Consider the following 44,690-nt stretch of genomic DNA (forward strand, 5'->3'; position numbering starts at 1 on the left):
ACCTACACCAACAAACCCCAACCACCCTAAGAACCCCGGGCGATCAGCCCGAAGGCACTTCCCTTGAAGAAGCTTCCCCCAAACGCACTACCCGAGAGTCACACCAATGGATAGGGAAGAAGCACCATGTGTCTCCGGTCCCGATCTTGGCTTGCGAGACTGACTACCCATCGCCGAGGGTGAAGCTGGCGATCCGGGCCCAGGAGCCAGGGGTGGCATCTCCGGAGATCAGGTCGACCTCAGAGACGGTCGTTTCGACGGGGAGCAGTGCCTCGATAGCCGCAGCAGCTTCGACCATCGACGAATAATCCTCGCTGTCGCCGACCGTGAGGTGGGGAGTCGGATTTGGATGCAATCCGCCGTAGGGTGGCCACTCCGGCCATCGCTCCCAGACCATTGCCGTAAGACGCTTGAAGACAGCCTCGGGTTGCGGCACTAAATACACCACTTCGGTGGTGAACCAACCGACCGATGCCAGACTCAACTTGAAGGGTGGAACCGGCGCGAACATGGTCGCCAGATCGCCGAGCACGTCGTCATTCAGCAGGTCTGGCGGCATGAACGGGTAGAGCACGGTGATGTGGGCGGGAACCCCGAGCGGCGCCGAACTAGCCAGGTTGTTTCGTAGGAGTCCGACCACTCTCTCGGCTGCGGGTACCGCAACGATGAGGGCGCTCTCCCGGCCGTCCATGGCTACGTCGCAAAGTTGGGGTAGCCGTGCGGCGTGACGGCCTCTTTGTATGCGCGATCAAACTCAGGGAAGGCGATTCCGTTGAAGTCCACCTCGACAGCCCTGGCGAAATGCAAAAGAATGTACGGGTGCGCTCCCATCTCGTACAAGGTCCCGACATCGAGGCCGACCAGGGCGGCTTGCTCGTCGGTTGACAGGGATCCGCCGTCGGGGACCGGTCGCACAGATTCTTCCGCGGCTCCAACCCACCTGGCCACGAAGCCTTCCCGATCGATGCAGAACTCGTTGAGCGCTTCGGTCGTCCCATCCACAAACATCATGAACTTGTTGATGTCGAACCGGCTCATGGTTGGTCCTTCATGTCCCAGTAGAAAAACGGGCCGGGCGCAAATCGCGAGGCGGTGCCCTCTGCGAAGTCCGGGACTCGATTGGCGGCCGCAAGCCCGACGAGCAAGTTAAGAAACTGCAATGTGACATTGCCTGCCGACGCGAGTCGATCGAACTGACACCCATCGATGGCAACATCGATATCCCCACTCGCCATCCACGCCACCGCATCGGCGTCGAACTCGGGATCCGGTGAATCCCCACCGAGGAACTGGCGGGGTCCGCCAATATCGGTCGCGAGGTGCCCGGTGGCAATGATGGCAACGCGTTTGTCGGCTCCATCGGTGGCAATGGTTTCTCGAAGGTATTGCCCGAGAGCGGCAAACCGCCGCGGCCCGGGCAGCGGTGGCATGTTGGTATTTGTGTGAATCGGAACAATCGGAATGTCGTACTGGGGCCGCAGGAACCACAGCGGGACCGTCCATCCATGGTCGATCAGCCACTCATTCGAAAAGCCGAAGTCGATGGAGTCGCTGTTGAGGTACTTGGTACCCAACAGTGATGTGGCCATCTCGACGTCCCCTGGCACCTCCATCGGATCGAGCCCGAACGTCCTGATCTCGTTGGGGTGGGTTCCTTGAAACCGGGACGCCTTGCCGATCATGAACGCCGGCGAGTTGTCATAGAAGAACTTCCGGAAGTGGTCTGAACCGACCATGATCAGGACGTCAGGCCGGGCGTCCTCAAGGCGGCCGCGGAAATCCTGAAAGTTCTCATGGGTGGCGCGCAAGTCGTCATCTATCCCCGCCTGCATGGCTCGCTTGAGGAGCGGATTGTGAGGAACCCCGAGGATCGCGACCAGCTCAGACATCCATCAGCCTCTGGCCCCAAGTTGCCTGGCCATCCAGTCGGCGGCATCGTGACGGTACAGATACGCCTTGTTCGACGCCACGTGGTTACCCCCCTTGATGATGTTCAGGGTGACCGGACCGGTAATACCCTCTGCCATCTCGCGAGCCGCCGCCGGTGGGACGATCCGGTCCTGATCGCCCCCCATGATGTAGGCCGGGCAGGTGACCTGATGGATGACCTCGGTGAGATCCAACAGTTCGGCCTTCGGATACGCTTCATCAAGGGTTTCGGAATGAGTTCGAACCCGCCACGTCTCCAGCGACATCGGCGGAAGGATGTCCCACGAGTCCACCACCCGGAACGGCCCCGACAGGGAAACCAAAGCCTTGATCCGCTTCTCGAAACAGGCAGCCCGAACCACATAGAAGCCGCCCATGCTGACCCCCCACGCCCCGAGACGGTCGGTATCGAGATCGTCCCTCGCCTCCAGCACATCGATGGCGGCAGCAGCTGCCACCTCGTAGGTCGGGGTGATCGGGTAATCGAACTCCGACTCGCCTTGTCCTGGCCCATCCATCGTGAACGTGGCCATGCCCCGATCGAGATAGAACTGTTCGTTGGTCGAGAGTTCTTCCTTGGCCGAATCCAGACCAGGCATCATGAGCACGATCGGTGGGTTCTCGATACCAATTGGCTTACGAAGGTTGCCGACGAGAGGCGGGCCGTCACCGAACGGAATCTCAAGTCGTTCGACCGGTTCGGCAAAGAGCGGATGTGCTTTGCGATGGGCCCGAATGGCCCCCTGATGGGCGGCCTTCATCTGGACGAGGTCGTGAGTGAACAAGAACTTCCCGAAGTGATAGCAAACCGCCGCGGTGTTGAAATGGACTGCTGCGCTGCGAGTCCGCCCCTGCGACAGCGCCCGGTCTCCTTCGGCCTCGTGAATCGCACCACAAGCCGACCAGGCCGAGCACCACTCGTCCCACGAGTCGATCGAACCGGTCACCTCCAGAAAGTCGCCGACCGGCACACCATTCTCAACGTATCGGGGCGCCCAATGTGAAATTGCTGCTTCAATTCTCGGATCTGCCATGGGTTGCGAGACTACACATGAGTGGGCCTCGCGTGCCGGTATCGGGGCTGGCGTTCATCCAACCGCTAGGGCGGTGACTGAGGTCCACCCAGGACCTCGGGTACCACGTCCTGGACACGGTCAATCCCGCGCAGTGCCGGAAAGAGTCTCCACCAGAGAACGACGATCAGAAGCGTCCCGATCCCGCCGGTAATCACCGCCAGCGAGGCGCCAAGCCACTGCCCGACTAATCCTGACTCGACGGCACCCAGCTCATTGGACCCGCCAATGAAAACGCTCTCAGTGGCTAGGACCCGGCCCCGCATATGCTCAGGCGTAGCGAGCGGAGTCACCGAGGAACGGACCACCACCGAAACAACGTCGGCCGCCCCGAGTACGGCCAGAGCGACCAGGGCGACAACAAAGTTGGTTGTGACACCGAGCACGATCGTGGCAAGTCCAAATATGAAGACAGCAACGAGCATCTTTGGGCCTGCATGTCGTCTCATCGGGCGGACTGCCAGGATGGTGGCCATGCCGAGCGCGCCTATGGCAATCGATGCTCGTAGCCACCCGAACTCGACAACTCCCACTCCGAGGCGTTCGTCGGCGATCGCCGGAAGCAAGGCAACCGCTCCTCCAAGCAGCACCGCGAACAGGTCAAGAGTCATGATCCCGAGCACCGTGGGAGTGCGTCGAATGAACCGCAGTCCTTCAAAGGCGTCCCGGATGGCAGCTCGGGGCGTCGTTGCCTGGCTCATCTTCATCGTTGTCGGCTTCGGCACGAAGAACAGGGCGCCCATGGACGCCACGTAAAAGATGGCCGCCGCGAGGTACGGTAGGGCCGAGTTCCGCTCGTACAGAACCGCGGCGGCCACAGGACCAACAATCGTTGCAACCTGGAACGACCCGGACCGGATGGCGACGACCCTGCTTACAACACTCGGCGGCGATAGGTCAAAGGGCAGCGCCCAACCAGACGGAGCCACCAGCGCCCGACCGGCTCCAAAAAGACCCATGAGAACAAAAGCAGGGGCCACGCTGGTCGGCTCGGACAAGGAGTACCTGACCAGACCGAGCGACACCAGCATCTGCGCAATCAGTCCAAACGCATACACCTTGCGTCGATCAAAACGATCGGACAGGAACCCTGCCGCCGGCGACAAGAAGAAGACCGGAACGAACTGCACCAGACCAAGGAGTCCGAGGTCGAGTTCTCGCCCGGTGATCTGATAGATCTGTAGACCGACGATCGCCACAAGCGCGGCCTGTCCAACTCGTGACAGGAATATGGCACCGATCAGGACCTTTACCCCTTTGGGGACCCGGTCGGTCACTTCATGTATCGATCAAGGTAGGCGATGACCCCGGCCACAGCCTGGCGCTGAACGTCATTGACCTCGTATTCGCCGTCGGCTCCGCGCATCGGGTACACGTAACCGTGCAGGTCATGATCCCACGACACCCATTCACAGTCTTTGCCTGCTTCGGCCAGCATGTCGTAGGTAGTCCTGAATATGCCTTGCAGGTGGTCGGTTTCGCGTCCCATCACGAGGATTGGGGTTTGAATGCCGGACACCCTGGCGCGAGCGATATCCATGTCGATCCGGCCTCGTACCTTCTCGACCTCCGCCATTTGCATGTCTTCGATGTTGCGCATGTGCGTTTCTTCATTCATGGGGGCCGTGTGGTCCGGATTCAGAGCGAGGTATTCATGTGAGGCGGGTTCGCTGGCCACGCCGACGAGCGCCCCGTGATACTCCGAGCAAATCTTCATGACCATCTCACCGCCGTGACTCATGCCAATCAACCCGACGCCGGAAAACCGCGGATCTGCGTTGAAGTACTCGATGATGGCGATCTCGTCCTCATACTCGAGGGGCGACCGGTTGAACATTTCACGACCCTGTCGAGCGTCCCTGACCAACGGGCCACCATTGTGGTACCCGAGTTCGACTTCGGTGCGATAGCGAATCCAGGCACAGGCGTACCCGGCCTCGACGAGACGATCCATGGTCCAACCGCGATTCCGCATCGCATCACGGATCCAGGCCATGCCTTCGCCACCATTCCCAGATGCCAACAGGATGAGAGGAAACGGCCCCGGTCCATCGGGCGTCCGTAATCCAACCGGGGCGTAGAGACCATCCCACGTTTCGACGAACGTCAACTCGACCTCCCCATGGTCGGGAGTCATCTCGGTAATTCGCACCGCTTCAGGGTCGATACCCATTTTCCTGCTCCTTATTCGCTGTCTGCGGCCGCCAAACCTACCTGAGTGTCACCCAACACCTCACGATGTCCAATCCCCAACGTTTTGATCCATCGCTGCTGACCGCTCGTCAAGGCGATGAAGAAGCCCAGCTCGACAAGTTCGGGCTCGGTGAAGTAAGCGTGTAGCTGCGCCCACAGATCGTCATCGGCGATGCTGGAGTCCCAGAGGATGGCGCTCGTGTAGCGGAGGGCCGCCTTCTGGCGATCATCGAATCGATCCGAATCCTCAAACCGAAGCAATTCGTCATAATCGGATTCGGTAAGTCCTTGCCGTCCACCCTGGACGGACCGTTGGACCCCTCAGTAGTCACATTCAATCGATTGCGATACGTACACCCGGCACAGTTCCTTGACCGAATGGTCGAGCACTCCCTCAATGAACGTTTCCCGCCAGGCGTTCGTAAATGTGTGGAGCACCGCCGGAACGTGCGACCGGATCGACTGGCTTTCCGGGCGAGGCGTCCCATTCCATCGGGCATGCTCAAGTAGGTCACGGTCATCCGGGGGCAGCGAATCTGGCGGCGGGTAGCTGATGTTTGGCATGATGGCCTCCTTAGCCATGAGACTAACCAGCCAGATACGCGAAGATCCGCTCGCCGGGCGAACACCGGGGAACCGGGCATTTCGGATCAAGCCAACGTAGGATCGAAACCAACCGAGGAGGGTCGCATCCGGGTCGACAACGCCAAGCTCAGAGAAAACGTAGCGGATACCGCTCGCCTCCTCGAAGACGATCCGAGCGCCGGACACGTGCGGCCATTGGTCAAGACGACGCTCGTCCACAACGTTCACGCACGTTCCGATTTCATCCAATACGACAAAGAGTTCTCCTTCGAATGCGACGAATCCGATGGGCGAGCCGGCACCAGCCGGGCTCCGAGTCCGCTGCGCTACTTCCTCTCCTCGATCGCCTTCTGCCAGCAAGTGTGGTTCGCCAAGGGAGCCGCACTGGCCGATGTGGAGATCGAGGAGCTGGAGATCGACGTCCACACGTACATGGACATGCGCGGGGAGCACAAGGTCGGCGAGGTTCCTCCCAACCCACAGTGGATCATCATCGAAGCCAACGTTACGAGTCCGTCGGCAACGGAGGCGGTGCTGGCTATGGCCGACGAGGCGAATGCCCGTTGCCCGGTCACCAATCTGGTCGCCAAAGCGGTGCCTATCTATGAACAGATCCGTCTCAATGGCGTCGTGATCCGTGACACGGTTCCCACCGGTCTGGAGGAACAACCGTGAACGGCGGTGCGTTGGCCGGCATCCGGGTCCTCGAGCTCTCGCGCTACATCGCAGCCCCTTACGCCGGCAAGGCGCTCGGAGAGATGGGCGCCGACGTGATCAAGGTCGAAGAACCCGATCGAGGCGACCCGATGCGGTATTGGCAAGCCGGTGACCGCTCACACAGCCCGCAGTTCGCCGTCTATAACCGCACCAAGCGGGGCATCACCCTCGACCTCAAACGCCCCGAGGCAACCGAGGTCTTTCTAAAGCTGGCCGATACGGCAGACGTGGTTCTTGAGAACTTCCGCCCGGGGGTCTTGGATCGCCTCGGAATCGGGTGGGACGTTCTGCGGGCCCGCAACCCCCGACTCATCTATTGCTCAATCTCCGGTTTCGGCTCGAAGGGTCCGATGGTCGATCGAGCCGCCTATGACACGGTTATCTCGGCGATGGGGGGACTGTTCAGCCAGATCCTCGACCCCCAACATCCTCAACCGGTCGGGCCGGCCTTCTCCGATCTGCTGGCCGGCACCCATGCCACGCAAGGCATCCTGGCCGCTCTCTTCTCCAGGGAGAGAACCGGTCACGGCCAGTTCATCGACGCCTCCATGCTGCGCTCGACCATCGGCTTCCTCGCCGAGCCAGGTTCAAGCTTTCTCGATCAGGGCGAGATCACGCTCAACAACACCCGGCAGCGCCGGGCCCAAGCGTACGGACTCGTGTCCATGGACGAGCTTTCGTTCGTCATCCACCTATCCGTTCCCAACAAGTTCTGGGTCGCCTTGACCAATGTGATTGGAAAGCCGGACTTGCAGACCGACCCCCGGTTCATGTCTCGCGACGACCGGCACAACAACTATGCCGATCTCGATGCGCTCCTCAAGGATGTGGCGCTTACGAAGACCCGGGCAGAATGGTTTGATCTGCTGGCGGCGGCCGATGTACCGCACGGTCCGATCAATGAAATCGAAACCATGTTCAACGACCCCCAGGTCAGTCAGCTGCGGATGATCCATGAGATCGACATGAAGGATCAACGACCGCTGCGGCAGGTCGGTCCCCCCATCGAGATGGACGGAACCCCTCTCCGGGTAGAACCGCCTGCCCCCGACCATGGTGAGCACACCGACGAACTGCTCTCCGAAATCGGATATGACAGCGCCGCCATCGGGCGACTGCGAGAAGCAGGTGTGATTTGACCGAAACGAATAAACCATGTTGATGAGTGACGTCGTAGCGATCGACGTCCATACCCACCCGCAGACTGAAGAGTTCCTGGCCGCGATGGGCGCCCGCCGTCGGCAGATGGGTGAACACTTCGGCAAGGAACGCCAGCCCGTTTCGTTCGCAGAACAGGCCGACATGTATCGGGACCGCAAGATGATGGCGGTGCTCTGCAACTCTGACGACGAATCGACGTCCGGCGTCAAAGGGGCACCCAACGACCTCATCGGTCAGGCAGTATCGAATCACCCGGACGTCTTCATCCCGTTCGCCGGCATCGACCCGCACCAACCCGCCAAGGCAGTCGCAGAAATTCGCCGCTGCCACTCAGAGTTCGCGATCAAAGGGGTCGGGGAGCTGAACCCGTCGCGCCAGAAGTTCTTCATGAACGATCCAAAGGTGTATCCAATCTGGGAGGTTTGCCAGGAACTCGGACTCGTGGTCATGTTTCATATGGGGTTCGCCGGATCAGGTGCCGGTCGTCCTGGAGGCATGGGGTATCGCCTCGAGAACGTCCGACCGATCCCCTACCTGGATGACATGGCCGCCGACTTCCCGGAGCTCCAGATCATTCATGCCCACCCGGGTTGGCCATATCACCAGGAAACGTTGGCGGTTGCCTGGCACAAGTCGAATGTCTGGATCGACCTGAGTGGCTTCGCCCCGAAGTACTTTCCGGCCGAAGTCGTCCACTACGCCAACTCGTTGCTTCAGGATCAGGTCCTCTTCGGCACCGATTGGCCGGTCGTGGGCATAGACCGGTGGATGCGCGAGTTCGACGAGCTTCCGATAAAGCCGGAAGTCCGCTCCAAGATTCTGCTCGGCAATGCCAGGCGACTGTTCGGGATTTGAAAAACATCCGATTTTCCTCGTGGTGCAGTTGGAAACGTTGTAGGGTGGGCTGCAATCGATTGCGGAAAACCCCCGAATGGCCATAGCGGCAGGAGGATAAGTGGCGTGACAGCGACAGGACAGGCTCGCCGCCCCCTAATCGTGGCCGACTCAATGACTGCCGGCTACGAACTTGAGCGAGAGCGAAAACTGCTCACCGCCCTCGAAGGAGTGTCACTTACCGTTCACGAAGGCGAGTTCCTGGTGCTCGTCGGTCCTTCCGGATGTGGCAAGACCACCTTCGTCAACGTCATAGCCGGGCTGGTAAAGCCGTGGGCAGGGACCGTGACGTTCGACGGCAAACCGATCGATGGACCAGGTGAGGATCGGTCGATGGTATTCCAGGACTATGCGATCATGCCGTGGCGTACCGTCGAGCACAACATTCAGCTTCCCTTCGAGCTTCGACCGCACAACTTCTCCAAGGCCGAGGTAGCCGAGAAGGTGCAGGACATCATCGAAGATGTCGGACTCGTCGGGTTCGAGAAGTCCTTCCCATACGAACTCTCCGGTGGCATGCGCCAACGAGTCGGTTTGGCTCGGGCCATGGTCACGCAACCAAAGGTGCTGCTGGCCGACGAACCGTTCGGGGCGGTCGACGCCATGACGCGCGAGGTCCTTCAGGCTCAGCTGGAGGCGCTTGTCATGAACGCCGGACAAACGGTTGTATTCATCACCCACAGCATCGATGAGGCCATCGCACTCGGTGATCGCATCGCGGTCATCTCGAACCGGCCAGGCAAGGTTCGTGAAATCGTCGAAGTGGACATGGAGCGACCCCGCCTGGCCGAGGGCGAGATCACCAGTCACCCCCGGTACGGCGAACTGAGAGAACATCTGTGGAATTTGGTGAAAGATGAGGCACTCGGTGCCCAGGATGCCCACCACGACGACAGCGAAACAACAGGCGACCCCAGGCTGGATCGCCTGTCAACCAGTCCGGCAACCACCATGGACCCAGGGATCTGATCATGACCCAAAAAGTCGATTCACAAGAACCAGGTAACAAGAAGAGCACGGACGGGGCGGCCCTGACCGCCCAGCCTCGCATCAAAGACGCCGAGTGGACCTGGGCTCGTATCTGGACTCGCTACCGGTTCGCCATCGTGACCGTCATCAATCTGACGATCTTCTTTATCATCTGGCAGCTCCTGGCGCATTTCGAGGTCATCGGCCCACATCTCATCTTCCCGACGTTCACCGACACCCTCAGGGCCCTCAAGATCGGTTGGCTCGGAGGCCAGGCCGACGATGGAACCAGTTTTGAGCTGCTGCGGGACTTCGTTATCGCCAGAAACGCCTGGGAATCGCTGCAACGTTACGCCATCTCGATGGTCATCGCCATCGGAATCGGCATACCCATCGGCCTGGCCATGGGCGGATTCAAGTGGGTAGACGCCATCCTCAGCCCGTACGTGTGGACGCTGTCTTCACTTCCACGACTTGCCATCTATGCACCGCTGGTCATGATCATGGGTATCGGCGAATCCATCAAATACGCCCTGATCATCCTGACTGCCATTTTCCCGGTCATCATCAACACCTGGGCGGGCGTTAAGACCACCGAACAGTCCCTCATCAACGCGGCTCGAGTTTTCGGAGCTGGTCGAGCTCAGATCTATAAAAAGGTCGTCCTTCCGTACACCCTTCCGTTCGTCGTGTCAGGGATCCAGCTCAGCCTGAGCCGCGGACTTATCGGGGTGGTCATCGTTGAGTTCCTGACCGGCGCCAGCACGCTCGGCGGTCTAGGATGGCTCATCTTCAGATCAGCAAGCGCTTTCAACTCTGCATTAACGTATGCGTCGTTGATGAGCTTGGCAGTTTTCGCCCTCATCCTTGTACAAGGAACGAGGTCGATGGAAGCAAAAATCGCACCATGGAGACAGGTTTCCAAGACCTGATGTACTAGGAGGAAATGTGAAAGATAAGAAGGAAACAGCACAACAAAGAATGCTCGGGGAACTATCCCGTCGGAAGTTCCTTAGTTACTCCGGGGTGGCTCTGGGCGGAATAGCGCTCGCGGCTTGCGGAGCAAGTGATTCAACGACAACTACCGCGGCCGCCGCACCAGGCACAACTGCGGCCGGAGCTACGCCAACGACCGCCGCCGGAGCTACGCCAACGACCGCCGCCGGAGCGAGCCCAACGACCACGGCTGGAATGAGCATTCCGACCACCACGATCAGCAAGGTGACCGTCGGGTACAACAACCCGAACCGGGTCTTGCGGGCTCCTCTGTATATCGGCCAGACCAAAGGCTTCTTCGAAGAGGTCGGAATCACCGAGCCGCTCGACATCAACGACGCCGACGACCCGATCGCTCCAACGATTGGTGGCTCGTACCATCTGTCGTTGTTCGACTCGGACGTCTTGTATGACTTCGAAGACAAGGCAACCACCAGCGGCGACCCACAGGGCCTCAAGATGATCAACATCAACCTCGGCGCGCAGCCGTTGGTGCTGATCGCCAATGCCGGCATCACAGCCGACAACCTGGCAGGCAAGAAGGTCGGCGGCGGTCGCGAGGGTCAGGTCAACGAAGCGCTCTGCAAGTACATGCTCGAGCAACTCGGCCTTGACTGGCAGACCGACGTTGAGTTCATCAATACGACCGGTGGATCAAACGACTGGGTCACGTTGATGCTGGCAGGAACGCTCGACGCAACCATCGCCTTCCCACGCCATATCCCGTTGGCCGAGCAAGTCGGCGGAAGTGCCCTCTTCCAGGACTTCTTGAACTCCCCTCAGGGTGGCTTCGGAATGCTCCAGAGCAAGATCGACGAAGATCCGAACTTCCCGGCAGCGTGGGCCCATGCCTATATCAAGGCACAGCAGTTCTGCAAGACGGTGGACAACTTCGAGGAAGTACGCCAGATCTTGAACGACGACTGGGAGATCGACTTCCCCGAGGAGGCCTATTCCGTGTTCGACCTGGACGCGACGATCATGACGCAGGATCTCGGGTTCGATCCGGTTGAAATGGACACCTGGATGGATTTCCTTACGCCGTTCGGCAACGTTCGCGACGGAGTTCCATGGCGGGACTACACGGATGTGTCTGGACTGCATGTTGCGCAAGCGGCCCTCGGGCTCGATGCCAACCCGGCAGCCGACTTCTCGTCCGGCAAAGAGAACGTCGCCAACTACTAAAAGCAATTCCCCAAGCTAGAGAATGGGAGCCCATCGGGCTCCCATTCTCTTGGCCTTAGAGGACTTCCTCGATGGTGGTTCCCAGGTCGTGAAGAATCACCATGGCGGCGTTGCGCCCGGGAGCACCGGTGATCGAACCACCCGGGTGAGTGGTACCGCCGGTCTGATAGAGACCGGCAATCGGCATGCGGTGTTGTGCCCAACCGGGCGCCGGACGCTGGCTACCAGAGAAGATCAAACCACGATCGCCGCCGTGTGGAGTGCCACCAACCATGTGTGGATTCATACGCTCGAAGTCGAGTGGGGACTTCACCAGACGGGCAGTGATGACATCGTCGGTGAACGTCGGCACGAACTTACGGAAATGATCAAGCAACTTGTCCATCTCTGCTTCCTTGATCTCGTCCCAATGCTCGGGACCGCGTCCGTCGGCGTCATAGGTATTGAACGTGACAAGCTTGACGGTGTGGGTGCCTTCCGGAGCCCGACCACGGTCAACCAACGTGGGAGTGGCGGCCAACAGCCACCCGGGATTCTTGACGAACTTGCCGTCGTAGACGTCGCGACCTTGCTGGACAGCGTCTTCGATCCACGGGGCCAGGCCGGCCGAGACCGCCGAGCGCCCACCATCGGGAGTCGGAAACACCGGGGGGGCCGTTGTGGCGAAGTAGCCGGCAAAAAAGGGCGTACCAGGATGGAACGTCTCAACGCCGTAGGTGAAACCCTCCCCCCAGGCTTCGGCGGGGGCCATCTCCAGGAGCTTCTTGACGTGGATCGTTGACACGACCCCCTTGGTGGCCCGGAACTCTTCACCCTCGGTCGTGCGCACCCCAACACATCGGTCGCCTTCCAGGATCAGCTCGGACACCATACGATTGCAGAGAATGGTGGCCCCGGCGTCTTCGAGGTATCCGACCAGCGCATCGATGAGCTTGCCTGACCCCCCAACCGGTAACGACCAACTACGAGCCTGCCGGGCGCTCACAATCGAATACGCCAGGATTCCCGAACCAGGAGCGTCGAGCGGGACGGCGGTCTGCAGCGAAATCCATCCCATGAACGCCCGCATGTGGGGTGACTCGAATTCGCGCAAAATGATGTCACGAGCCGTCAGCATCGACCGACGCTGCCAGACGTCCCCACGCGGATGGGAAGCAAGCAACTCCTCGGCCGATGGGCCAAACCCGACCGGTCGAAACCGGACCTGACCGATGAGGGTTTTGACCTCGTCGTACTCGGCGACCAGGCGCCGGTAGGCCTCGGCATCCTTCTCCGAAAAGCGGGCGATTTCCTCGCAGGTGCGGTCAAGGTCAAGCCACATCGTGAACGGTTCGCCGTCGGGGAATGCCACCTGAGCAACGGGGTCCGGATCGACGTAGCTCAACCCGTATTTGCTCACCAGACCGAGCTCATCGTTGCGGATCAACGGATTCACCTGGATGAGCGTGTGCCCGGTTGAGCATGTGTCGACCCAGTAGCCTGAGCCAAGTATCTCTTCGGTTGATGCCCCTCCGCCGGGAATCTCACGGGCGTCGAGAACCACGCACGAATATCCGGCTTTGGCAAGGTATGCAGCAGTAATGAGACTGTTGTGACCGGCCCCGGCCACCACAAAATCGTAATCGGCCATCGAGCCTCCAGTAGATTGACTGCAATCGATTGTAATTGACCAAGAGGGCGGCGCCGTGCAGAACTACCCACGATTCTCAACCGAAGAGATGCTACGGAGGCGACTCGCCATCGAAAGTCTGATCGACGAATACGAACTGGATGCCATCGTCGTCTACGGGGCCAACCGGGCCGGGTCCGCCATCCAATGGATAAGCGAGTGGCCGGTCACCCGCGAAGCAGCTCTCATCATCCGACCAGGACGAACCGACCACCTTTACATCCAGTTCTACAACCATGTACCTACCGCCCGAATACTTGCCAAGGACGCTGAAGTCCAGTGGGGCGGTCCGTCCACGACTCAAACGGTGAGCGAAGACCTGCACGGAAGCCGCCGGGTCGGACTGATCGGACCGATCGGGTACAAAATGCATGCCGTACTCAAAGCTGCAGTAGGTACGCTCATTGACCTCGATGGCGCGTACACCCGGTTGCGAATGATCAAATCAGCCGAAGAGATCGACTGGCTTCGACTGGGGGCCAGGTTATCCGACCAGGCGATTACCTCGCTGCGCGAAACTGTCCTCCCCGGCATGACCGAACAGGACCTGGGGGCCATCGTCGAAGCCGCCTATTTGGCAGAGGGCGGCACCAACCACATCCACTACTTCGGCGTCACGAGCATGTCGTCGCCAGACCGATGTGTCCCTGCCCAATATCCGACGACCCGTACGATTGCCGCCGGGGACATCCTCACCACCGAAATCAGCGCCTCCTGGTGGGGGTATCCAGGTCAGGTTCTGCGCTCCATGACCATCGGAGCCGAGCCAACCGATCTTTACGTCAAGCTGCACGACGTAGCCGACGCGGCCTTCGACGCCGTGACCGACGTACTTGTCGACGGGGCGACCGCCGCCCAGGTCATCGAGGCTGCCTCCGTGATCGAGGCAGCCGGGTTCACCATCTATGACGACCTTGTGCATGGGTTTGGCGGCGGCTACTTCCAACCCATTGTTGGGTCCGCCAGCCGGATGAACGGTCCCCTCACCGAGGTGGTATTCGAAGCCGGGATGACTGTGGTGGTCCAACCCAACGTCATCACCCCCGACGAGTTAGCCGGAGTGCAGACCGGACAACTGGTCCTCATCACGAAAACCGGCGTCGAGCAACTCCACCAGGTTCCACGTGGTCTCTGGCGGGCGTAACGTGAAAACAACAGGTACCAACCAGGGAGGCGTACGTTCATGATGGACGCACCAGCCATAACAACTCCACATCCCGGACCCCGAACCCGCCAAATCCTCAAGCGCCTCAGCGCCGTCGAGGCGGGGGCCGGACTGACGTACGGCCTTGGCGACGATCCCATCGTCCTGGACCATGCCGAAGGTGCAGTCATTACCGACCCGGATGGCAATCGATTCTTGGATATGGTGGCGGGATTCGGCTCGCTCAATCTCGGGCACTCCCATCCGGCCCTCGTCGAAGCGGTCCGCACCCAGGTCGGGCGCGGGCAGCAGGCCATGTCCATCGGGTCGACTACGCGCACCGATTTGGTGGAGAAGATGGCGGGCCTCGTCGCCGGCGACTATCGAGTCATGCTCGCCGCGTCGGGTTCCGAGGCAGTCGAAGTCGCTTTGAAGATGACTCGTCGCGCCACCGGACGGCAAGGGATCGTGGCGTTTTCCGGGGGGTTTCACGGCCGGACCATGGGAGCGCTCACCCTCATGGGACGTCAGTCGCAACGTGCCGGATTGGGCACCCTCCTGGCCGGGGCAATCCATCTACCGTTTCCGGACCCATATCGATCGCCGTTCGGGACCGACCCGCAACAGATTTCAGATACGACGTTGGCGCTCCTCGATCAGCAGTTGGGTGATCCGGCTTCGGGGTGGATGCCGGTAGGAGCCGTGATCATCGAATCTGTGCAGGGCAACGGTGGCATGATCCCGGTTCCGGCCGGGTTCATGTCGGGGCTGCGAGACATCTGCACGCGTCATGGCATCCTGCTGATCGCTGATGAAGTCATGAGCGGATTTCACAGAACGGGTTCCCTGTTCGCCTACCAACGCGACGACAACGTCGATCCCGATATCATCGTGGTCGGCAAGTCTCTCTCTGCCGGACTCCCGTTGGCGGGATGCCTCGTCAGTGCCTCGATCAGCGAATCGAATCCAGTCGGAACCGAATCGAGCACCTATGCCGGCAACCTTGTGTCCTGCGCCTCAGCACTTGCCGCACTCGAAGTATACGAATCGTTCGATGTTTCAAAACAGGCTCGGGATCTCGGCGACTACTTCCAGGCTCAACTGCGAGCCGTGGTCGGTGATCACCGGAACGTCGGCACCATTCGAGGCCAGGGGCTCATGGTGGCCGCCGAACTCGTGTCCGACCGCAACGACCGGATCCCTCTGCCGGTCGCTCGGGCGGTCAGTCACCTGGCCGTCCAACGGGGGCTACTTCTGTACCCCGGGGGTCATTTCGGAAACGTTCTTGCGTTTCTGCCCCCCCTGATTGTCACGCGTGACCAGATATCGGCGTGCGTATCAGTAGTAGCAGCCCTTCTCAACAGCGCCGCCTACGATGCTTTGGAGACCGCAGCGGACTGAGGCTCAACAACTCGCGGCGAGACTCCGCTACGTGACCGCTGCCAGGGCGACGGCCAGCGGCTCTATGTGCTTCACAGACAAGGGCGCCCGCATACTGAACACAACATGATCGACGCCCGCTTCGGCGCGCACCATGGCCTTGTCCGCTAGCTCATTAGGGTCGGCGTCCGGCGCAAACATCACATGGACCGACGTCTCTATTTCGGACGGGTCCCGACCCACCTCGGCGCAATGGGCATAGAGAATCTCCCGTTTGGCCTTCCAAGCGTCGACTTCGATACCGAGCGCGTCCCACATCGTGGCGTGCCGCGCCACAGTCCGGAGGGTCCGCTTCTCGCCACCACCGCCAATCATGATCGGGACATCGGGTGACTGCGGTCCTTTGGGTTCACAGCGAGCATCTTTCAACTGATAGAACGCGCCATCAAAGGTGGTCGATTCGTTGGCCAGCAGTGACTTGATGACCGCCACCCCTTCGTCGAACCGGTCCATTCGTTCTTTGATCGTGCCCAATTCGAGGCCATAGGCAGCAGACTCGATTTCAAACCACCCGGCTCCCAAGCCAAGATTGAGCCGCCCACCCGAGACGATGTCAAGGGTGGCAGCCATGTTGGCGGTCACTGCCGGGTGGCGGTAGTGCATACCGTGGACCATGCAACCAACTCGCAGCCGCTTCGTCGCCTGGGTCAACGCAATGAGGGTCGTCCACCCCTCAAGGCAGGGTCCATTCGGATCCCCATGTATTGGATAGAAATGATCGAAGTTCCACGCCGAATGAAACACCTCCATCTCATCGGCTGCCTGCCAGATCTCCAACATGTCCGACCAGGTCGTGTGTTGGGGTGGGGTCTTGATGGCGAACTTGACCATGGCTACTCCTCTTCTTCTTGCGGTGTGTCCAACGCAAGTAATTCTCCGTAATCGATGGATGCCCGCTCCAATTGCTCACTGGTCGCTTCAAGAAGCAACGGGGCCGGTGCCCGATTGACCAGAAGACGAAACACATCAGGCCGGTTGTAATGACCGGCCAGGTCGTGGCGGAGTTTCATCGTGATTCCCGCATCCAGGTCCATGTCTGCATAGAGAATCAACTCCTCGTTGCCGATTGCCGGGCCGGCCACCACGGTCGTATTCGGGGCAACAATGCACGAGCCGCCGCCAATGTCGTCTCGCATCAAAAACTCTCGATCCTCATCACGCAAGGGAACCATGTCCCGGATGCGATCATTCACGACGGCCGATGCGCTGATGACCCACGCCTTGGACATCTGGGCGAAAGCCCGCGCCGCGGTTAGGGAAATATCCGGCATGGGCAGCGCCGGCTTGGGGAAATGATTCGGCCAGGCCATCACATGAATACGGGTGGCGTCAGACGTAAGAGCAAAAATAGCCAGCGGGTTGGAGTTCTCACCACACATGAGACCGGAGACCGGACCAAACGGACTATCGAACACCCCGAAGGTCTCGGGGCCACCAGGCGCGTGCACCAAACGCTCTCCGACAGTCGGGACCAGCTTCTGGTGCTTTCCGACATACCCGGTTGTCGGGCTGATGAACACCTGGGTGTTGTACATGGTCCCGAACGTCCCTGGCCGCTTCTCACAAACTCCCATGACAACATACGTACCCGCACGGGCGGCCGCCTCCGCAAGTACCTGGATCTCCGGTCCGGGTACTTCAAGCGAGTTCTTGAACAGTTCCGTTGAGAGTTTGGTAGCGGGCCGGTCGGTGCCCGAGTGAAAATGAAACCAGATCGGATGAGCAGGGATGAACCCCTCCGGGAATCCGACGATCTGAGCGCCGCCGGCCCCGGCCTCTTCGATGAGGGAAACCGCTTTTTCCAGCGTGGCCCGTTTATCCAAAAACACCGGAGCGGCTTGGACCGCCGCCCCCCGCACGATTTGATCAGACACTGGCTCTGGCATCCTGAATTGCCTGCCACACTTTTTGAGGCCGGAGAGGAAGTTGGAGGTCGGTAACCCCCAGCGGGGCGAGTGCGTCGAGCGCCGCGTTGAGGATGGCCGGGGGAAGGCCGATACAGCCTGCCTCCCCGGAGCCCTTCACACCAAGCGGATTCGAGGGGGCGGGGTGTTCCAGGCGATCGGACCGAATGGCAGGCAGCGATGTCGAGTCCGGGATGAGGTAGGCGAGCAACGACGTCGTGAGCGGCTGGCCCTCTTCGTCATACAGCACCTCTTCCCAGAGCGCCTGACCGAGTCCTTGAGCCATCGACCCGTGCAGTTGGCCCTGGACGATCATCGGATTGAGCACCCGTCCACAATCGTCAACGGCGACAATATCGAGCACCCGCACCTCGCCTGTTTCGGGAAGCACTTCAACCACCGCCGCATGTACCCCATACGGGAAGGTCTGGGATCCTGGCTGGAACTTCTCATCGCTTTCCAAAGGCTCATCCCTCGCCAGGTCCCAGAGTGACACCTCACTATCAGGCGAGCCTGCCACCGAGAAGACGCCCTGGTCATATCGCAGATCATGCGGAGAAGCTTCCAGGTGTTTGGCGGCGCGCTCTCTAGCCAGCTCCAACACTTTCAGGGCCATCCGATGTACGCCACTGGCACCGATCTGGGCTGACCGAGACGCAAAGGTTCCCATCCCGGACGGCACCTCGTCGGTGTCACCGGCAATGACCCGGATCTCCTCGATACCGAAGACGTCGCGAGCCACCTGTGACCAGACGGTCTTGTGTCCTTGCCCCCCACCGTCGGTGGAACCGGTTCGAATCACGACCTCTTCGGATATCGGATCAACCTCGACGGCTGCATACTCCCATGATTCAACCGCTCCGCCCGCTCGCTCGACGAAGGCTCCAAAACCCATACCGAGGAGGGCGTCGCCGGTTGCCAGGCGCTGCTGCTGCTGATCGCGTATTGCGTCCATGTCAAACATCGACCTGGCCAATTCGATGGCGGCCACATAGTCGCCCGAGTCGTAGATGGCGCCGGCCGCAGTCGTATACGGAAACTCCCGAACGGCATTCCGGATCCGCACCTCGATCGGATCGAGTCCGGCCGCCTTCGCAAATGCATCGATGCCGCGCTCAATGGTCAGAGCCGCCTCCGGCCTCCCGGCACCCCGGTATGGGGCGGTCGGCGCCATGTTCGTTACAACGGTTCGAGCATGGATCTCAACCCGCGGGATGTCGTACATGCCGGTGGCCACCAGACGCCCGAACGTTGGAACCGCCGAGCCGTCGTGCGGGTATGCTCCGGTCTCAGCCCATAATTCGAACATCGCCCTGGTGAGGCGCCCGTCGGCAGTCCCTTCCAGAGTGACGACATGACGCTGGGCACGGCCGTGGGTGCCACCGGTGAACTGATCCGGTCGCCGCTGAATCCAAGCCACCGGTCGACTCAGGCGCATGGCAGCAGCCACCACCACGAGATACTCGGGGAACATCGAGCCCTTCATGCCAAAGGCACCGCCCACATCGGGCACTGTGACTCGCACCCGCTCGATCCCCATGAACGTGGAGATCTGGCCCTTGAGTTTGTGAGGTGCTTGGTGGCTGCACCACACATGCACGCCCCCGTCTTCCGGAGCCGCCAGGATCGCCTGGGTCTCCATCGATACCGGTGCCAACCGCTGGTGATTCACCTCGACGGTCACCGAAATCTCCGCGGGAGGAGCAGGAAGTCCACCTTCGATGAACACTTCCTCGACGAGGTTGGAATCAGTTCCTTCAAACAGGATCGCCCGGTTCTCGCCTGGCACGAGCTCGACGGGGAGTTCATCGACCTCAACCCAGGCCAGGTCGGCTGCGTCGGCGGCCTGGCGAGCCGACTCGGCAACAACCACCGCCACCGGGTCGCCAACATATCGAACCCTGGTCCTGGCCAATGGTGGGCGCGTCATGGGTTCGGCAGCGGGACCGCGGCCGGTGACTCCGGGAATGTCGTTGAGGTCGAGATCTTCGGCGGTGAACACGGCCACCACCCCGGGCGACGAGCGAACCTCATCGAGGTCGATTTCCTTGATGACCCCATGGGCGCTCGGGCTGCGGACAAACGCGCAGAACAGAGCGTCGGCAGGCACGAGATCGGACACGTACGTTCCGTTCCCGGTGATGAGGCGCTCGTCTTCGATTCTACGTGAACTCACGTAGTGGGCTCCCATGTTCATATGTCATCCGGGACGACCCAGACGGTTTCGACCGGAGCCGGCACCCATAGTTCGTAGAACCCGAACGGTTCGTCTCCGACCGCCTCAAACCAGTGAACCTCACCATCGCCGGCCGTACAAACATCCCCCGTGGCAAGCTCGTGTTGCTCGTCGTCCAAATGGAGAATTCCCCGACCCTCGGCTATGAACCAAACGTGTCGGGCCCCGACGTGATAGTGGGCGGCGGCGGTATCTCCTGGTTGATAGAGGATGTAGTCGGCCCGCAAGTCGGTGAAACCGAACATCTCCTCGGTAACCAGATCGATCCGTTTTCGACCATCTCGAGTGGAATCGTGGGTGGGAAGCGCAGAAGCTTTGATAACTGACGGCATACTCTCGAAGCTACACGGACGAAGATGTTCCTGCAATCGATTGCGGGCGCTTTGTTCGACCGGGTACAGTCGTATCCATGATCATTGACGTACATGCCCATTGCATTCCTTCCGAGTTTCGTTCCTGGCTGGAGACGGCCGACCCGTCAACCGGCATCAAGCTGGTTCAAGCCGAACGTGGCACATCCGTCGAGATGGCGGGGCGAGCGGTCTCCCAGCCACTCCGCCCCGACTTGACCGACCTCGATGCCCGACTGGCCGCCATGGATCGGCAAGGAGTTGACGTACAGGTACTGGCGGGATGGATCGACCTCACCGCCTATGAGCTGCCAACCGACCAGGCGGTCGCCTACTCCCGCATCCACAACGAGGCTCTGGCCGGAGAAGCCGCCAGGGCACCGGAACGGTTCCGGACCATCGGAACGATGCCGCTCCAGAACACCGACGCGTCCGTTGATGCGCTCAACTACGCCATGGATGAGTTGGGCATGGCAGGCGTGGAGCTGGCCACCACCGTGGACGGGGCCTACATAGACCGCTTAGATCTCGACCCGTTCTGGGCCGCGGCCGAGGAAAAGGAAGCTTTCGTTCTGCTGCACCCGATGACTCCGCTCACCGGAGTCGACATGAGCAAATACTTCATGGAGAACATGGTCGCCCGACCTGCCGAGTCCACGATTGCCATGGCCGGCCTCATCTTCTCGGGCGTATTCGAACGATTCCCTGACCTCAAGTTCTGCGTGGTTCATGGCGGCGGGTTCATGCCATACCAGATCGGCCGCCTCGACAAAGGTTATGAGATGAAGCCCGGCCTGACCGCCAAGAACATCTCCAAGCCGCCCCGTGCGTACCTTAAGCAGATGTATCTCGACACCGTTGTCCACGACGCCGGGGCGTTGCGGTACCTGGTCGAGGTCATGGGCGCCGACCACATCCTGCTGGGAACCGATTACCCGTTCGAGATGGGCGACGACGACCCGGTGGCCTTCATCAAATCAGCCGGACTGACTGCCGAGCAGGAAGCGATGATTCTCAGCGGCAACGCCGAGAGGCTCTTCAGCTAGCTCGGCCCACCCTCGCCGATGCAAGGCCAACTCCTAGAGCAGTCCTTGCATCAGGTTGGCGATGTGGTCGCCAATGGCGAGAGAGCTGGTGGCAGCCGGGCTGGGGGCGTTGAGCACATGGATGGCGTTGTCCGTTTTGATCATCGAGAAGTCGTCCTGGAGGCTGCCATCTGGCATGACGATCTGGGCTCGCACGCCGGCGCCTCCGGGTTCGAGATGTTCGCCGCGGATCTCCGGAACGAGTTTCGTAGCCGTTTTTGCATAGGTCGAACTGCGAGCTGAGCGCCACACCTCCATCGCCCCGGTCTTCCAATACTTGGCGGCGAGCTTCATAAATCCGCCATAGGCAAACGTGCGAGCCAACTCACCGAATTCGGGGCGAACTCCCCGGTAGTGCTCACGTCCCATCGCCAGGACGGCGTTGGGACCGACCTCGACCCGACCGTCGACCCGTCGGGTGAAGTGGACCCCCAACCAGGGGAACCGGGGGTCGGGGACCGGATAGATGAGGCCATTGATGAGCGACGAGGCGGCCTCAGTCAATTGGTAATACTCACCGCGGAAGGGCACTACCCGCCCGGGCGTCTCCAGTCCTGACATGGCGGCCACCCGATCGGCGTGCAACCCGGCGCAGGCGATCATCGCCCGTGCCCCGATCGTGCCTCCGGGAGTGTCAATCTCAACCCCGCTCGTACCGGATCGGATCCTCTCGACGGGTTGACCCAGCTTGATGTCCCCCGACAATTTCTCAGCCAGACGAACTGCCACCGCTTGATAATCGGCGACGCCGGACTCGGGTACGTGAAGGGCAGCGACACCACCGCAGTGGGGTTCGTACTCCTTGATCTCGTCGGCATCAATCCGGCGTAGTCCCCGGAGGCCGTTGGCGGTCCCACGAGCCAACAATTCTTCCATGGCCGGGATCTGGCTTGGGTCGGTGGCAACAACCAGCTTGCCAGAGCGCTTGAATGGCAGGCCCTCGGTCTCGCAGAACTCGACCATGGCTCGCTGGCCCCGCACACACAGATCAGCTTTGAGCGATCCTGGCTTGTAGTACAACCCCGAGTGCAAGACCCCGCTGTTGTGACCGGTCTGGTGGAACCCGATGGTCGGTTCCTTGTCAATCACGACAACCGAGGCACCTGGAAAACGTTTGGTGACGGCGCTCGCCGACGCCAGGCCTACTATCCCCGCCCCAATTACCGCTACGTCATACTTCACTTACTACCACCCGGCCGACTCATACCCTCTCCAGATTCGCTAACCTTATGCAAACGATTGCATCCTACCTGGAGAAACACTCATGGGAGACTTCCCGGTCGCAACAACCCCCGCCCCCGGAACCATGTCGGTCGACTGGGAAGAGCGCGTCAACTGGGAACGGCTTCGTTCCTATCGATTGGCCCGCGTCCGCGAGCAACTCGACGCTCACAACCTCGGCGCTCTATTGCTGTTCGAGACGTCGAATATCCGCTACACCACCAGCACGACCATCGGCTATTGGGCGTTCAACAAGGGCGAGCGGTGGGCTCTGGTCACCCGCGAAGGTCAGCCAAAGATCTGGGACTTTGGATCGGCGGCCAAGGCTCACCGACTTCAGTTGCCGTCCCTCTATGACAAAACTAATTCTCTGGCTGGAAACACCGGCCTTCAGGGAGCTATCGGCCCCAACAGCGGCCTCCATGAACGGGCCGCCGAGGAGATCGCCGCCGCCCTTCGGGAAGCCGGAGTAGAAGGCGAACCACTCGGTGTCGACATGGCAGAAACCGGCGTATTCATGGCATTGCAGGCGGAAGGTCTCAACGTTACCGACGGCCAGCAGGCCATGATGATGGCCAGGGAGATCAAGAACCAGGACGAGATCATGCTGCTCACGCAAGCATGCGCGATGGTCGACGGCGTCTACCAGGACATCTTCGAGTTCCTCAAACCCGGGGTCCGGGAATCCGACGTCGTCGCCCTCGCTCACGGCCGCCTATTCGAGATGGGATCAGAGTTCGTCGAAGCCATTAACTCGATCGCCGGCGAACGATGCAGCCCGCATCCGCATGTTTTCTCGGATCGGCTCATCCGTCCAGGCGACCAGGCGTACTTCGACATCATCCACGTCTACAACGGCTACCGGACGTGTTATTACCGGACGTTCGCAGTTGGTCGCGCCAGCCAGGCCCATCGAGACGCCTTCAAGCAGTCGCGCGAATGGATGGACGCGGCGATCGATCAGGTCCAGGTAGGTAAAACCACCGCCGACATTGCCAGGGTCTGGCCGGAAGCCACCGAGTTCGGTTTCGAGGACGAGATGGACGCCTTTGGCCTTCAGTTCGGACACGGCGTCGGGGTGGGATTGCATGAGCGCCCCATCGTGAGTCGCCTGAACTCGCTCGACGACCCGGTCGAAATCAAAGAAGGCATGGTCTTCGCTCTGGAAACCTATGCTCCGGCCAAGGACGGACGATCGGCGGCCCGGATCGAAGAAGAAATCGTCGTAACGGCCGACGGTCCGCGCATCATTACGCTGTTCCCATGCGAAGAGCTCATGGTCGCCAATGAGTACTAGGCCCTTCAACGACTCGGCCGCCGACGACCCGACGCTGCTCGATTACGCGACGCGTCCGGCGCGCCCACCCATGCCCACCGATCCAGCCATGGATGAAGCTGACATCCCGGCCGACGTACGCTTGGAGTTGTACGAACGCCAGCACGTTCTCCGCCAGTTCGAGAAGCGGGCCTATGACTTGTTCATGCAGAACCTGGTCAAGGGCACGAGCCATCTTTCGCTTGGTATGGAAGCCATTTCGGCTGGATTCGGTCAAGCCATGCAACCAGACGACTACGTATTCGCCACCTATCGGGGCCACGCACACACCCTCTCGAAAGGCGCACCGCTCGGTCCAGTGATGGCTGAGCTACTCGGCCGCGAGAACGGCATCTTGCAGGGCAAGGGTGGATCGATGCACCTGACCTCGGTGGAGCACAACATGATGGGCAGCTACGCCATCATTGGTGCGCACCTGTGCATCGCCAATGGAACAGCATGGTCGGCCCAGATTCGGGGAACCGACCAGGTCACGGTCGCCTTCTTCGGTGACGGCGCCACCAACATCGGGGCATTCCATGAAGCGCTCAACTTCGCGGTGATCTGGAATTTGCCGATCGTGTTCGTGTGCGAGAACAACCTGTACATGGAGTACACCCCGTCCGACTTGATCACGGCCGTCGATCATCCGGCCGCCGACCGGGCTTCGGCCTACGGGCTGGAGCGAATCGTGGTGGACGGCAACGATGCCGACGCGGTCTATCTCGCTGCGCAGGACGCGCTGTCGAAAGCCCGCCGGGGAGCGGGCCCTTCCCTGGTCGAGGCCGTGACCTATCGGCACGGTGGTCACAGCCGGGCCGACCCGGGAAAGTACCGGCCGGCCGAGGAAGTTGAGGCATGGCTCGACCATGACCCGATTCCCATCTATCACCAACGTCTCCTACGACTCGGAGTCTCCGAAGGCGACCTGGCCACGATCCAGCAGTCAGTGGCGGGGCGGGTGGACGAAGCCACCGAATTCGCCAAGGCAGGAGGCGCTCCGGCGCCGGAGTCGGCAATGACCGACCTTTGGGCAAACGGAGGATCAGCATGGCGGAACTGAGTTATCGGGAGGCAGTGGCCCGAGGGATCGCCCAGGAGATGCGGCGTGACCCGATGCTCGTGATGCTGGGTGAAGACATCGCCGGAGCAGGCGGTGTCTTCAAGACGACCGTTGGCCTACTCGACGAATTCGGGCCGAGCCGGATTCGTGATACCCCCATCTCCGAACAGGCCATTCTTGGCGCGGCCATGGGTGCGGCGATGACCGGGATCCCGGTCATCGCCGAAATCATGTTCTCCGATTTCATCGCTGTGTGCTTCGACATCCTTGCCAATGAGATGGCGAAGAGCCGGTACATGACCGGCGGGCAAATGACCGTACCAGTCGTCGTCCGCACCCATAACGGGGGCGGGTCTCGCTTCGGGGCCCAGCACAGTCAAAGCGTCGAGAACTGGTGCATGATGATCCCCGGCCTCAAGGTCGTGGCCCCATCGAATCCCGGCGACGTGGTCGGGCTCCTGGCCGCGGCGATCCGTGATCCCGACCCGGTGGTGTTCTTTGAACACAAGTCGCTGTTGGCCACCAAAGCCGAAGTTCCCGACGGCGAGATCATCGACACGCTCGGAACCGCCAAGGTCCTGCGCGAGGGTACGGACTGCACCATCGCCGCATTGGCACTCATGGTGCCAAGGGCGATGGAGGCCGCCGAACGTTTGGCCGCCGAAGGCATCTCGGCCGAAGTCATCGATCTACGATCGCTGGTTCCGCTCGACACCCAGACGATCCTCGGCTCAGTCGAGAAGACCGGACGTCTGTACACCGTCGAAGAGAACCCCCGCTTATGTGGCTGGGGCGCCGAAATCGCCTCACTGGTGGGTGAGGAAGCCTTTTGGAATCTTGATGGGCCTGTCATCAGAATCTCGACGCCGCATATTCCGTTGCCGTCGGCGGAGAACCTCGAAGACCTGACCATCCCTTCGGTCGATCGGATCTATGAGACGATCAAACGAACCATGGACTGAGAATACCCCTCAGCGGGTAAAGTCTCACCATGAGCTCAACAACCAGTCGGCCAATCGGCGGCGGACGCACCCAGATCACCGACGGTAAAACCGGAACGATCCTCCACACAGACGTTTCTCCCGAATTCGGGGGTGGTGGAAGTACGTTTTCGTCAACCGATCTGATCGGGGCCGGCCTCGGATCATGCATCAGCTCTTCGCTTGAGCCCCTGGCTGTCCGACATGGCATCCCCTTGGATGCCATCTCTATCACCGTCCACAAGGAGCTCGGCGTCGACCCGAAACGAATCGTCCGGCTGGCAGTAGATATCGAAGTGGCCACGACAAACGATCCAAAAATTGCGAAGCTGTTCGAGCGAGCCGCCCATTCATGTACGGTTCACCGCTCACTCCATCCCGATATCGAATCGCCGATACAGGTTCTGTTCATCGATCGACCGGCCAACTGAGGCGTCATGGTCAAATGGAAACCCACATCCGGCAGGTACGTCGAGAACCGGCGCGGCCGGCAAGCCACCAGAAGCAGCGGTTCGATGGGCTTTCCATCTGGCGGGTCTGGCGGCGGAGGCAGCCTCCCGATCGGCAAAATGGGTTTACCGATCCTCATTCTTATCGTGGTCCTCAGCGTCTGTATGGGCGGTGGACTCGGAACCGACAGTGCGACCGTGACCCCGACCGCCGCTCCCGACCAGTCCCAAACGGCGGCACCATCCAACTGCGCCCTCGATAACTCCGAGCTCGTCCAGTTCATGTGCGCCATCACCGACAATACCCAGGACATCTGGGCTCGCCGGTACGCGGCGGCTGGTGCGACCTACCAACCAACCAAGCTGGTCATTTTCGACGGTTACACGAATTCGGGTTGCGGTGGTGCTGACGCCCGGGTCGGACCGCACTACTGCCCACTCGACCAGACCATGTACCTGGATTTGGGTTTCTTCCAGACCCTTGGCAACGAATTCGGGGCGCCAGGAGACTTCGCTCAGGCTTATGTGATCGCCCACGAAGTTGGCCACCATATCCAGACACTTGAGGGCATCAACGACGATGTGCGCACCGCCCAGCAAAACGATCCCGCCAACGCCAACCAACTCTCAATCGCCATGGAACTTCAGGCGGACTGTTTCGCCGGTATCTGGGCCCATGACGCCAATCAACTGACCGACGACGTTGGTGCCGTCGAACTCGAAATCGGCGATCTCGAGGAGGGCATCGCAGCGGCCGAAGCGGTAGGTGACGATCGAGTCCAACAGGCTTCGACAGGTCGCATCGACCCCGAGTCATGGACCCACGGCTCGTCCCAGCAACGGGTCGACTGGTTCCTGACGGGCTACAACTCGGGCGACCTTAACCTCTGCGACACCTTCAGCGGTTAGCCGATAACACCAGATAGTCCCCAACTTCAGGTTGAATAGTCTTTATGAACCGTTTGACCTCCCTGTTCGTGCTCCTGGCCATTCTGGCCGCGGCCTGTGTTGGCGCCGAGACGGCGCAAACCAGTGTGACAACCACCGCCGTGACCACCACCTCGCCGTCCATCGCCCCGACCACGCCGTCGACTGCCGCGACCGAAACGGCCGCCCCCGACAATCTTGTTCTTACCGACTGCGACCACGAAACCGACCAGTTCAAGATGTTCTGCGAAGCGTATGACATCTTGACCACCAGCTTTGTGGACCCACTGGCCCCGGCTGACCTCGCCGCCGGGGCCATCGAAGGAATGCAGGAGTATGGTGGAGAAGCCATCGGAACGGCTCCCCAGGAGGTTCAGTGTGCGACGCCGACCGACGACTTCGCCGATTTCTGTACCGTATTTGCCGAAGAAGCCAACAACGACATCCCGGGCGACGCCCTGGTCGAGGCAGCTGTGCGGGGCCTCATGGATTTCGCCCTCGACGATCCGAACTCCACCTATCTTCCCCCTGAGGCATTTGAGGCTTTTCGCAGCTCCAATTCCGGTCAGATCGAGGGCATCGGCGCATTGGTCCAGGGAACCAACCTTGAGCCCGTCGATGACACCGACATCATCTGCAATGATCTGAGTCCGACCTGCAAGCTTGAAATCGTCACTCCGCTCGAAGGTAGTCCGGCCGAAGCGGCCGGCATCCTGCCGGGCGACTACATCGTTGCAGTAAACGGCGAATCAGTAGAGGGTCAATCGGTTGATGCTGTGGTTCTTCAGGTCCGCGGACCCGCCGGATCCGAGGTTCTTCTCGGTGTCGAGCGGGATGGCGAAGTCCAGGACATCACCATCGAGCGGGCACCGATCGTCGTACCGATTGTCGAGGCGGACATGCTGAGCGACACCATCGGTTACCTGAGCCTGGCCCAGTTCACGGCAACCAGTCCCGAGCTAATCCACGATGGGCTCGTCAAGCTTCTCGATGCGGGGGCCGAGAACATTATCTTCGACCTTCAGTACAACCCGGGTGGATTGCTCGACGCCTCCGTGGAAATCGCCTCCGAGTTCATCGGAGACGGCCTAATCTTGTCCACCGAAGCACCCGGCGAAACCATCGAGTTTTTGGCTCTTCCGGGCGGGGTCGCGACGGATGAATCGGTGAAAGTCTATGTGCTCATCAACCGTGGCAGCGCCTCTGCTTCCGAGGTCGTCGCCGGTGCCCTTCAAGACACCGGCCGGGCGACCATCATCGGGGAGAACAGCTTCGGCAAGAACACCGTGCAGCGCCAGTTTCTTCTCAGCAATGGCGGAGCGCTCAAGGTGACCATCGCCCGTTGGGTAACTCCCGATGGGAACAATTACGGTATAACGGGACTTACCCCCGACGTGCCAGTCGAGTTGTCAGACGACTTCGATCAGCAATTCCTGATCGACTACACGGTCGACTTGATCAACAACGGCTAGCCGCCGGGCTAGCTGGCCGCCAGCCCGGTCGGACACGAGACACCGGTGCCGCCGATGCCGCAGTATCCGTTCACATTCTTGGCGAGGTACTGCTGGTGGTAGTCCTCGGCGTAGAAAAACGGTCCGGCGATCTCGATATCCGTCGTGATTGCCCCGTACCCCGCCGCGGTCAGCTCGGCTTGATAGGCGTCCCGCGAGGCTTCAACCATCGCCAACTCACCGGCGTCCGCGACGTATACGGCCGACCGATACTGCGTCCCAACGTCGTTGCCTTGCCGCATCCCCTGGGTCGGATCGTGACCTTCCCAGAACGCTTTCAGGATCGACTCGAAGCTGATTTGACCGGGGTCGTAGGCAACCAGCACGACCTCAGTGTGTCCGGTCTGGCCGGTACACACCTCGCGGTAGGTCGGGTTGGGCGTGTAACCACCGGCGTATCCGACGGCTGTCGAATAGACCCCATCGAGCTTCCAGAAAATCCGTTCGGCACCCCAAAAGCAGCCCATCGCCACAACCACGGTTCTGATCCCATCCGGAAAAGGAGGCTCAAGACGGTGCCCGTTGACAAAATGCGCCAGCGGAACATCCACGGCTTCAGTACGCCCCGGCAAGGCTGTCTGCGGGTCGATCGTCGCTTTCGTTTTACCAAACATGTTGGAGGTCCTTTCCCGCTATCGGGCGGTTGGCTGCTCGTTCAAACACCAGCTCAGGCGCCGATGTTCCCTATCGAACGAGAATTCGATCTTCGACGCGACGGACGATTTCGTCAACAGCCTCCCAATTGAGCATGTGGCCACAGCCATCGAGCCAGACCAGTTCACCATGGAGGAGGTTGGCCGCGATCAGGCGCGCCTGGACGGGCGGGGTCGTTCGATCCTCGCTCCCGGTGATGACCGAAACCGGTAACTCGATCTCCGCGATCCGAGGTGAAAGGTCTTCGTCAACCATCATGTCGACCGCTGGAAATATCTGGGCATAGTCGGCGCTGCCCAGTTCAGCCTGAAGAGCCTCGACCAGGGACGGGGAAGCAGTTCCGAACGCATCGGTGAGCGCCACCCGTCCGTAAATGCGATTCGAAAGCACCGTGGCTGCCAGCGGATACTTCATGACCCTGGTCCGTGCTTTACCCAGAGGATCACGCCCCAGGGCACCGTACGTTGGCGACACCAGGACCGCGCCGCGCAGATGGCCCCGGGCGTGGTCCGCATGATCGATCAGGTATTGAAGTGCCAGAAACGAACCCATCGAGTGACCGACCAGTACCCCGTTGGAAACTTCGAAGTGGTCGATCAAGGCCCGATAATCGGCTGCCATCGGGGATGAACCAATACCATCGGTCCCGATGGTCGATTGGCCGTGGCCCCGCTGGTCGAACGTGATGACCCGGTGTCCGGTCGCCACGAGTCGTTCGGCAACCACGTTCCAGCTCATCGATGAAAGGGCGTAATCGTGTGCCAAAACAACGGTGGGACCGGTGCCCGCTTCAAAGGTGCGTAGTCGGGTGCCGTCGACCCGCTCCAGCCACCCGACCTCACCGGGTACCTGGTGGGACAGTTCTTCAGGCTGGTATGGATCAGGCTTCTTCTCGAGGGTGCGGGCCATGGACGTAACCGCCAAATGAGCTGCCCCGGCTGCGGCGGCAGCTCCCAAAATAATACGTGAGATCTTCATACCTGCATCCTCGCGCATTTCCCGGTCGATATCTGCAACCGGCAGTGCACTTTCCCTCAAGTTTCTATTGCTGGAGTCGAATAGTGAGTAACGGAGAACCAAGAGGACCTGTGAATCGGACGCCCGATCTGCCCGCCGAGGATGCACGTGTTGCAGTGCTCGCCCTTCAGCGCGCCAATCAGCACCTTCTTGATCAACTCGAGGGCCTAACGCACGAGTCGGTGCAAGCCCCTTCGCTACTCCCCAACTGGTCACGCGCCAACCTCATCACTCACCTGGCATACGTTGGCCGGGCCTTGGTGCGGATGACCGACGAAGCACTCGCCGAAGGTGCAACATCCACGTACTTGCGTGGTCCGGAGGAACGGGCCGAGTCGATCAAACGTGGCAACCATATGCCAACCGACCTCTTGCGAAAGGAGCTGATGGTCGCCGTTGAAGAACTCGACCGCATGTGGTCCGGTTTAAGCGAATTCGACTGGGAGACTCCCTTCATTCTCAATGGAACCCACGACGTCCGGCTGACCCGCCTGCTCATGTTGCGCTGGATGGAAGTTGAGGTACACACCTCCGACTTTGGTTTCGATGGCCCTGGTTTCGACGTGTCCGAATTGTTCATCGCCGCGGCTCTCCCACTTCGGATTGCCTGGCTCGTACAACACCACCGCAGCCGTGAGGACGCCGACCACAGCGTTCGGGGGGTCTGGCACTTGCGGGCGACGACATCGCACGAAGCATGGACGATCAAGACCGCCAACGCCACCACCGAGTGCGTGATCGAAGGTCCAGATCATGACCTACTGGGTTTCATCCTCGGCCGGGTACCCGTTGGCGACTTGGTCACAAGCGGGAACGTCGGGTTGGCCCACCGGTTTAAGCTGGCCTTCCCCGGCCCGTAGGTTTTACAGAACCAGTTTGGTCGGCGCCAGCGCATCCGCCACGCGCCCGAGGATGTTTTCGAGGACGGATGGATAGGTCCCGAAATTGAGGCGGGCGTGTCCGGCGCCGCCCGTTCCGAACTGAGTTCCCTCGCTGAGCGCCACCCGGGCTTTTGCGAGGAGGCGCTCGTGTGGTTCCACCGACCAGTTGTGGGTTCGGAAGTCGAGCCAGGCCAGGTAGGTTGCTTCGGGTGGTCGGAAGCCGACTCGACGATCATCCTGTACCCAGGCCGTCACGGTCTCCCGGTTTTTGGCAAGCAAGGTTCGGAGCTCGCCAAGCCAGGGACCACCGGACTCCCAGGCGGCCGAGCTGGCACGCAGCCCCGTGGCGGTCGGATGGCCGAGAAGCGAAGTAGGCAATGCATCGAACTTCTCTGCCAGTTCCGCAGTTCCAAAACACGTCATGGCGCAACCGACCCCGGCCAGATTGAACGCTTTGGATGGTGAGGTGATCAACACGGTCCGTTCCGAAATCGTCGGTCCGAGCGCAGCCACCGGGATATGGCGATATGGCTCATAGACCAGATCGGCATGAATCTCATCGCTCACAACAACCAAGTCGGCCGCCGCGGCCACCTCGGCGACGATCGCCAACTCCTGAGCCGAAAAAACTCTCCCTGTTGGGTTGTGGGGATTACAGAGCAACAGCAATCGACCTCCGCGGTCGACGGCTTCCTCCAAGGCGGCCTTGGTAATCCGGAATCCATCTTGTCTGCTCGTAAGTGGCGCCTCCACGATCAAGCGATTACTCGACTCGATCGCCCACCCGAACGGGTGGTAAACAGGCGTCGTGATGATCACGCCCTCGCCAGGCAGGGTAAATGCTTGGATCGCCGCAGCAACCCCTTGCATGACATCGAGAACTACCCGGCTATTGGGGGCAGAGGGTGCCCACCCGTGATGGTCTTGATACCACGACCGACCGGCCTCGATGAGGCGCTGGTAATAGTCGCGGTTCATGTAACCCCAATCGCCGCCGGCGAGAAAGGCCTGGACCTCTTCGACGATGACAGCCGCCGGAGGAAAATCCATATCCGCGACCCAGGCGGGAACGACGTCATCATCAAATCTGGTCCATTTCACGCCGACCCGACGACGGAGCTCAGCCACGGATGGTTCGATCATGGGAAAAGGGTAGCGGTCGGCCTTTCGGCGACAGCCAGCTAGGGGTAGGTGACCGGAAAGAGGCCTGCCCGGGGCAGGAGAGCCGGGATCTGTTTGCCGAGCGGACCTTCCAACCATCGGCTGGTACCCATGAGCTGTTCGAGATCGAGACCGGTCTCCAGACCCATACGACCGAACATGTAGCCAAGGTCCTCCGTTGCGATGTTGCCCGTTGCGTTTGGGGCAAACGGACACCCTCCGATTCCCCCAAGCGACGCGTCAAAGTGGGTCACTCCCACGGTATACGCCGCATACGCATTGGCATACCCCGTGTTGCGAGTGTTGTGAAAGTGGGCCCCGAGCGCCGTCGAGGCGGTATCGACGAACGGAGCGATGACGGAATACCGCTCCACCACGTCGGACGGGCCGGCCACCCCGATGGTGTCGCCCAGGTTCAGCCGCACCGGACGGGCAGGCATCACCGCTTTGACGACTTCAACCAGACGGCTGACCGGGACTTCCCCTTCAAACGGGCAGCCAAAGGCGGTCGCAACCGTTACCGAAGGAGCGACTCCGGCCTGCCCGCACGCATCAGCCAGGTCGAGGGCTATCTCGACACCGGCCAACGTGCCAACGCCCTGGTTCTTGTGAGAAAACGTGTCAGAGGCGACAACGACAATATTGACCTCATCAACCCTGGCTTCCAGGGCGCGGTCGAGTCCGCGCTGGTTCATGACGAGACCGATGTACCGGACCCCGTCGATCCGCGGGACCTCACGCATGAGGATGTCCGAGTCGGCCATGGCCGGGACCCTGGTCGGGCTGACGAAACTGGCAGCCTCAATAGCCGTGACCCCACCGTTGATCAACCCTTCGATTAAGGCCAACTTGTCGGCGGTCGATACCTTCGCGGCCTCGTTCTGTAGGCCGTCACGCGGCGAAACGTCGATGAGGTTCACCTGGCCTGATGCTGTCATGGTGTCATTTCCGATCGTTGTTCCGGAAGGCCGGGCGGGGACGTGTCTCAAATCGCATCATAGTTATCGCCCTGGAGCCTCCACGTTGGTAGACCTTCGGCTCACCCGGGATGGCATTCTCCGACTACACCAAGAGGGCTCCTTCATGACGCAGCAGCCAGAGCTTGCGGTCGAGACCTCCCCCGTATCCCGTAAGCGATCCATCTGCCCCCACAACGCGATGGCACGGGACGATGATCGAAATCGGGTTCTTGCCGTTCGCCCTGCCGACCGCCCGGCTCGCCTTACGATCGCCGAGACGATCTGCCAGGTCGCCGTAGGAGAGAGTCGTCCCGAATTCGATCTCCAACAAGCCTGCCCAGACTCTCAGCTGGAAGGCACTACCTACTGGCCGCATCGGCAGGTCGAACACCTGGCGATCCCCGACAAAGTACTCGTCCAGCTGGGCCATTACATGATGGAACGCTTCGGGCAATTCGCGGGTGTCTTCCGAAATCGGCGGACCATTGACATGATCCTCGAAGTACACGCCGGTCAAAAACCCGTGCTCACCCGCCAATCGCAATCGCCCAAGCGGCGATTCATAAACAGCAGTGTCCACCATGGGCTGACCTTACCTCTGGTGCTCCGTTGGAGGTCCGCCTTCGTTACTACTTAGCCCAGGATTGATTCATCGAAAGACCGTTCTCAAGGTAGAAGTAACAGAGATAGCCCCGGTCACCCGATGACCAGCCCTCCTCGGTCGGGATCAAGACATCGAGGAACAGTTCTTCCGGAATAGCCTCAAGATCGAGGTACGACTCGGACAGTACAAAGCACCGGTCCAACCCGATAGCAAACAGTACGTCCGAATAGGGCTGCTCGCCGATGAAATTAGCCCGGGCCACCATCTCAAACTGGTGCGGTTCTTCACACGGCAGCACGTCGGCCGCTCCGACTTCAAATATCTCCGCATTGGTGTCTTCAAAGAGGTTATAACACTGGCCAACCTGGAGCTCTTCGATGGCGGTGTAGTCCCCGGCTCCGGTCAGAGACCGGTAGGCCTGTGTAAAGATTCCCACCCCAAAGATGGCGATCAGGACGATCCCGATCCGTAGCCCGATCCCCAACCCACCAAAGGTCAATTTCCTGCCCATGGAAGGCCCCTGCCGGCCGGTACCAAACGGTTGGTGTGTCGGCGGCTCGGTATCAACCGTCGTTTCAAATCCGCCGAACACGCTATTCGTTGCGGGCCTTTGCTCGAAACCACCGAAGACGCCGCCCGGAATCTCTGGCAGCGGCGGAGGGGTGGGAAGCTTCGCCAGACAGTGCGGGCACACGGTCGCCAACGAATCGACAATCTCGCGCTCACATCGTGGGCAAACCATAGGATCCCATTGGCCGGAATCGGCCAAATGCTGAGTAAAACGGTCATCCCGGTCATGGATTTGTGCCTTGCGAACCATCGGACAGTTCGAATCAGCGGGGGCACCAAATTCCTCATTCCAAATCCCCACCCGCCGCGCGGAAAATCGGGAATATGACATAGGGTCACTCAGGTTATAAGATGGGAACCAACTGAGAAACGAAGTTCCTGAAAGGAAATACGATTATGGCACGGGCAGTAGGCATTGACCTCGGTACCACAAACAGCGTCATCGCTACCCTCGACGGTGGCGAACCGACCATCATTCCCAACGCCGAAGGCGGTCGCACCACGCCATCGGTAGTCGCCTTCAAGGACGACGAAGTCCTGGTTGGAGAGGTCGCCAAGCGGCAGGCAATCACCAACTCCGACGGAACCATTCGTTCGGTCAAGCGCCACATGGGCACTGACTGGACCATCACCATCGCCGGCAAGGTCTACACGCCGCAGGAAATATCGGCGCGCATTCTCATGAAGCTCAAGCGCGACGCCGAGGCCTACCTTGGCGAGGAAGTAACCCAGGCCGTCATCACCGTGCCCGCCTATTTCGGTGATGCTCAGCGACAGGCAACCAAGGAAGCCGGCCAGATCGCCGGACTCGAGGTCTTGCGGATTGTCAACGAACCGACCTCGGCGGCCCTCGCCTACGGACTCGACAAGAACGAAGAGACGCTGCTCGTCTTCGACCTCGGTGGTGGCACGTTTGACGTGTCGGTGCTGGAGATCGGCGAGGGAGTTTTCGAAGTCAAGTCAACGGCCGGTGACACCAACCTCGGTGGCGATGACTGGGACCAGGCGATCATCGATTGGCTCGTGACCGGTTTCAAGAATGAGCATGGAGTTGATCTGAGCCAGGACAAGATGGCCGTTCAGCGCCTCAAGGAGGATGCCGAAAAGGCCAAGATCGAACTGTCATCGGTGTCTGAAACGGAGATCAACCTTCCCTTCATCACGGCCACCTCATCGGGGCCACTCCACCTTCAGAAGAAGCTCTCACGGGCTGAATTCCGCAAGATCACCGAGCACCTTCTCGAACGAACCAAGGGTCCATTGCTCCAGGCCGTCAAGGATGCGGGCATCGCCATGAAGGACATCGGCCACGTCGTGCTCGTGGGCGGGTCTACCCGGATGCCGGCCGTGACCGAGCTCGTCCAGGAACTATCAGGGCAGGCACCCCAAAAGGGCGTCAACCCTGACGAAGTCGTCGCTGCCGGAGCGGCCATCCAGGCCGGTGTACTCAAAGGCGACGTCAAAGACATCTTGCTCCTCGACGTTACCCCACTGACCCTCGGGATCGAGACCCGGGGTGCCGTCATGACGAAAATGATCGAACGAAACACCACCATCCCGACCAGAAAATCCGAGACATTCACCACCGCTGCTGACAATCAACCGGAGGTGGAGATCAACGTTCTGCAAGGCGAGCGGACCATGGCCGGTGACAACAAGAGCCTCGGCAAGTTCACCCTGACCGGGATTCCACCGGCCCCAGCCGGCATGCCCCAGGTCGAGGTGACCTTCGACATCGACGCCAACGGCATCGTCGCGGTGTCCGCCAAGGATCTCGGCACGGGTCGCGAGCAGCAAGTCACCATTACCGGTGGCACGGCTCTGTCGTCAGACGAGATCGACAAGATGGTCAAGGATGCTGAGATGCACGCCGAGGAAGACGCCAAACGACGCGAACTCGTCGAGACCCGTAATCAGGGCGAGCAGATGGTTCGTCAAACCGAAAAACTGCTCGAGGAGCAAGCCGAACAGCTGCTCGATGACGAGAAGACGGCTATCAACGCGGCACTCGACGAGCTCAAGGCCTCCGTCGCCGATGAGAATGCCGAGTCCGGGGCTATTCGCTCGAAGATCGACGCCGTGATCAGCGCGAGTCAGGCGCTGGCTCAACGGTTGTACGCCCAGACCGAGCAAGCCGACGCCGGCGGAGCCGACGCCGACGCTGACCTGAACGACGAGGACGTTGTCGAGGCGGAAATCATCGATGAAGAGACCGAATAGTGACCAAGCATCAAGAGGAAGCTGCGGCTGCCGACGGTTTCGAAACCGAAGATTGGGATAACCAGGCGGAGGTGATCGAAGCCGAGGTGGTCGAGGAGGAAGTACTCCCGCCGCTCGACCTCGAATTACCAGCCGACCCGGTCCAAGCGAACGAGATACTTATCGCCGCCCTGCGTCAATCCATGGCGCAGGGGGCGGAGTATCTCGATAGCTGGCACCGGTCGGCCGCCGACTTCGACAATCTCCGCAAACGCAGCCTACGAGAACTTCAGCAAATCCGGTCGGTCGCCGCCGAACGAGTTGTCGGTTCGTTGCTGCCCACCCTCGACAGTTTCCAAGCCGCCCTCGAATTGCCGGCCGCGACCGATAACGAGATCAAACTCCTGGCTGGAATCCAGGCCACCTACGTCCAGTTGATGGACGTGCTGACCCGGGAGGGCCTGATGGCGATTCCAGGAGTCGGGGCGCCCTTCGACCCGGCCGTTCATGATGCGGTGACCCATCTAGGCGACGGCGACACGCTCGTCGTAATTGGCGAACTCCGGCGCGGCTATCGATTGAACGACAAGGTCATCCGACCCGCTCTCGTGGCGGTTGGTCCTGCTTCCGATCTAGCCACGGACAGCCCAGCCTCCGACGACGAGGGCGAGGACAGCGAGTGAACAAAGACTGGGTAGACAAGGACTACTACACGGTCCTTGGCGTTTCGAACACGGCCGAACAGGCCGAGATCAAACGCGCCTACCGCAAGCTGGCCCAGGCCAACCACCCCGACGCCAACCCGGACGATCCGAGCGCCGAAAGCCGGTTCAAAGACATATCCGAAGCGTATGCAACGCTCTCGCACGAGGATCAGCGAAAAGAGTACGACGACGTCCGTCGCATGGTGAACTCCGGCACCTTCGGCGGATTCGGCGGCTCAGCCGGACCGTACGGTGGCGGGTCACAGCAGCGAGTGAGAGTGGAGGATCTCGGTGATCTGCTCGGCGGCTTCGGTGGTCTCGGTGATCTACTCGGCGGCGGTACCCGCCGCCAGCGCACGGGGCCTCAGCGGGGCGTGGACACGCAAGCGACGCTCCACATGTCGTTCGAAGACGCCATCAAAGGCATCACGACCACCATCGCCGTCGATGGCGAAACCACGTGTCACCTGTGCCACGGCTCGGGAGCGGAACCGGGCACCAAAATCGACCTCTGCCAATCGTGCGGGGGCAGCGGAACCACCGCTCAGAACCAAGGCTTTTTCTCATTTGCCCAACCGTGCCGCCAGTGCCAGGGGACCGGTCGGATGGTGGTCCAACCCTGTTCGAACTGCCGGGGGCGCGGAACCGAGGTTCGCACCAGAAAGATCAACGTCAAGATCCCGCCCGGTGTGAAGGATGGCTCGACCATCCGCCTCAAGGGAAAGGGCGGACCGGGTAGCGCCGGCGGACCGGCGGGAGATCTCCTCGTCCGGACCAAGGTTGACACCCACCCCCTCTTCGGAAGGAGGGGTGATCACCTGACTGCCGCGATCCCCATCACCTTCACCGAGGCTGCCCTCGGCGCCGAAATAGTCGTTCCAACCCTCGACGGGTCGGTGCGTCTCAAGTTGCCGGCGGGTACCACGACTGGACAGACGTTCCGGGTGCGGCAGAAGGGTGTCCCCAAAACCAAAGGCAAGCCAGGCGATCTCCTCGTTACCGTCGAGGTAACGGTCCCGAAGAAGCTGTCCCGGGAAGCCAAAAAACTACTCGAGCAGTATCGCGATGAGTTTGAAACCGACGACCCCAGAGCGAGGTTATTGATATGAGCGGCAAGTCAGCCAATCACGCCCTGTTTGTGATCTCGGTGGCTGCCGAATTGTCGGGGCTCCATCCGCAGACCTTGCGGATCTATGAACGGCGAGGACTTGTGGAGCCGCACCGGACCGCCGGCGGGACGCGCCGTTATTCGCAGGCCGACATCGACCGGCTCCAACTCATTCAGACCCTCACCGAACAGGGGTTAAACCTCGAGGGTGTGAAAAAGGTTATGGCCCTGCAAGATCGAGTTCAGGCCCTCGAAGAACAGGTTGCCGAGCTCATAGACCACCTGGCTCTGGAGCGAGAGCGAGCCCAGACTGCGGTCCGTCAGGTCCACGCGTCGTATCGGAGTGAAATCGTGCTCCGTCAGACTCATTTGCCAGACCGTAACCGGTAACCACGATCAAGCGAGCCCCAACTCGGGATGGACGAACGTGAACGCAGTCCTGCGGCGCGTCCGTTCATCCCTGACCCTGGTTCCGAGGGCCCCAGCTCCCGAAATCGGGCGTACGAACCCAGGGTTGAACCCTGGGTTCGGGTTTTCGGCCGGGTCCACCCGTTACGAGACCGTCAACGAAGATCTAGCCGCGGCTGAGGGCGTCGCGAATCTCGCGCAGCAGGACGATGTCCTCTGCGTCCGGCTCAGGAGCTTCTTCAGCAGGCGCTTGGGTGCGGGACTTAACCGCCTTGTACGGCTTGATGATGAAGAAGAACACCACCGCGCCGACCATCATGAAGGTGATCAAGGCGGAAATAAAGGATCCAATGCGGATCCCGCCGGTTCCGTCGGCCGCCGTGTTGAACGCCAGGACACTGTCGAAGCTCGGTTCACCGAAGGCGAGTCCAACGATCGGCATCAGTAGGTTGTCGACGAGAGAAGTGATCACCGCACCGAGCGCAGCCGCCATAACCAGGCCGACGCCAATATCGATCAAACCGGGCCGCATGATGAAGTCTTTGAACTCCTTGAACATCATTCCCTCCTCGGGGGTCTGAGATCCGCAACATGGTATCTGAAGCAACGGTCAGCTGGCCTGCTGGGGCAACCCTTTCCGAATTCGAGCCCAAGCGCCATCGACCATGGGGACAATCGTCTCAACATCCCACCGCTGCGAGAGAGCCGTTTCTGAGGAGCGATATCCGGCGGCAGTCCCTTGCACCCCGCCCTCCTCAAGCCGGTCTACCGAGAAGGAGACCAGGCTCAACCCGGCTTCAATGCTCCGTATGTCGAGCTGCACCAGCCAATCGCCGAGCAACTCTTCAGGACTATCCCCGATGGCCATCACGGCAACGTCATACAGTGGCGACTGTCGGTCGTCGAAACCTGAGTGGGCTGCGATACCATAGGCGGCGTTCTCAAAAAGCTCTGCGAGCGTCGACCCGTAGGCAATCATGAGATCTGCTGAAGCAAATTCGAAAGCAGCCATCCAACAATTGTGGTCTATGTGAGGCAAAAATGGACAACTCGGTCGATCTGAAGGTGTTACTTGCTTCGCCAGCTTCGCTCGTGATCGTCGAGACCGACGAAGAAGCCCGTTTCATGGCATTACTCCGATCGATCGCCACCGACCTCAAGGCTGACGTCTGGCAGTGGTCCAGTGCCAGTGGCCTAACCAACAACTCCGGTGCGGCGATGTACCAGACCCAGAACCCCCATCAAGCACTCAACTGGATAACCGACGTGCAGGCGGGGGCGGTATTCGTTTTTGCCGATGCCCAGCCGATCCTCAATGACAGCTACGTGGTGCGCAGAATCAAGGAGACCGCCGCTCAGCTATCCCCTGATCAAACCATCATCTTGACCACCCCAACCGCTGAGGTACCTCCCGAGCTCGGATCTGTCGCTCACCTATGGAAACTCCGTCCACCCGAACTTGACGAACTCACCGACCTCATCCGCCGAACCGCCAGTGATCTTGCGGAACGAAGCTTCGAAGTGGCCATTGATGAGGCATCCCTGCCCTCCCTGGCCAGCGCACTACGAGGACTGAGTGTCGGCCAAGCCGAGCGTCTGATCCAGCAAGCTGCCTTCGCCGATGGAGCTCTCGGCGCCAATGACGTGGCTTCACTTCGAAACGCCAGAGCAGCCCTGTTCACCGCCGATGGCATTCTCGAACTCATCGAAGCCGACTCGGGCACTCTCGACTCCGTCGGAGGGCTTGAGGGACTGAAGGATTGGTTGCAACTGAGAATCCGCGCCCAGGCCGCTCCTCAGCTCAACCTGCCGGCCCCGCGCGGAATCCTCCTCACCGGAGTGCCCGGATGCGGCAAATCGTTCATCGCCAAGACGTTGGCGAGGACCTGGCAACAACCCCTCGTGCTGCTCGATCCGTCTCGCCTCTATTCAAAGTACGTCGGCGAGTCGGAAACCCGTCTCGCCAAATCCCTGACCGCCGTCGACGCCATGGCACCTGCCGTGCTGTGGATAGACGAGATCGAGAAGGGCTTCGCGACCTCCGGGTCGGACAGCGACGGGGGAACCAGCAGCCGCCTCCTGGGAACGTTCCTACGGTGGATGCAGGATCGTCCTGAGGGGGTCTTCATCGTGGCCACGGCCAACAACGTCGCATGGCTTCCGCCGGAATTCCTGAGAAAGGGCCGGTTCGACGAGATCTTCTTCGTGGACCTCCCTGACGCCGCCGCCCGGAGCGAAATTCTCACATATCATCTGAGTTCCCGAGATCACGACCCGGCCGGTTTCGACCTGCCACGCCTCGCAGCGGCCACGTCGGGCTACTCAGGAGCAGAGATCGAAGGGGCAGTCGTCGGGGCCACCTACCGGGCCTTTGCGAAAGACGAATCACTCACTACGAGCACCCTCCTCCAGGAATTGGCCGCAGCAGTCCCTCTGTCGATATCGCGGGCAGAAAGCATCGGAGCCCTTCGGGCATGGGCATCCGAACGGGCCGTTCGGGCGTAACAAGGGGACCCACCAGATATATCCGCTAGAGTTTGCCCCGATGAAACTGAGACCAGCTCTCGCGCAATTTGAAGAAGTGACCGAGGGGGACGAGACCCGCGTCAAAGTGATTTTGGCGTGGGGCGAAGAAATTCACGAAGGAACCTCTGTCGGTTCCGTATCCCTGTCTGCCCGCCCCCGTCTGGTCGGCGAGGCCACGTTGCGAGCGGTCGAATCCATCGCTGCCGGCAAACTCCACCTCGACCTGGCTGCTGTAGCGACCACCGATCTCGGTGCCTCCCGGATCGCCATCGCCCAGGTTCATTCGTCCACGGCTCCCGGAGCGCTGGTCGGCAGTGCGGTCATCCACGAGAACAGCCCTGAGAAGGCCACGGCCCGGGCCGTTCTCGATGCGATCAACCGGCACCTCGAAGCCACCCTCTAAGTCTGCGAACCCGGTCTCCTATTGCATTTCGAGACGAGATCGCAGTTCGATACGAGACGACCGGCGCGCCTCGGCCTTACGCTGATCTCGTAATTCGGATTCGGTTTCGGCGAGGATTGGCGGAACCGATACGGGGTGTCCGTCCTCATCTACGGCCACCATCGTCAGATATGCCCTGGTCGTGAGTTCCCCCTCGCCGGTGCGAGGGTTTTCACGATTTACTTCGACTTCCACCTCCATCGAGGTCGTCCACGCTTGAGTCACATGGGCAACGATCGATAACACATCGCCCATGTGCACCGGAGCCAGGAACGACAGCGAGTCGACCTGGGCGGTTACCACCCGGCCCCGACAATGTCGCATCGATGCCACCCCGGCCGCCTCGTCAACCAATTTCATAATGGAGCCACCGTGCACAAAACCTGCCGTATTCCCGTGGTCGACACCCATCATCAGTGTCATATTGGTCAAGGACTCGCTGGGCGGTTTGGCTCTGAGTTGGCTGGTCATGGCGAGAACACCTCTCGGGGTAAAATTGATATAACTAGACTCAGATTTATTGAAATACTTTACACAATTCGGTGGTTGTAGGTACCTGGAGAAGACACTATGGACATGCAAAAACTCACCAATGCAACTCAACAATCGCTGGTCGCGGCGCGCCAACTAGCCGAGACCGCCAACCACCAATATGTCACCCCCGGTCATCTTGTCCTGGCTCTGTTGAGCCAAACCGATGGCATCGTCTATCCGCTCCTCAACCGACTTGACGTTACACCGGGCGCCCTCCGAAACGCCGTAAACGACATTATCGACAAACTTCCCAAAGTGTATGGCGACACGGAGCCTTCGTTTGCCCCCGAGACGATCAAGGTACTCGATCGGGCCGACGACGAGCGCCAGGGCATGTCTGATGACTACGTTTCAGTGGAACACGTTGTGCTGGCCCTTCTCAAGACCAGCGATCCGGTCGGCCAGGCGCTCGCCCAACTCAACATCACTCGAAAGAGGGTGTTGGAAGCGCTCACCACCCTCCGGGGTAGCCAGCGGGTCAGCTCCCAGGACCCCGAAGCCACCCTCAATGCGCTTGAGAAGTACGGCCGCGATCTCACCTCGGTCGCCAGGGCCCAGAAACTTGACCCGGTCATCGGCCGTGACGAAGAGATCCGTCGCGTCATCCAGGTGCTGTCTCGTCGGACCAAAAACAATCCGGTGCTCATCGGCGAACCGGGGGTTGGCAAGACGGCCATCGTCGAGGGCCTCGCCCAACGTATCGCCAATGGCGACGTCCCCGAGGGACTCAAGACAAAGCGGATTGTCGCCATTGACCTATCGGCCCTGGTGGCGGGCGCAAAGTATCGCGGCGAGTTCGAGGAGCGCCTCAAAGCGGTGCTCGACGAGATCAAGCATTCCGAAGGCCAGATCATCACATTCATCGACGAAATGCACACACTCGTGGGAGCGGGAGCCGCCGAAGGGTCGATGGATGCCTCCAACATGCTCAAGCCCATGTTGGCCCGTGGCGAGCTGCGGTTGATCGGCGCCACCACCCTTGATGAATTTCGCAAATATGTGGAAAAAGACGCCGCCCTCGAACGCCGGTTCCAGCCGGTACTCGTCGAGGCGCCTTCGGTCGAGGACACGATCGGGATCTTGCGAGGACTCAAGGAACGTTACGAGGTTCATCACGGAGTCCGCATCCAGGACTCAGCTCTGGTCGCGGCCGCCGTGCTATCTGATCGGTACATCACCGGCAGACATCTTCCCGACAAGGCGATCGACCTCATCGACGAGGCCGGCTCGAAGCTGCGCATCGAGATCGACTCCATGCCAGACGAGATCGACGAGTTGGAGCGGCGCATTATCCAGCTCGAGATCGAACGAGCGGCACTCAAGAAGGAAACCGACAACGCCTCGCGAACCCGGCTCGAAGGGTTGGAAGAGGAACTCGCCAATATCTCCGAGGAGCGCGATCGGCTCACTGCCCACTGGTCGCTTGAGAAGGAAGCCATCACCGAGATCCGATCGCTCGCCGAATCAATCGAAGAAACCCGCTCCGGAGCCGAACGGGCCGAACGGGCTGGCGACCTCCAGAAGGCCGCTGAGCTTCGCTATGGATCGCTCCCTTCGCTTGGCGAACAGTTGAAGGCCGGTCAGGCAAAACTCGAACAGCTCCAATCGAACATGCGTATGTTGACCGAAGAGGTCGACGAAGAGCATGTCGCCGAGATCGTCAGCCGCTGGACCGGGGTACCTGTGTCACGGCTCATGGAAGGCGAGATCCAAAAACTGGTCCGCCTGGAAGATCATCTGCACCACCGGGTGGTCGGCCAGGATGCTGCCGTGAGAGTCGTCGCAGACGCCATCCGACGGAGCCGGGCGGGGCTCGCCGATCCATCACGTCCGATTGGTTCCTTCGTATTCCTCGGCCCGACCGGAGTTGGCAAAACCGAGCTGGCCAGGGCACTGGCAGAGTTCCTATTCGACGACGAACAGGCGA

46 protein-coding genes are annotated in these 44,690 nt (G+C 60.6%); 23 read left to right on the forward strand and 23 right to left on the reverse strand.

Going from position 1 to position 44,690, the window contains the following annotated elements; all coding sequences use genetic code 11:
- Window positions 1-163 precede the first annotated feature (163 nt).
- The 8 genes from JJE47_10210 to JJE47_10245 all read right to left on the reverse strand — a co-directional run bounded on the left by JJE47_10210 (window position 164) and on the right by JJE47_10245 (window position 5,759).
- Window positions 164-691 (reverse strand): 2'-5' RNA ligase family protein, encoded by a 528-nt coding sequence (locus JJE47_10210; GenBank protein MBK5267795.1) that lies wholly within the window; start codon window positions 689-691, stop codon window positions 164-166.
- A gap of 2 nt (window positions 692-693) precedes the next feature.
- A complete protein-coding gene (locus JJE47_10215; protein ID MBK5267796.1) occupies window positions 694-1,038 on the reverse strand; it encodes a hypothetical protein in 345 nt (114 codons plus the stop codon).
- Window positions 1,035-1,889: an extradiol ring-cleavage dioxygenase gene (locus tag JJE47_10220; protein MBK5267797.1), complete on the reverse strand. Its 855-nt coding sequence runs from the start codon at window positions 1,887-1,889 to the stop codon at window positions 1,035-1,037. Before JJE47_10220 ends, JJE47_10215 begins: the two co-directional genes overlap by 4 nt.
- A gap of 3 nt (window positions 1,890-1,892) precedes the next feature.
- Window positions 1,893-2,963, reverse strand: a complete 1,071-nt coding sequence (locus JJE47_10225; GenBank protein ID MBK5267798.1) for an alpha/beta fold hydrolase — start codon at window positions 2,961-2,963, stop codon at window positions 1,893-1,895.
- A gap of 65 nt (window positions 2,964-3,028) precedes the next feature.
- Window positions 3,029-4,279 (reverse strand): MFS transporter, encoded by a 1,251-nt coding sequence (locus tag JJE47_10230; protein ID MBK5267799.1) that lies wholly within the window; start codon window positions 4,277-4,279, stop codon window positions 3,029-3,031.
- Entirely contained in the window at window positions 4,276-5,175 is a 900-nt protein-coding gene (locus JJE47_10235) for a hypothetical protein (protein MBK5267800.1), read from the reverse strand. Before JJE47_10235 ends, JJE47_10230 begins: the two co-directional genes overlap by 4 nt.
- 11 nt (window positions 5,176-5,186) lie before the next feature.
- Window positions 5,187-5,456, reverse strand: a complete 270-nt coding sequence (locus JJE47_10240; protein ID MBK5267801.1) for a hypothetical protein — start codon at window positions 5,454-5,456, stop codon at window positions 5,187-5,189.
- Between the two features lie 60 nt (window positions 5,457-5,516).
- Window positions 5,517-5,759 (reverse strand): hypothetical protein, encoded by a 243-nt coding sequence (locus JJE47_10245; GenBank protein MBK5267802.1) that lies wholly within the window; start codon window positions 5,757-5,759, stop codon window positions 5,517-5,519.
- Window positions 5,760-5,966: 207 nt separating this feature from the next.
- On the opposite strand from JJE47_10245, the gene JJE47_10250 reads away from it, so the two are divergent.
- From JJE47_10250 to JJE47_10275, 6 genes are all read left to right on the forward strand, one after another.
- A complete protein-coding gene (locus JJE47_10250; GenBank protein MBK5267803.1) occupies window positions 5,967-6,455 on the forward strand; it encodes an OsmC family protein in 489 nt (162 codons plus the stop codon).
- Window positions 6,452-7,636, forward strand: coding sequence for a CoA transferase (locus JJE47_10255; protein MBK5267804.1), 1,185 nt, complete (start codon window positions 6,452-6,454; stop codon window positions 7,634-7,636). Before JJE47_10250 ends, JJE47_10255 begins: the two co-directional genes overlap by 4 nt.
- 16 nt (window positions 7,637-7,652) lie before the next feature.
- Window positions 7,653-8,513: an amidohydrolase gene (locus JJE47_10260; protein MBK5267805.1), complete on the forward strand. Its 861-nt coding sequence runs from the start codon at window positions 7,653-7,655 to the stop codon at window positions 8,511-8,513.
- A 153-nt stretch (window positions 8,514-8,666) separates the two neighbouring features.
- Window positions 8,667-9,521 carry an ABC transporter ATP-binding protein gene (locus tag JJE47_10265; protein ID MBK5267806.1) on the forward strand — a complete coding sequence of 285 codons (855 nt, stop codon included), beginning with the start codon at window positions 8,667-8,669 and terminating at the stop codon, window positions 9,519-9,521.
- Between the two features lie 2 nt (window positions 9,522-9,523).
- Window positions 9,524-10,453 (forward strand): ABC transporter permease, encoded by a 930-nt coding sequence (locus tag JJE47_10270; protein ID MBK5267807.1) that lies wholly within the window; start codon window positions 9,524-9,526, stop codon window positions 10,451-10,453.
- Window positions 10,454-10,469: 16 nt separating this feature from the next.
- Entirely contained in the window at window positions 10,470-11,702 is a 1,233-nt protein-coding gene (locus JJE47_10275) for an ABC transporter substrate-binding protein (GenBank protein MBK5267808.1), read from the forward strand.
- A 55-nt stretch (window positions 11,703-11,757) separates the two neighbouring features.
- On the opposite strand, the gene JJE47_10280 is transcribed toward JJE47_10275, so the two are convergent.
- Window positions 11,758-13,332, reverse strand: coding sequence for an NAD(P)/FAD-dependent oxidoreductase (locus JJE47_10280; GenBank protein MBK5267809.1), 1,575 nt, complete (start codon window positions 13,330-13,332; stop codon window positions 11,758-11,760).
- 55 nt (window positions 13,333-13,387) lie between these two features.
- Here JJE47_10280 and JJE47_10285 point away from each other — a divergent pair, with 55 nt between their 5' ends.
- Window positions 13,388-14,515, forward strand: a complete 1,128-nt coding sequence (locus JJE47_10285) for an aminopeptidase P family protein (GenBank protein ID MBK5267810.1) — start codon at window positions 13,388-13,390, stop codon at window positions 14,513-14,515.
- A gap of 39 nt (window positions 14,516-14,554) precedes the next feature.
- A complete protein-coding gene (locus tag JJE47_10290) occupies window positions 14,555-15,916 on the forward strand; it encodes an aspartate aminotransferase family protein (protein ID MBK5267811.1) in 1,362 nt (453 codons plus the stop codon).
- A gap of 27 nt (window positions 15,917-15,943) precedes the next feature.
- Here JJE47_10290 and JJE47_10295 read toward each other — a convergent pair whose 3' ends face one another.
- Genes JJE47_10295 through JJE47_10310 form a run of 4 tightly spaced genes read right to left on the reverse strand, consistent with a single transcriptional unit; the run spans window position 15,944 to window position 20,427 of the window.
- On the reverse strand, window positions 15,944-16,786 hold the full coding sequence (locus tag JJE47_10295) for an LLM class F420-dependent oxidoreductase (GenBank protein MBK5267812.1): 843 nt from the start codon (window positions 16,784-16,786) through the stop codon (window positions 15,944-15,946).
- 2 nt (window positions 16,787-16,788) lie between these two features.
- A complete protein-coding gene (locus tag JJE47_10300) occupies window positions 16,789-17,829 on the reverse strand; it encodes a carbon-nitrogen hydrolase family protein (GenBank protein ID MBK5267813.1) in 1,041 nt (346 codons plus the stop codon).
- Complete coding sequence (locus tag JJE47_10305; protein ID MBK5267814.1) at window positions 17,822-20,035, reverse strand: xanthine dehydrogenase family protein molybdopterin-binding subunit; 2,214 nt, start codon at window positions 20,033-20,035, stop codon at window positions 17,822-17,824. The genes JJE47_10300 and JJE47_10305 overlap by 8 nt, the downstream gene beginning before the upstream one ends.
- 17 nt (window positions 20,036-20,052) lie before the next feature.
- Window positions 20,053-20,427: a cupin domain-containing protein gene (locus tag JJE47_10310; protein ID MBK5267815.1), complete on the reverse strand. Its 375-nt coding sequence runs from the start codon at window positions 20,425-20,427 to the stop codon at window positions 20,053-20,055.
- A 77-nt stretch (window positions 20,428-20,504) separates the two neighbouring features.
- On the opposite strand from JJE47_10310, the gene JJE47_10315 reads away from it, so the two are divergent.
- Window positions 20,505-21,491 carry an amidohydrolase gene (locus tag JJE47_10315; GenBank protein MBK5267816.1) on the forward strand — a complete coding sequence of 329 codons (987 nt, stop codon included), beginning with the start codon at window positions 20,505-20,507 and terminating at the stop codon, window positions 21,489-21,491.
- A 33-nt stretch (window positions 21,492-21,524) separates the two neighbouring features.
- On the opposite strand, the gene lhgO is transcribed toward JJE47_10315, so the two are convergent.
- Window positions 21,525-22,712: an L-2-hydroxyglutarate oxidase gene (lhgO, locus tag JJE47_10320; protein MBK5267817.1), complete on the reverse strand. Its 1,188-nt coding sequence runs from the start codon at window positions 22,710-22,712 to the stop codon at window positions 21,525-21,527.
- 124 nt (window positions 22,713-22,836) lie between these two features.
- Here lhgO and JJE47_10325 point away from each other — a divergent pair, with 124 nt between their 5' ends.
- The 6 genes from JJE47_10325 to JJE47_10350 all read left to right on the forward strand — a co-directional run bounded on the left by JJE47_10325 (window position 22,837) and on the right by JJE47_10350 (window position 28,957).
- On the forward strand, window positions 22,837-24,048 hold the full coding sequence (locus JJE47_10325; protein MBK5267818.1) for an aminopeptidase P family protein: 1,212 nt from the start codon (window positions 22,837-22,839) through the stop codon (window positions 24,046-24,048).
- An 88-nt stretch (window positions 24,049-24,136) separates the two neighbouring features.
- Entirely contained in the window at window positions 24,137-25,129 is a 993-nt protein-coding gene (locus tag JJE47_10330) for a thiamine pyrophosphate-dependent dehydrogenase E1 component subunit alpha (GenBank protein MBK5267819.1), read from the forward strand.
- Window positions 25,117-26,091 carry an alpha-ketoacid dehydrogenase subunit beta gene (locus JJE47_10335; GenBank protein ID MBK5267820.1) on the forward strand — a complete coding sequence of 325 codons (975 nt, stop codon included), beginning with the start codon at window positions 25,117-25,119 and terminating at the stop codon, window positions 26,089-26,091. Before JJE47_10330 ends, JJE47_10335 begins: the two co-directional genes overlap by 13 nt.
- Before the next feature lie 29 nt (window positions 26,092-26,120).
- Window positions 26,121-26,540 carry an OsmC family protein gene (locus tag JJE47_10340; protein MBK5267821.1) on the forward strand — a complete coding sequence of 140 codons (420 nt, stop codon included), beginning with the start codon at window positions 26,121-26,123 and terminating at the stop codon, window positions 26,538-26,540.
- 6 nt (window positions 26,541-26,546) lie between these two features.
- Window positions 26,547-27,467 (forward strand): neutral zinc metallopeptidase, encoded by a 921-nt coding sequence (locus JJE47_10345; protein ID MBK5267822.1) that lies wholly within the window; start codon window positions 26,547-26,549, stop codon window positions 27,465-27,467.
- Window positions 27,468-27,511: 44 nt separating this feature from the next.
- Entirely contained in the window at window positions 27,512-28,957 is a 1,446-nt protein-coding gene (locus JJE47_10350) for a S41 family peptidase (protein ID MBK5267823.1), read from the forward strand.
- Window positions 28,958-28,965: 8 nt separating this feature from the next.
- Here JJE47_10350 and msrA read toward each other — a convergent pair whose 3' ends face one another.
- Window positions 28,966-29,610 carry a peptide-methionine (S)-S-oxide reductase MsrA gene (gene msrA / locus JJE47_10355; protein ID MBK5267824.1) on the reverse strand — a complete coding sequence of 215 codons (645 nt, stop codon included), beginning with the start codon at window positions 29,608-29,610 and terminating at the stop codon, window positions 28,966-28,968.
- A 70-nt stretch (window positions 29,611-29,680) separates the two neighbouring features.
- Window positions 29,681-30,628: an alpha/beta hydrolase gene (locus tag JJE47_10360; GenBank protein ID MBK5267825.1), complete on the reverse strand. Its 948-nt coding sequence runs from the start codon at window positions 30,626-30,628 to the stop codon at window positions 29,681-29,683.
- Between the two features lie 110 nt (window positions 30,629-30,738).
- Here JJE47_10360 and JJE47_10365 point away from each other — a divergent pair, with 110 nt between their 5' ends.
- Window positions 30,739-31,527, forward strand: coding sequence for a maleylpyruvate isomerase N-terminal domain-containing protein (locus JJE47_10365; protein MBK5267826.1), 789 nt, complete (start codon window positions 30,739-30,741; stop codon window positions 31,525-31,527).
- A 3-nt stretch (window positions 31,528-31,530) separates the two neighbouring features.
- Here the strand turns inward: JJE47_10365 and JJE47_10370 are convergent, their stop codons facing one another.
- From JJE47_10370 to JJE47_10385, 4 genes are all read right to left on the reverse strand, one after another.
- Window positions 31,531-32,691 carry an aminotransferase class I/II-fold pyridoxal phosphate-dependent enzyme gene (locus JJE47_10370; protein MBK5267827.1) on the reverse strand — a complete coding sequence of 387 codons (1,161 nt, stop codon included), beginning with the start codon at window positions 32,689-32,691 and terminating at the stop codon, window positions 31,531-31,533.
- A 38-nt stretch (window positions 32,692-32,729) separates the two neighbouring features.
- On the reverse strand, window positions 32,730-33,647 hold the full coding sequence (locus JJE47_10375) for a hydroxymethylglutaryl-CoA lyase (protein MBK5267828.1): 918 nt from the start codon (window positions 33,645-33,647) through the stop codon (window positions 32,730-32,732).
- Between the two features lie 124 nt (window positions 33,648-33,771).
- Entirely contained in the window at window positions 33,772-34,251 is a 480-nt protein-coding gene (locus JJE47_10380; protein ID MBK5267829.1) for a methylated-DNA--[protein]-cysteine S-methyltransferase, read from the reverse strand.
- A 46-nt stretch (window positions 34,252-34,297) separates the two neighbouring features.
- Entirely contained in the window at window positions 34,298-34,783 is a 486-nt protein-coding gene (locus tag JJE47_10385; protein ID MBK5267830.1) for a septum formation family protein, read from the reverse strand.
- A gap of 455 nt (window positions 34,784-35,238) precedes the next feature.
- Here JJE47_10385 and dnaK point away from each other — a divergent pair, with 455 nt between their 5' ends.
- The 4 genes from dnaK to JJE47_10405 are packed head-to-tail and all read left to right on the forward strand — an operon-like array spanning window position 35,239 to window position 39,243.
- Window positions 35,239-37,062 (forward strand): molecular chaperone DnaK, encoded by a 1,824-nt coding sequence (dnaK, locus tag JJE47_10390; GenBank protein ID MBK5267831.1) that lies wholly within the window; start codon window positions 35,239-35,241, stop codon window positions 37,060-37,062.
- Complete coding sequence (locus JJE47_10395) at window positions 37,062-37,724, forward strand: nucleotide exchange factor GrpE (protein ID MBK5267832.1); 663 nt, start codon at window positions 37,062-37,064, stop codon at window positions 37,722-37,724. Before dnaK ends, JJE47_10395 begins: the two co-directional genes overlap by 1 nt.
- Window positions 37,721-38,854: a molecular chaperone DnaJ gene (dnaJ, locus tag JJE47_10400; protein ID MBK5267833.1), complete on the forward strand. Its 1,134-nt coding sequence runs from the start codon at window positions 37,721-37,723 to the stop codon at window positions 38,852-38,854. The genes JJE47_10395 and dnaJ overlap by 4 nt, the downstream gene beginning before the upstream one ends.
- Window positions 38,851-39,243 carry a MerR family transcriptional regulator gene (locus tag JJE47_10405; protein ID MBK5267834.1) on the forward strand — a complete coding sequence of 131 codons (393 nt, stop codon included), beginning with the start codon at window positions 38,851-38,853 and terminating at the stop codon, window positions 39,241-39,243. The genes dnaJ and JJE47_10405 overlap by 4 nt, the downstream gene beginning before the upstream one ends.
- Before the next feature lie 184 nt (window positions 39,244-39,427).
- Here the strand turns inward: JJE47_10405 and mscL are convergent, their stop codons facing one another.
- Window positions 39,428-39,823, reverse strand: a complete 396-nt coding sequence (gene mscL, locus JJE47_10410) for a large conductance mechanosensitive channel protein MscL (GenBank protein ID MBK5267835.1) — start codon at window positions 39,821-39,823, stop codon at window positions 39,428-39,430.
- A 48-nt stretch (window positions 39,824-39,871) separates the two neighbouring features.
- Window positions 39,872-40,273: a hypothetical protein gene (locus JJE47_10415; protein MBK5267836.1), complete on the reverse strand. Its 402-nt coding sequence runs from the start codon at window positions 40,271-40,273 to the stop codon at window positions 39,872-39,874.
- 29 nt (window positions 40,274-40,302) lie between these two features.
- Here JJE47_10415 and JJE47_10420 point away from each other — a divergent pair, with 29 nt between their 5' ends.
- On the forward strand, window positions 40,303-41,766 hold the full coding sequence (locus tag JJE47_10420) for an AAA family ATPase (protein ID MBK5267837.1): 1,464 nt from the start codon (window positions 40,303-40,305) through the stop codon (window positions 41,764-41,766).
- Window positions 41,767-41,806: 40 nt separating this feature from the next.
- Window positions 41,807-42,190, forward strand: coding sequence for a hypothetical protein (locus JJE47_10425; protein MBK5267838.1), 384 nt, complete (start codon window positions 41,807-41,809; stop codon window positions 42,188-42,190).
- A gap of 18 nt (window positions 42,191-42,208) precedes the next feature.
- Here the strand turns inward: JJE47_10425 and JJE47_10430 are convergent, their stop codons facing one another.
- Entirely contained in the window at window positions 42,209-42,700 is a 492-nt protein-coding gene (locus tag JJE47_10430) for an acyl-CoA thioesterase (GenBank protein MBK5267839.1), read from the reverse strand.
- Between the two features lie 99 nt (window positions 42,701-42,799).
- Here JJE47_10430 and JJE47_10435 point away from each other — a divergent pair.
- On the forward strand, window positions 42,800-44,690 hold a 1,891-nt coding region (locus tag JJE47_10435; GenBank protein MBK5267840.1), incomplete at its 3' end, for an AAA family ATPase.

This window comes from Acidimicrobiia bacterium, from assembly GCA_016650365.1.
GTDB lineage: Bacteria > Actinomycetota > Acidimicrobiia > Spongiisociales > JAENVV01 > JAENVV01.

What these genes read in the sequence shown, in the direction of transcription:
- JJE47_10210 (MBK5267795.1), bottom strand. Translation starts at nt 691, where the DNA reads ATGGACGGCCGGGAGAGCGCCCTCATCGTTGCGGTACCCGCAGCCGAG.
- JJE47_10215 (MBK5267796.1), bottom strand. Translation starts at nt 1,038, where the DNA reads ATGAGCCGGTTCGACATCAACAAGTTCATGATGTTTGTGGATGGGACG.
- JJE47_10220 (MBK5267797.1), bottom strand. Translation starts at nt 1,889, where the DNA reads ATGTCTGAGCTGGTCGCGATCCTCGGGGTTCCTCACAATCCGCTCCTC.
- JJE47_10225 (MBK5267798.1), bottom strand. Translation starts at nt 2,963, where the DNA reads ATGGCAGATCCGAGAATTGAAGCAGCAATTTCACATTGGGCGCCCCGA.
- JJE47_10235 (MBK5267800.1), bottom strand. Translation starts at nt 5,175, where the DNA reads ATGGGTATCGACCCTGAAGCGGTGCGAATTACCGAGATGACTCCCGAC.
- JJE47_10245 (MBK5267802.1), bottom strand. Translation starts at nt 5,759, where the DNA reads ATGCCAAACATCAGCTACCCGCCGCCAGATTCGCTGCCCCCGGATGAC.
- JJE47_10260 (MBK5267805.1), top strand. Translation starts at nt 7,653, where the DNA reads ATGTTGATGAGTGACGTCGTAGCGATCGACGTCCATACCCACCCGCAG.
- JJE47_10265 (MBK5267806.1), top strand. Translation starts at nt 8,667, where the DNA reads ATGACTGCCGGCTACGAACTTGAGCGAGAGCGAAAACTGCTCACCGCC.
- JJE47_10270 (MBK5267807.1), top strand. Translation starts at nt 9,524, where the DNA reads ATGACCCAAAAAGTCGATTCACAAGAACCAGGTAACAAGAAGAGCACG.
- JJE47_10280 (MBK5267809.1), bottom strand. Translation starts at nt 13,332, where the DNA reads ATGGCCGATTACGATTTTGTGGTGGCCGGGGCCGGTCACAACAGTCTC.
- JJE47_10290 (MBK5267811.1), top strand. Translation starts at nt 14,555, where the DNA reads ATGATGGACGCACCAGCCATAACAACTCCACATCCCGGACCCCGAACC.
- JJE47_10295 (MBK5267812.1), bottom strand. Translation starts at nt 16,786, where the DNA reads ATGGTCAAGTTCGCCATCAAGACCCCACCCCAACACACGACCTGGTCG.
- JJE47_10310 (MBK5267815.1), bottom strand. Translation starts at nt 20,427, where the DNA reads ATGCCGTCAGTTATCAAAGCTTCTGCGCTTCCCACCCACGATTCCACT.
- JJE47_10315 (MBK5267816.1), top strand. Translation starts at nt 20,505, where the DNA reads ATGATCATTGACGTACATGCCCATTGCATTCCTTCCGAGTTTCGTTCC.
- JJE47_10325 (MBK5267818.1), top strand. Translation starts at nt 22,837, where the DNA reads ATGTCGGTCGACTGGGAAGAGCGCGTCAACTGGGAACGGCTTCGTTCC.
- JJE47_10330 (MBK5267819.1), top strand. Translation starts at nt 24,137, where the DNA reads ATGGATGAAGCTGACATCCCGGCCGACGTACGCTTGGAGTTGTACGAA.
- JJE47_10335 (MBK5267820.1), top strand. Translation starts at nt 25,117, where the DNA reads ATGGCGGAACTGAGTTATCGGGAGGCAGTGGCCCGAGGGATCGCCCAG.
- JJE47_10340 (MBK5267821.1), top strand. Translation starts at nt 26,121, where the DNA reads ATGAGCTCAACAACCAGTCGGCCAATCGGCGGCGGACGCACCCAGATC.
- JJE47_10345 (MBK5267822.1), top strand. Translation starts at nt 26,547, where the DNA reads ATGGTCAAATGGAAACCCACATCCGGCAGGTACGTCGAGAACCGGCGC.
- JJE47_10350 (MBK5267823.1), top strand. Translation starts at nt 27,512, where the DNA reads ATGAACCGTTTGACCTCCCTGTTCGTGCTCCTGGCCATTCTGGCCGCG.
- msrA (MBK5267824.1), bottom strand. Translation starts at nt 29,610, where the DNA reads ATGTTTGGTAAAACGAAAGCGACGATCGACCCGCAGACAGCCTTGCCG.
- JJE47_10360 (MBK5267825.1), bottom strand. Translation starts at nt 30,628, where the DNA reads ATGAAGATCTCACGTATTATTTTGGGAGCTGCCGCCGCAGCCGGGGCA.
- JJE47_10370 (MBK5267827.1), bottom strand. Translation starts at nt 32,691, where the DNA reads ATGATCGAACCATCCGTGGCTGAGCTCCGTCGTCGGGTCGGCGTGAAA.
- JJE47_10375 (MBK5267828.1), bottom strand. Translation starts at nt 33,647, where the DNA reads ATGACAGCATCAGGCCAGGTGAACCTCATCGACGTTTCGCCGCGTGAC.
- JJE47_10380 (MBK5267829.1), bottom strand. Translation starts at nt 34,251, where the DNA reads ATGGTGGACACTGCTGTTTATGAATCGCCGCTTGGGCGATTGCGATTG.
- JJE47_10385 (MBK5267830.1), bottom strand. Translation starts at nt 34,783, where the DNA reads ATGGGCAGGAAATTGACCTTTGGTGGGTTGGGGATCGGGCTACGGATC.
- dnaK (MBK5267831.1), top strand. Translation starts at nt 35,239, where the DNA reads ATGGCACGGGCAGTAGGCATTGACCTCGGTACCACAAACAGCGTCATC.
- JJE47_10405 (MBK5267834.1), top strand. Translation starts at nt 38,851, where the DNA reads ATGAGCGGCAAGTCAGCCAATCACGCCCTGTTTGTGATCTCGGTGGCT.
- mscL (MBK5267835.1), bottom strand. Translation starts at nt 39,823, where the DNA reads ATGATGTTCAAGGAGTTCAAAGACTTCATCATGCGGCCCGGTTTGATC.
- JJE47_10415 (MBK5267836.1), bottom strand. Translation starts at nt 40,273, where the DNA reads ATGGCTGCTTTCGAATTTGCTTCAGCAGATCTCATGATTGCCTACGGG.
- JJE47_10420 (MBK5267837.1), top strand. Translation starts at nt 40,303, where the DNA reads ATGGACAACTCGGTCGATCTGAAGGTGTTACTTGCTTCGCCAGCTTCG.
- JJE47_10425 (MBK5267838.1), top strand. Translation starts at nt 41,807, where the DNA reads ATGAAACTGAGACCAGCTCTCGCGCAATTTGAAGAAGTGACCGAGGGG.
- JJE47_10430 (MBK5267839.1), bottom strand. Translation starts at nt 42,700, where the DNA reads ATGACCAGCCAACTCAGAGCCAAACCGCCCAGCGAGTCCTTGACCAAT.